Origin of the sequence: Mycolicibacillus trivialis (assembly GCF_002102395.1) — a bacterium.
GTDB lineage: Bacteria > Actinomycetota > Actinomycetes > Mycobacteriales > Mycobacteriaceae > Mycobacterium > Mycobacterium triviale.
Map to the genome: position 1 here is coordinate 54,944 of NZ_LQPZ01000029.1, position 56,561 is coordinate 111,504.

The 56,561-nt window shown below is 71.1% G+C and carries 56 protein-coding genes (2 of these 56 running past the window's edge); 33 read left to right on the plus strand and 23 right to left on the minus strand.

Going from position 1 to position 56,561, the window contains the following annotated elements; all coding sequences use genetic code 11:
- Both AWC30_RS11420 and AWC30_RS11425 read right to left on the minus strand, forming a co-directional pair.
- On the minus strand, positions 1-225 hold the beginning of the coding sequence (locus AWC30_RS11420) for a cytochrome P450 (protein WP_085110351.1). Its footprint begins 1,017 nt before the window's first position; the window shows 225 of its 1,242 coding nt (coding positions 1-225); the start codon lies at positions 223-225; its stop codon lies off the left edge, out of view.
- Positions 226-354: 129 nt separating this feature from the next.
- Positions 355-915, minus strand: a complete 561-nt coding sequence (locus tag AWC30_RS11425) for a hypothetical protein (protein ID WP_234808050.1) — start codon at positions 913-915, stop codon at positions 355-357.
- 218 nt (positions 916-1,133) lie between these two features.
- Here AWC30_RS11425 and purD point away from each other — a divergent pair, with 218 nt between their 5' ends.
- Complete coding sequence (gene purD / locus AWC30_RS11430) at positions 1,134-2,402, plus strand: phosphoribosylamine--glycine ligase (protein WP_085110352.1); 1,269 nt, start codon at positions 1,134-1,136, stop codon at positions 2,400-2,402.
- Here the strand turns inward: purD and AWC30_RS11435 are convergent.
- Complete coding sequence (locus AWC30_RS11435; protein WP_085110353.1) at positions 2,399-3,982, minus strand: gamma-glutamyltransferase family protein; 1,584 nt, start codon at positions 3,980-3,982, stop codon at positions 2,399-2,401. The two genes, purD and AWC30_RS11435, sit on opposite strands and share 4 nt — an antisense overlap.
- 32 nt (positions 3,983-4,014) lie before the next feature.
- Complete coding sequence (locus tag AWC30_RS11440; RefSeq protein ID WP_085110354.1) at positions 4,015-4,842, minus strand: alpha/beta hydrolase; 828 nt, start codon at positions 4,840-4,842, stop codon at positions 4,015-4,017.
- 78 nt (positions 4,843-4,920) lie between these two features.
- Between AWC30_RS11440 and AWC30_RS11445 the strand changes: the two genes are divergently transcribed.
- From AWC30_RS11445 to AWC30_RS11490, 10 genes are all read left to right on the plus strand, one after another.
- Positions 4,921-5,541, plus strand: coding sequence for a TetR/AcrR family transcriptional regulator (locus tag AWC30_RS11445; protein ID WP_085110355.1), 621 nt, complete (start codon positions 4,921-4,923; stop codon positions 5,539-5,541).
- A 47-nt stretch (positions 5,542-5,588) separates the two neighbouring features.
- On the plus strand, positions 5,589-7,007 hold the full coding sequence (gene purB, locus AWC30_RS11450) for an adenylosuccinate lyase (protein ID WP_085110356.1): 1,419 nt from the start codon (positions 5,589-5,591) through the stop codon (positions 7,005-7,007).
- Positions 7,008-7,012: 5 nt separating this feature from the next.
- Positions 7,013-8,260, plus strand: coding sequence for a cytochrome P450 (locus AWC30_RS11455; protein WP_085110357.1), 1,248 nt, complete (start codon positions 7,013-7,015; stop codon positions 8,258-8,260).
- On the plus strand, positions 8,257-9,285 hold the full coding sequence (locus tag AWC30_RS11460) for a tellurite resistance/C4-dicarboxylate transporter family protein (protein WP_234808051.1): 1,029 nt from the start codon (positions 8,257-8,259) through the stop codon (positions 9,283-9,285). The genes AWC30_RS11455 and AWC30_RS11460 overlap by 4 nt, the downstream gene beginning before the upstream one ends.
- Before the next feature lie 9 nt (positions 9,286-9,294).
- Entirely contained in the window at positions 9,295-10,188 is an 894-nt protein-coding gene (locus tag AWC30_RS11465; RefSeq protein WP_085110358.1) for a phosphoribosylaminoimidazolesuccinocarboxamide synthase, read from the plus strand.
- Complete coding sequence (locus AWC30_RS11470; protein ID WP_085110359.1) at positions 10,185-12,281, plus strand: S9 family peptidase; 2,097 nt, start codon at positions 10,185-10,187, stop codon at positions 12,279-12,281. The genes AWC30_RS11465 and AWC30_RS11470 overlap by 4 nt, the downstream gene beginning before the upstream one ends.
- 178 nt (positions 12,282-12,459) lie before the next feature.
- Positions 12,460-12,951, plus strand: a complete 492-nt coding sequence (locus AWC30_RS11475) for a glutathione peroxidase (protein WP_085110360.1) — start codon at positions 12,460-12,462, stop codon at positions 12,949-12,951.
- The gene (locus tag AWC30_RS11480; RefSeq protein WP_085110361.1) at positions 12,951-14,306 is read left to right on the plus strand and encodes a DUF2254 domain-containing protein; all 1,356 of its coding nucleotides are present in this window, start codon (positions 12,951-12,953) and stop codon (positions 14,304-14,306) included. The genes AWC30_RS11475 and AWC30_RS11480 overlap by 1 nt, the downstream gene beginning before the upstream one ends.
- 59 nt (positions 14,307-14,365) lie before the next feature.
- Complete coding sequence (locus AWC30_RS11485) at positions 14,366-15,070, plus strand: DUF2334 domain-containing protein (protein ID WP_085110362.1); 705 nt, start codon at positions 14,366-14,368, stop codon at positions 15,068-15,070.
- 288 nt (positions 15,071-15,358) lie between these two features.
- Positions 15,359-17,002 carry an FAD-binding dehydrogenase gene (locus AWC30_RS11490; protein ID WP_085110363.1) on the plus strand — a complete coding sequence of 548 codons (1,644 nt, stop codon included), beginning with the start codon at positions 15,359-15,361 and terminating at the stop codon, positions 17,000-17,002.
- Positions 17,003-17,258: 256 nt separating this feature from the next.
- Here the strand turns inward: AWC30_RS11490 and AWC30_RS11495 are convergent, their stop codons facing one another.
- Complete coding sequence (locus AWC30_RS11495) at positions 17,259-17,897, minus strand: MBL fold metallo-hydrolase (protein WP_085110364.1); 639 nt, start codon at positions 17,895-17,897, stop codon at positions 17,259-17,261.
- Between the two features lie 44 nt (positions 17,898-17,941).
- On the opposite strand from AWC30_RS11495, the gene AWC30_RS11500 reads away from it, so the two are divergent.
- Genes AWC30_RS11500 through purQ form a run of 3 tightly spaced genes read left to right on the plus strand, consistent with a single transcriptional unit; the run spans position 17,942 to position 19,543 of the window.
- Complete coding sequence (locus AWC30_RS11500) at positions 17,942-18,592, plus strand: ATPase (protein WP_234808052.1); 651 nt, start codon at positions 17,942-17,944, stop codon at positions 18,590-18,592.
- A gap of 40 nt (positions 18,593-18,632) precedes the next feature.
- On the plus strand, positions 18,633-18,872 hold the full coding sequence (gene purS, locus AWC30_RS11505) for a phosphoribosylformylglycinamidine synthase subunit PurS (RefSeq protein ID WP_085110365.1): 240 nt from the start codon (positions 18,633-18,635) through the stop codon (positions 18,870-18,872).
- Entirely contained in the window at positions 18,869-19,543 is a 675-nt protein-coding gene (purQ, locus tag AWC30_RS11510; protein WP_085110366.1) for a phosphoribosylformylglycinamidine synthase subunit PurQ, read from the plus strand. The genes purS and purQ overlap by 4 nt, the downstream gene beginning before the upstream one ends.
- A gap of 7 nt (positions 19,544-19,550) precedes the next feature.
- Here the strand turns inward: purQ and AWC30_RS11515 are convergent, their stop codons facing one another.
- On the minus strand, positions 19,551-20,354 hold the full coding sequence (locus AWC30_RS11515; RefSeq protein WP_085110367.1) for a family 1 encapsulin nanocompartment shell protein: 804 nt from the start codon (positions 20,352-20,354) through the stop codon (positions 19,551-19,553).
- Positions 20,351-21,370: a Dyp-type peroxidase gene (locus tag AWC30_RS11520; protein WP_085110368.1), complete on the minus strand. Its 1,020-nt coding sequence runs from the start codon at positions 21,368-21,370 to the stop codon at positions 20,351-20,353. The genes AWC30_RS11515 and AWC30_RS11520 overlap by 4 nt, the downstream gene beginning before the upstream one ends.
- 50 nt (positions 21,371-21,420) lie before the next feature.
- On the opposite strand from AWC30_RS11520, the gene AWC30_RS11525 reads away from it, so the two are divergent.
- The 7 genes from AWC30_RS11525 to purM are packed head-to-tail and all read left to right on the plus strand — an operon-like array spanning position 21,421 to position 30,506.
- Positions 21,421-22,710: a M18 family aminopeptidase gene (locus AWC30_RS11525; protein WP_085110369.1), complete on the plus strand. Its 1,290-nt coding sequence runs from the start codon at positions 21,421-21,423 to the stop codon at positions 22,708-22,710.
- Between the two features lie 40 nt (positions 22,711-22,750).
- Positions 22,751-25,036, plus strand: coding sequence for a phosphoribosylformylglycinamidine synthase subunit PurL (purL, locus tag AWC30_RS11530; RefSeq protein ID WP_207568432.1), 2,286 nt, complete (start codon positions 22,751-22,753; stop codon positions 25,034-25,036).
- Positions 25,037-25,045: 9 nt separating this feature from the next.
- Positions 25,046-26,776: an alpha/beta hydrolase gene (locus AWC30_RS11535; protein ID WP_085110370.1), complete on the plus strand. Its 1,731-nt coding sequence runs from the start codon at positions 25,046-25,048 to the stop codon at positions 26,774-26,776.
- Positions 26,773-27,390, plus strand: a complete 618-nt coding sequence (locus tag AWC30_RS11540) for an Rv0804 family intramembrane glutamic endopeptidase (RefSeq protein WP_085110371.1) — start codon at positions 26,773-26,775, stop codon at positions 27,388-27,390. Before AWC30_RS11535 ends, AWC30_RS11540 begins: the two co-directional genes overlap by 4 nt.
- 1 nt (position 27,391) lies before the next feature.
- Entirely contained in the window at positions 27,392-27,793 is a 402-nt protein-coding gene (locus AWC30_RS11545; protein WP_085110372.1) for a sterol carrier family protein, read from the plus strand.
- A 52-nt stretch (positions 27,794-27,845) separates the two neighbouring features.
- Positions 27,846-29,381: an amidophosphoribosyltransferase gene (gene purF, locus AWC30_RS11550; protein WP_085110373.1), complete on the plus strand. Its 1,536-nt coding sequence runs from the start codon at positions 27,846-27,848 to the stop codon at positions 29,379-29,381.
- 48 nt (positions 29,382-29,429) lie between these two features.
- Entirely contained in the window at positions 29,430-30,506 is a 1,077-nt protein-coding gene (gene purM / locus AWC30_RS11555) for a phosphoribosylformylglycinamidine cyclo-ligase (RefSeq protein WP_085110374.1), read from the plus strand.
- Positions 30,507-30,517: 11 nt separating this feature from the next.
- Here the strand turns inward: purM and AWC30_RS11560 are convergent, their stop codons facing one another.
- Together AWC30_RS11560 and ygfZ are read right to left on the minus strand one after the other, a co-directional pair.
- Entirely contained in the window at positions 30,518-30,682 is a 165-nt protein-coding gene (locus AWC30_RS11560) for a DUF3073 domain-containing protein (protein ID WP_085110375.1), read from the minus strand.
- Positions 30,683-30,799: 117 nt separating this feature from the next.
- Positions 30,800-31,882, minus strand: a complete 1,083-nt coding sequence (gene ygfZ / locus AWC30_RS11565) for a CAF17-like 4Fe-4S cluster assembly/insertion protein YgfZ (protein WP_085110376.1) — start codon at positions 31,880-31,882, stop codon at positions 30,800-30,802.
- A gap of 66 nt (positions 31,883-31,948) precedes the next feature.
- On the opposite strand from ygfZ, the gene AWC30_RS11570 reads away from it, so the two are divergent.
- Positions 31,949-32,782 (plus strand): aminodeoxychorismate lyase, encoded by an 834-nt coding sequence (locus AWC30_RS11570; RefSeq protein ID WP_207568433.1) that lies wholly within the window; start codon positions 31,949-31,951, stop codon positions 32,780-32,782.
- Between the two features lie 11 nt (positions 32,783-32,793).
- On the opposite strand, the gene AWC30_RS11575 is transcribed toward AWC30_RS11570, so the two are convergent.
- The 7 genes from AWC30_RS11575 to lmeA form a co-directional block, all read right to left on the minus strand.
- Positions 32,794-33,441, minus strand: a complete 648-nt coding sequence (locus tag AWC30_RS11575; RefSeq protein WP_085110378.1) for a heme-binding beta-barrel domain-containing protein — start codon at positions 33,439-33,441, stop codon at positions 32,794-32,796.
- A gap of 267 nt (positions 33,442-33,708) precedes the next feature.
- Positions 33,709-34,011 carry a DUF1416 domain-containing protein gene (locus AWC30_RS11580; protein ID WP_066854652.1) on the minus strand — a complete coding sequence of 101 codons (303 nt, stop codon included), beginning with the start codon at positions 34,009-34,011 and terminating at the stop codon, positions 33,709-33,711.
- A 2-nt stretch (positions 34,012-34,013) separates the two neighbouring features.
- Positions 34,014-34,847: a sulfurtransferase gene (locus AWC30_RS11585; protein WP_085110379.1), complete on the minus strand. Its 834-nt coding sequence runs from the start codon at positions 34,845-34,847 to the stop codon at positions 34,014-34,016.
- A gap of 17 nt (positions 34,848-34,864) precedes the next feature.
- The gene (locus AWC30_RS11590; RefSeq protein WP_085110380.1) at positions 34,865-35,320 is read right to left on the minus strand and encodes a DUF4395 domain-containing protein; all 456 of its coding nucleotides are present in this window, start codon (positions 35,318-35,320) and stop codon (positions 34,865-34,867) included.
- A 96-nt stretch (positions 35,321-35,416) separates the two neighbouring features.
- On the minus strand, positions 35,417-35,506 hold the full coding sequence (locus AWC30_RS18310) for an Ms5788A family Cys-rich leader peptide (protein ID WP_353612566.1): 90 nt from the start codon (positions 35,504-35,506) through the stop codon (positions 35,417-35,419).
- A 29-nt stretch (positions 35,507-35,535) separates the two neighbouring features.
- On the minus strand, positions 35,536-35,937 hold the full coding sequence (locus AWC30_RS11595; RefSeq protein WP_085110381.1) for a thioredoxin family protein: 402 nt from the start codon (positions 35,935-35,937) through the stop codon (positions 35,536-35,538).
- Positions 35,934-36,731 carry a mannan chain length control protein LmeA gene (gene lmeA, locus AWC30_RS11600; RefSeq protein ID WP_085110382.1) on the minus strand — a complete coding sequence of 266 codons (798 nt, stop codon included), beginning with the start codon at positions 36,729-36,731 and terminating at the stop codon, positions 35,934-35,936. Before lmeA ends, AWC30_RS11595 begins: the two co-directional genes overlap by 4 nt.
- Positions 36,732-36,899: 168 nt before the next feature.
- Here lmeA and AWC30_RS11605 point away from each other — a divergent pair, with 168 nt between their 5' ends.
- The 8 genes from AWC30_RS11605 to pstA (AWC30_RS11640) all read left to right on the plus strand — a co-directional run bounded on the left by AWC30_RS11605 (position 36,900) and on the right by pstA (AWC30_RS11640) (position 44,900).
- The gene (locus tag AWC30_RS11605) at positions 36,900-37,688 is read left to right on the plus strand and encodes a winged helix-turn-helix domain-containing protein (protein WP_085110383.1); all 789 of its coding nucleotides are present in this window, start codon (positions 36,900-36,902) and stop codon (positions 37,686-37,688) included.
- Positions 37,685-38,599 (plus strand): mycothiol synthase, encoded by a 915-nt coding sequence (gene mshD / locus AWC30_RS11610; RefSeq protein WP_085110384.1) that lies wholly within the window; start codon positions 37,685-37,687, stop codon positions 38,597-38,599. The genes AWC30_RS11605 and mshD overlap by 4 nt, the downstream gene beginning before the upstream one ends.
- A gap of 136 nt (positions 38,600-38,735) precedes the next feature.
- On the plus strand, positions 38,736-39,794 hold the full coding sequence (gene pstS / locus AWC30_RS11615) for a phosphate ABC transporter substrate-binding protein PstS (RefSeq protein WP_234808053.1): 1,059 nt from the start codon (positions 38,736-38,738) through the stop codon (positions 39,792-39,794).
- 34 nt (positions 39,795-39,828) lie between these two features.
- Positions 39,829-40,857, plus strand: coding sequence for a phosphate ABC transporter permease subunit PstC (gene pstC / locus AWC30_RS11620; protein ID WP_085110386.1), 1,029 nt, complete (start codon positions 39,829-39,831; stop codon positions 40,855-40,857).
- Complete coding sequence (gene pstA, locus AWC30_RS11625; RefSeq protein WP_085110387.1) at positions 40,854-41,768, plus strand: phosphate ABC transporter permease PstA; 915 nt, start codon at positions 40,854-40,856, stop codon at positions 41,766-41,768. Before pstC (AWC30_RS11620) ends, pstA (AWC30_RS11625) begins: the two co-directional genes overlap by 4 nt.
- Positions 41,769-41,943: 175 nt before the next feature.
- On the plus strand, positions 41,944-43,068 hold the full coding sequence (gene pstS, locus AWC30_RS11630; RefSeq protein WP_085110388.1) for a phosphate ABC transporter substrate-binding protein PstS: 1,125 nt from the start codon (positions 41,944-41,946) through the stop codon (positions 43,066-43,068).
- Between the two features lie 3 nt (positions 43,069-43,071).
- A complete protein-coding gene (gene pstC, locus AWC30_RS11635) occupies positions 43,072-44,013 on the plus strand; it encodes a phosphate ABC transporter permease subunit PstC (RefSeq protein ID WP_085110389.1) in 942 nt (313 codons plus the stop codon).
- The gene (gene pstA, locus AWC30_RS11640) at positions 44,010-44,900 is read left to right on the plus strand and encodes a phosphate ABC transporter permease PstA (protein WP_085110390.1); all 891 of its coding nucleotides are present in this window, start codon (positions 44,010-44,012) and stop codon (positions 44,898-44,900) included. The genes pstC (AWC30_RS11635) and pstA (AWC30_RS11640) overlap by 4 nt, the downstream gene beginning before the upstream one ends.
- 10 nt (positions 44,901-44,910) lie before the next feature.
- Here the strand turns inward: pstA (AWC30_RS11640) and AWC30_RS11645 are convergent, their stop codons facing one another.
- The gene (locus AWC30_RS11645) at positions 44,911-46,833 is read right to left on the minus strand and encodes a serine/threonine-protein kinase PknD (RefSeq protein WP_085110391.1); all 1,923 of its coding nucleotides are present in this window, start codon (positions 46,831-46,833) and stop codon (positions 44,911-44,913) included.
- 68 nt (positions 46,834-46,901) lie between these two features.
- Positions 46,902-47,993 carry a phosphate ABC transporter substrate-binding protein PstS gene (gene pstS, locus AWC30_RS11650; protein WP_085110392.1) on the minus strand — a complete coding sequence of 364 codons (1,092 nt, stop codon included), beginning with the start codon at positions 47,991-47,993 and terminating at the stop codon, positions 46,902-46,904.
- A gap of 193 nt (positions 47,994-48,186) precedes the next feature.
- Between pstS (AWC30_RS11650) and pstB the strand changes: the two genes are divergently transcribed.
- A complete protein-coding gene (gene pstB / locus AWC30_RS11655; protein ID WP_085110393.1) occupies positions 48,187-48,963 on the plus strand; it encodes a phosphate ABC transporter ATP-binding protein PstB in 777 nt (258 codons plus the stop codon).
- Between the two features lie 10 nt (positions 48,964-48,973).
- Here the strand turns inward: pstB and phoU are convergent, their stop codons facing one another.
- The 5 genes from phoU to AWC30_RS11680 all read right to left on the minus strand — a co-directional run bounded on the left by phoU (position 48,974) and on the right by AWC30_RS11680 (position 54,765).
- Complete coding sequence (gene phoU, locus AWC30_RS11660; RefSeq protein WP_085110394.1) at positions 48,974-49,639, minus strand: phosphate signaling complex protein PhoU; 666 nt, start codon at positions 49,637-49,639, stop codon at positions 48,974-48,976.
- Between the two features lie 26 nt (positions 49,640-49,665).
- Complete coding sequence (locus tag AWC30_RS11665) at positions 49,666-51,741, minus strand: LCP family protein (RefSeq protein WP_165756478.1); 2,076 nt, start codon at positions 51,739-51,741, stop codon at positions 49,666-49,668.
- A 165-nt stretch (positions 51,742-51,906) separates the two neighbouring features.
- On the minus strand, positions 51,907-53,040 hold the full coding sequence (gene dusB, locus AWC30_RS11670; protein ID WP_085110395.1) for a tRNA dihydrouridine synthase DusB: 1,134 nt from the start codon (positions 53,038-53,040) through the stop codon (positions 51,907-51,909).
- Between the two features lie 5 nt (positions 53,041-53,045).
- A complete protein-coding gene (locus tag AWC30_RS11675) occupies positions 53,046-54,062 on the minus strand; it encodes an acyl-ACP desaturase (protein ID WP_085110396.1) in 1,017 nt (338 codons plus the stop codon).
- 79 nt (positions 54,063-54,141) lie between these two features.
- Complete coding sequence (locus tag AWC30_RS11680) at positions 54,142-54,765, minus strand: TetR/AcrR family transcriptional regulator (RefSeq protein ID WP_085110397.1); 624 nt, start codon at positions 54,763-54,765, stop codon at positions 54,142-54,144.
- Between the two features lie 70 nt (positions 54,766-54,835).
- Here AWC30_RS11680 and AWC30_RS11685 point away from each other — a divergent pair, with 70 nt between their 5' ends.
- Positions 54,836-55,846 carry an oxygenase MpaB family protein gene (locus tag AWC30_RS11685; RefSeq protein WP_085110398.1) on the plus strand — a complete coding sequence of 337 codons (1,011 nt, stop codon included), beginning with the start codon at positions 54,836-54,838 and terminating at the stop codon, positions 55,844-55,846.
- Positions 55,847-55,896: 50 nt separating this feature from the next.
- Positions 55,897-56,561: the 5' portion of a class I SAM-dependent methyltransferase gene (locus AWC30_RS11690; RefSeq protein WP_085110399.1), read on the plus strand. It continues 244 nt past the right edge of the window; the window shows 665 of its 909 coding nt (coding positions 1-665); its start codon is at positions 55,897-55,899; its stop codon lies beyond the right edge, outside the window.

Genomic DNA, 56,561 nt, shown 5'->3' on the forward strand with positions numbered 1-56,561 from the left:
CAGGTCGGAGTCGCGCGAGATGGCCTTGATGTCGGCGTGCTTGCTGACCACCCAGTACCCGCCGTCGTCGAAGATGCTGGCGCCGGGCGCCTGCTCGTTCCACCACACCGGGGCGGTCTTGCGCAGCTGGGCGAATTCGTCGACCGGCAGCCCGCGTTCCAGCACGTCGGGATCGGTGAAGTCGAAGCCTGGCCCGAACGGACAGGACCCCAGAGTCGTGGTCACGGTGTCTCCTTTCGCGGGATTCCTTGGACCATACAGTGTGATGTGGACTGTATGGCCGAGATGGCGGGGTGATGTGCCGATCGGCTGCGGTGGTGACCCGTGCGACCGGGCGGGAGCGCGGAATCGGGGTCAGAACGCGGTGCTGCCTGCGGGCCGCAGCACGAAGCCGTGCTCCCCGGAACTGGTGTCCAGACAGGCGAGCAACCGGTCGGCACCGACCCCGCACGTCACGTTCCGATAGCTGATCTTCTGTCCGGAAGCCAGCAGGGTTCCGGAGGAGAACTGCGCGTTGCAGCGATACGGGGTGGTGCCCAACCCGTAATCCGGACCCCAACCGCCCGACGCCGGGCCGACGGTCGCCACCAGGCATTCCCCCGCGGGTCCGGCGCCGTCGACCGGCTTGTCGGTCCCGGGCAGATCTCCCATGCAGTGCAGGTCCTGACCGTTCCAGGCCGGGATCGGCTCGGCCCCGGCTTCGAAGAAGCATTGCACGTTGTAGGGGGTCGAGAAGTGGATGGTGCGGGGGCCCTTTTCGGGGACGACGAAGTAGTTCTCGGCCGCGACCGCGGTGAAGCCGTCGAAGCTGGGAAAGCCGGGCGGCAGCGCGGCCGCCGGAACGCCCGAGGTCATGGCGGCGGCGATGCCCAGCACCCCGAGGACCGACAGCAGTGGGCGAAGCACAGGACGCATCGAACCCTCCGAGCTCACCGGCCGGCGCCGATGATGGCTGTAGCGACATAGGAATGGTATGCGCCGAGCCGGACATACTCACCCGTGTTTCGCGCATTTATCCGGGTCGATGTGCTCGCCGCCATCCAACGTTCACTCCCGGTGCTGCTGGACCTGGCCGCATGGTGCCAAGGCCCGCCGCCCCGCCGGTGACACCGGCCCCAAGTAGGCTGAGCGCCGTGCACGTCCTCGTCATCGGATCCGGCGCCCGCGAACATGCACTGCTGTTGGCCCTGCAGCGCGACCCGCAGGTCGACGCGCTGTCCATCGCGCCGGGCAACGCCGGCACCGCCGCCCTGGCCACCACCTACGACGTCGACATCACCTCCGGGGAGGCGGTGGCGCAGCTGGCCACCGAGATCGGCGCCGACCTGGTGGTGATCGGCCCGGAGGTCCCACTGGTGCTCGGGGTGTCCGACGCGGTGCGCGCCGCCGGCGTCGCCTGCTTCGGGCCCACCGGCGCGGCCGCCCGCATCGAGGGCTCCAAGGCCTTCGCCAAGGACGTGATGACCGCCGCCGGGGTACGCACCGCGCTCAGCGAGGTCGTCGACAACCCCGCTCACCTCGACGCCGCGCTGGACCGGTTCGGCCCACCCGCGGGCAACCGGGCCTGGGTGGTCAAGGACGACGGTCTGGCCGCAGGCAAGGGCGTGGTGGTCACCGACGACCGCACCCTGGCCCGCGCCCACGCCGCCGGCCTGCTCGACGACGGCCACCCGGTGCTGCTGGAGTCCTTCCTCGACGGCCCCGAGGTGTCACTGTTCTGCGTCGTCGACGGCGATTCGGTGGTGCCGCTGCTGCCCGCGCAGGACTTCAAACGCGTCGGTGACGGCGACACCGGCCCGAACACCGGCGGGATGGGCGCCTATGCGCCGTTGCCGTGGTTGCCTGCCGAGATCACCGCCGCGATCGTCGAGGATATCGTCAAACCCGTTGCCGCCGAGCTGGTCCGGCGCGATTGCGCGTTCTCCGGTCTGCTCTACGCCGGGCTGGCCATCACCCCCGACGGCCCGTCGGTGGTCGAATTCAACTGCCGGTTCGGCGATCCGGAGACCCAGGCGGTGCTCGCGCTGCTGGAATCCCCGCTGGGCCAGCTGCTGCACGCCGCCGCCACCGGCCGGCTCGCCGAGTTCCCCGAACTGCGCTGGCGCGACGGCGCGGCGGTCACCGTGGTCGTCGCCGCCGAGAACTACCCGGCCCGGCCGCGGATCGGCGACGTCATCGTCGGCGCCGAAGGTGAGAAGGTGCTACACGCGGGCACCCGGCGCAACGAGGACGGCACCATCGTCTCCTGCGGCGGCCGGGTGCTCTCGGTGGTCGGCGTCGGCGACGACCTCACCGCCGCCTGCGCGGACTGCTACACCACCGTCGAACAGATCCGCTTGCCGGGCAGTCACTTCCGCCGCGACATCGGCCAGGCCGCGGCGCAGGGACGCATCCGGCTCTAGAAGCCGACGGCTTGGCCGTCGCGGCGCGGATCGCTGACCGCCAGGTAGCCGTCGGCCAGCCGCCAGATCGCCTGGGCACTGCCGAACCGGAAATAGTCCGCGACCCTGGTCAACCGGTGCCCGCGTCGGGTGAGCTCCTCGACCGTCGCGTCCGGCAGCCCGCCTTCCAGCCCGATCTCGTTGCCCTCGATCCACCGGAACCGCGGCGCGTCGCAGGCGGCCTGCGGGTTCTGACTGTGGTCGACGATGCGCACCACCAGCTGCACGTGGCCCTGCGGCTGCATCGCGGCGCCCATCAACCCGAAGCTCATCACCGGCTGCCCGTCTTTGCTGAGAAAGCCGGGGATGATGGTGTGGTACGGGCGTTTCCGCGGCCCGACGGCGTTGGGGTGCCCCGGTGTGGTGACGAACCCGGCGCCCCGGTTGTGCAGCGCGATCCCGGTGCCCGGCACCACCACCCCGGAGCCGAACCCGGCGTAGTTCGACTGCAGCATCGAGACCATGGTCCCGGCGGCATCGGCCGCGGTGAGCAGCACCGTGCCGCCGTCGGGCACCCCGGCCTGAGCGGGGTGGGCGTGGCGCACATCGATTCCCGCGGCGCGGCGCGCCAGGTATCCGGGGTCCAGCAGCCGCTCGGCGCGAACCGACATGTGGCCGGTGTCGGCGAGGTGGGCGTAGGCGTCGGCGAACGCGAGCTTGACCGCCTCGATCTGCAGATGCAGCGAATCGGCCGAGTCCGCCGGCAGCGCCGCCAGGTCGAAGTGGGACAGGATCCCCAGCGCGATCAACGCCACCAAACCCTGCCCGTTGGGCGGGATCTCGTGCAGGGTGTAGCCGCGGTAGTCGACACCGATCGGCTCCACCCAGTCCGGGCGGTGTTCGGCGAGGTCGCCGGCGGTGAGCACCGCGCCGTGCACAGCGGCGTCGGCGGCGATCGTCTCGGCCAGCGCGCCGCGGTAGAGCGCCTCGCCGCGGGTGGCGGCGATCTGCTCCAGGGTGGCGGCGTGGTCGGGCAACCGCACCCACTGGCCCGGCTCGGGTGCGCGCCCGCCGGGCAGGAAGGTGTCGGCGAAACCCGGTTGGCCGTCGTAGATCTCGGTCTGCCTGGCCCACTGCGCGGCCACCACCGGTGAGACCGGGTAGCCGCCGGCGGCATACCCGATCGCCGGAGCCAGGAGCCGCTCGAACGGCAGGGTGCCGAACCGGTTATGCAGCGCGGCCCACGCCGACACCGCCCCCGGCACGGTCACCGAGTTCCAGCCCACCCGGGGAACCCCACCCGCGCCGAAGAACTCCGGGCGCCACCCGGCGGGCGAGCGGCCGGAGGCGTTCAGCGCGTGCAGCCGGGCGCCGTCCCAGACCAGCGCGAACGCATCGGAGCCGATGCCGTTGGAGACCGGTTCCACCACCGCGAGCGCCGCGGCGGTGGCGATCGCCGCGTCCACCGCGTTGCCGCCCTCGGCGAGCATCCGCAGTCCGGCCTGTGCGGCCAGCGGCTGGGAGGTGCAGACCGCGTTGGCCGCGAGCAGCGGGGTGCGCGGCCAGCGATACGGCAGGTCCCAGGAGAACGGCGCGGACATCGCACCCCCGGGTTCTAGGCGGTGAGCAGGTTCTAGGCGGTGAGCAGTGGCGCGATCCAGGTTAGTTCGGCCGGCAGCTGCGAACTCCAGAACGACGCGTTGTGCCCGCCCGGGGAGAACCCGCCCGCGGGCGGGGTGGGGAGCGACGCGATGAACTCCGCGGTGGCGTCGGCGAACGGGTCGGCGTCGCCGCAGTCCACCCGCAGCGGGATCTCGCCCAGCGCGGGCATGCCGAACACCGAGTTGTCGGCGAAGTCCTGTGCCCCGTCGAAGGCGCCCGGCGCGGTCGCGCCCGGGGAGAGCCACAGCGCCGGGCTCACCGCGCAGATCGCGGCGGTGCGGGCCGGGCCGAGCCGCCCGCCGAGCAGTAGCGCGCCGTAGCCACCCATCGACCAGCCCAGGAAACCGACCCGGGAGGTGTCCAGGCCCTGCTCGGCGAGCAGCGGCAGGAACTCGTCGAGCACCATCGCCCCGGAGTCCTCCCCGGAGGCCCGGGCGTGCCAGTAGCCGCCACCGCCGTCGACGGCGGCGACCGCGAACGGCGGCAACCCGGCGTCGACGGCCTGAGCCAGGCCCTGCTCGACGCCGCCGGCCATCACCGTCGCCGCGTCGCTGCCCTTGCCGTGCAGCGCGATGACCGGCCGCAGCGGCTCGGTCTGGCCCGGCGGGCGGGCGATCGCCCAGTGCGTGTCGACCCCGCCGCGCGCGGCCGAGGTGAACGATCCGGTGGTCATCGTCGGCGCCGCGCGGGTCGGCTCGGCGCGGGCGGTGACCGGCGGGCGCAGAGCGGCGAAACCCAGCGCACCGGCGCCGACGCCCACCCCCATACGCAGCAGGGAGCGGCGGCTCATCGCGGGCATGGAGACATCCTGCCAGGCGGCAGGGCGTTTACTCGAAAGCACAATGCGGTGCCGGGCGAACTGGCAGCATGAGCGACTGTGACCGCCGCCGTCACTCCCAAAGGAGAACGCCGCCGCTACGCGCTGGTCCGCGCAGCGGCCGAGTTGCTGTGCGAGGGCGGTTTCGGTGCGGTGCGCCACCGGGCGGTGGCCCAGCGGGCCGGGCTGCCGCTGGCGTCGACCACCTACTACTTCTCCTCGCTCGACGAGCTCATCGTCAGCGCGGTCAACGAAGCCGGGATGCTCGAGATCGCTCAGCTGCGCTCGCGGGTCAACGCGCTGCCCCGCCGCCGCCGCGGCAGCCAGGCCATCGCCGACGTGCTGGTGGACCTGCTGGTCGGCGAACGCGACGGCGGCCGGCTCAGCGACGGGCTGATCTCCCGCTACGAGCGCTACATCGCCGGCGCCCGCCAGCCTGCGCTGCGCGACATCCAGCTGCGGCTGCTGCGGCAGCGCACCGAGGCGGTGGTCGAGGCCCTCGACCGCTCCGGGCGCAGCGTGCGGGTCGAGCAGTTGGCCGCCATGGTCTGCGCGGTCGACGGTGCGGTGATCGCCGCCCTGGTCGACGAGCGTCAGGACCCGCGCCAGACCGCCCGCAGCGCGGTGCTCAGCGTCATCGACGCGGTCGCCCCGTATCCGCAGCACGCCGCCGGGTTCTGAGAAACCGCCGCCCCGCCGGCCGTCGGCCGGGCCGTAAGCTGACCGGCGTGACCGTTCCCAACGTGTTGGCCACCCGCTACGCCAGCGCCGCGATGACCGCGATCTGGTCGCCGACGGCCAAGATCGTCGCCGAGCGGCGGCTGTGGCTGGCGGTGCTTTCCGCCCAGACCGAGCTCGGCGTCGACGTGCCCGACGGCGCGGTCGCCGACTACGAGCGGGTGCTCGATCAGGTGGACCTGGACTCGATCGCGGCGCGCGAGCGCATCACCCGCCACGACGTGAAGGCCCGCATCGAGGAGTTCAACGCGCTGGCCGGCCACCAGCAGATCCACAAGGGCATGACCAGCCGCGACCTCACCGAGAACGTCGAGCAACTGCAGGTGCGCCAGTCCCTCGAGCTGGTCTTCGACCACGCGGTGGCGGTCGTGGCGCGGCTGGCCGAACACGCGCTGGCCCAGCGCGACCAGGTGATGGCCGGTCGTAGCCACAACGTCGCCGCGCAGGCCACCACGCTGGGCAAGCGGTTCGCCTCCGCCGCCCAGGAGACGCTGCTGGCGCTGACCCGGGTGCGCGAGCTGATCGACCGGTACCCGCTGCGCGGCATCAAGGGCCCGATGGGCACCGGCCAGGACATGCTCGACCTGTTCGGCGGCGACACCGCCAAGGTGGCCGAACTGGAGCGGCGCGTCGCCGAGCACCTCGGGTTCGCCACCGTGCTGACCAGCGTCGGGCAGGTCTACCCGCGCTCGCTGGACCACGACGTGCTCTCCGCGCTGGTGCAGGTCGGCGCCGGGCCGTCGTCGCTGGCCCACACCATCCGGCTGATGGCCGGCCACGAGCTGGTCACCGAGGGCTTCGCGGAGGGACAGGTGGGCTCCTCGGCGATGCCGCACAAGATGAACACCCGCAGCTGCGAGCGGGTCAACGGCCTGCAGGTGGTGCTGCGCGGCTACGCCTCGATGGCCGCCGAACTGGCCGGTGCGCAGTGGAACGAGGGCGACGTGTTCTGTTCGGTGGTGCGCCGGGTCGCGCTGCCGGATGCGTTCTTCGCCCTCGACGGGCAGATCGAGACCTTTTTGACCGTGCTCGACGAGTTCGGCGCCTACCCGGCGGTGATCGGCCGCGAACTGGACCGGTACCTGCCGTTCTTGGCCACCACCAAGATGCTGATCGCCGCGGTGCGCGCCGGCGCGGGCCGCGAGGAGGCCCACGAGGTCATCAAGGAGCACGCGGTGGCGGTCGCGCTGGCGATGCGCGAACGCGGCGCCGAGCCGGACCTGCTGGACCGGCTGGCGGCCGACCCGCGGTTGCCGCTGGATGCCGCCGCGCTGGACGCGGCGCTGGCCGACCGGGCCGCGTTCACCGGGGTGGCCGCCGACCAGGTCGACGCGATCGCCGCCGAGGTCGACGCGCTGGTCGCCCGGCACCCCGAGGCCGCTCGCTACCGACCGGGCGCGATCCTGTAGCCGCCATGGGGATTCCGGCCGCGATGACGGGGATCGACTTCACCGACCTGGACAACTTCGCCGGTGGATTCCCGCACCCGCTGTTCGCGATCCACCGCCGCGAGGCCCCGGTCTACTTCCACGAGCCGACCGAGCACACCCCCGACGGGGAGGGCTTCTGGTCGGTGGCCACCTACCGCGAGACGTTCGCGGTGCTGCGCGACGCGGAGACCTACTCCTCGGTGACCGGTGGCGAACGCCCCTACGGCGGCACCATCCTGCAGGACCTGCCGGTGGCCGGGCAGGTGCTCAACATGATGGACGACCCGCGCCACGCCGCGATCCGCAAACTGGTCAGCAGGGGGTTGACGCCGCGGATGATCCGGCGGGTCGAGGAGGACCTGCGCCACCGCGCCCGACTGCTGCTCGACGACATCGAACCCGGTGTGCCGCTGGACTTCCTGGTCGACGTCGCCGTCGAACTGCCGATGCAGATGATCTGCATCCTGCTCGGCGTCCCGGAAGCCGACCGGCACTGGCTGTTCGAGGCGATCGAACCCAACTTCGACTTCCGCGGTTCGCGGGAGGCCGTCGTCTCCCGGCTCTCGGTGCAGGAGGCCGGCTCCCGGATCTACGCCTACGGCCAGGAACTGATCGCCGCCAAACGCGCCCACCCGACCGACGACATGCTCTCGGTGGTCGCCAACGCCACCATCGACGACCCCGACGGCGACGAGCTCAGCGACCTCGAGCTGTACCTGTTCTTCAACCTGCTGTTCAGCGCGGGTGCGGAGACCACCCGCAACGCCATCGCCGGTGGCCTGCTGGCGCTGGCCGAGCACCCCGAGCAACTGCGCCGGCTGCGCGCCGACCCGCAGCTGCTGCCGAGCGCGGTCGAGGAGATCATCCGCTGGACGTCGCCGTCGCCGTCGAAGCGGCGCACCGCAACCCGCGAGGTCAGCCTGGCCGGCCGGCGCATCCGGCCCGGCGAGAAGGTGCTGGTGTGGGAGGGCTCGGCCAACCGGGATCCGGCCGCCTTCGCCGACCCCGACACCTTCGACGTGGGCCGCAAACCCAACCCGCATCTGGGTTTCGGACAGGGCGTGCACTTCTGCCTCGGGGTCAACCTGGCCCGCCTGGAGTTGCGGGTGCTCTACGAGGAACTGCTGGCCCGGTTCGCCGGGGTGTCGGTGGTGGCGCCGGTCGAGTGGGCGCGCAGCAACCGGCACACCGGAATCCGGCACCTGGTGGTGGAATTCGCCTCGGGGACATGACCGCCGCGCTGCGCACGATGGCCGCCGGGCTGCGCACGGCGACCCCGTCGCCGGACGTGTTCGCGGCGGTGATGGCCACCGGGGTGCTGTCGATCGGGGCACGCCAACACGGCTACCGGCTGCTCAGCGAGGCGCTCGGTGTGCTGGCCTCGGTCGGGCTGGCGGTGCTGGTGCTGGCGGTGGCGGCCGCGATGCTGCGGCAGCGTCGGGCCGGACTCTGGGACCTGTCCGACCCCGACGTCGCGCTCGGGCTGTTCACGTTCGTCGCGGCCTGCGCGGTGCTGGACAGCCGGCTGGAGCACCACCGGATCTGGGTACAGGTGCTCGGTCTGGTGGCGCTGGTGGCCTGGGCGACGCTGGCCGTGCTGACCGTGCGCGACATGGCGGCCCATCGCTGGGCGCAGCTGCGCGACCGCGCCCACGGCGCCTGGCTGCTGGCCAGCGTCGGCACTTCCGGGCTGGCGATCGTCATCGCCCAGATGGTCCGGTTCACCGGCCAGCACCGGTGGCTGGTGGTGGCGGTGCCGGTCTGGCTGATCGCGCTGGCGGTGTATCTGCTGATGGTGTGGCTGATCCTGTGGCGCGCCGCCCATGAACGGCCGATCCGGGACGGCTTCGAGCCCGACACCTGGATCCTGATGGGCGGGCTGGCGATCGCCACCCTGGCCGGCGATCACCTCGGCGCGCTGGTCCCTGCGGCGCTGACCGGGACCGTGCAGGGCATCACGCTGGCCACCTGGGTGGGCGCCACCCTGTGGATCCCGCCGCTGATCTATTTCATGCTGCACCGCATCCACCAGCGGCCGGCCATGCTGCAGTTCCACGGGGTGTGGTGGGCGCTGGTGTTCCCGCTGGGCATGTACGCCGTGGCCAGTTTCGCCACCGCCGAACACCTGGGCCGCCCGGCGCTGCAGACGGTGTCGCTGGTGTTCTTCTGGGACGCCCTGGCGGCCTGGGCGATCGTGGTGGTGGCCGGGCTGCGGCGGGCCTTCACCCGCGGCGGGCGGCCGGCGCGGGCGGGTTAGGCTGGCCCGATGCCCCGTCCCGCACTGTCTGACTACCAGCACCTGGGCAGCGGCAAGGTCCGTGAGCTCTACCGTATCGACGACGAGCACCTGCTGTTCGTGGCCACCGACCGCATCTCCGCCTACGACCACGTGCTGGACACCGAGATCCCCGACAAGGGCCGGATCCTGACCGCGATGAGCGTGTTCTTCTTCGACCTCGTCGACGCCCCCAACCACCTCGCCGGCCCGCCGGACGACGAACGCATCCCCGAAGAGGTGCTCGGCCGCGCCCTGGTGGTGCAGCGGCTGGAGATGCTGCCGGTGGAGTGCGTGGCCCGCGGCTACCTGACCGGCTCGGGGCTGGTCGACTACCAGCGCAGCGGCAGTGTGTGCGGCATCGGCCTGCCTGCCGGTCTGCAGGAGGCCAGCCGGTTCTCCACCCCGCTGTTCACCCCGGCCACCAAGGCCGACATCGGCGAGCACGACGAGAACATCCCGTTTGCGACCATGATCGAGATGATCGGCGGGGTGCGCGCCAACCAGCTGCGCGACCGCACCATGCAGACCTATGTCCAGGGAGCCGACCACGCGCTGACGAAGGGAATCATCATCGCGGACACCAAGTTCGAATTCGGTGTCAACTCCGGCGGCCACGTCGTGCTCGCCGACGAAATCTTCACCCCGGACTCCTCGCGGTACTGGCCCGCCGACGAGTACGAGGTCGGCAAGACCCAGGACAGCTTCGACAAGCAGTTCGTCCGCAACTGGCTGACCGGCGCGGAGTCCGGCTGGGACCGCGACGGCTCCGACCCGCCGCCACCGCTGCCCGACGACGTCGTCGACGCCACCCGCAGCCGCTACATCGAAGCCTACGAACGGATTTCCGGGCTCTCCTTCGACGATTGGATCGGTACCCGATGAGCGCCGTGCCGCCGGTCGCCAAACGGGTGGAGACCACCCGCAGTCACCACGGCGACGTGTTCGTCGACCACTACGAGTGGCTGCGCGACAAGTCCGACCCCGAGGTCATCGCCCACCTCGAAGCCGAGAACGCCTACACCGACGCGCTCACCGCGGATCAGGAGCCGTTGCGCCGCCGCATCTTCGACGAGATCAAGGCGCGCACCAAGGAGACCGACCTGTCGGTGCCCACCCGCCGCGGCGACTGGTGGTACTACGCGCGCAGCTTCGAAGGCCGCCAGTACACCGTGCACTGCCGCTGCCCGGTCACCGAACCGTCGGACTGGAACCCGCCGGAACTCGACGAGCACACCGACATCCCCGGCGAGCAGGTGCTGCTCGACGAGAACGTCGAAGCCGAGGGCCACGAGTTCTTCTCCCTCGGTGCGGCGTCGGTCAGCCCCGACGGCACCGTGCTCGCCTACTCGGTGGACGTCGTCGGCGACGAGCGATACACCTTGCGGTTCAAGGACTTGACCACCGGGCGGCACTACCCCGACGAGATCACCGGCATCGCCGCGGGCGCCACTTGGGCCACCGACAACCGCACCGTCTACTACCTGACCGTCGACGCCGCCTGGCGCCCCGACACGGTTTGGCGGCACCGGCTCGGCGCCGGGCTGCCCGCCGAGCGGGTGCACCACGAGCCCGACGAACGGTTCTGGCTCGGGGTGGGCCGCACCCGCAGCGACGCCTACCTGATCATCGCCGCCGGCTCGGCGATCACCACCGAGATGCGTTACGCCGATGCGGGCGACCCGCACGCCGAGTTCACCGTGGTGCTGCCGCGCCGCGAGGGCGTCGAATACGGGGTGGAGCACGTCGTGGTCGGCGGGCAGGACCGGTTCCTGATCCTGCACAACGACGGCGCGGTCAACTTCACGCTGGTCGAGGCGCCGGTCTCGGACCCGAGCGCGCAGACCACGCTGATCGCGCCCCGCGACGACGTCCGCCTCGACGGGGTGGACGCTTTCGCCTCCCACCTGGTGGTCAGCTACCGCGCCGAAGCGCTCCCGCGCATGCAGCTGTGGCCGATCGAGGCCGACGGCTACGGCGCACCCAGCGACATCACCTTCGACTCCGAACTGATGTCGTCGGGGCTGGGCGCCAACCCGAACTGGGATACGCCGCGACTGCGGATCGGCGCGACGTCGTTCCTCACCCCGATGCGGGTCTACGACCTCGACCTGGCCACCGGGGAGCGCATCCTGCTCAAGGAGCAGCCGGTGCTCGGCGACTACCGTCGCGAGGAGTACGTCGAGCACCGCGACTGGGCCACCGCCGACGACGGCACCCGTGTCCCGCTGTCGGTCATCCACCGTCGTGGCATCGAATTCCCCGCTCCGGCAGTGCTCTACGGCTACGGAGCCTACGAGTCGTGTCAGGACCCGCAGTTCTCGATCGCGCGACTGTCGCTGCTGGACCGCGGCGTGGTGTTCGTGATCGCCCACATCCGGGGCGGCGGCGAGATGGGCCGGCTGTGGTACGAGAACGGCAAACTGCTGGACAAGAAGAACACCTTCACCGACTTCGTCGCCGCCGCACGTCATCTCGTCGACACCGGGGTCAGCACCCCGGAGCGGCTCGCCGCCTACGGCGGCAGCGCGGGCGGGCTGCTGATGGGCGCGGTGGCCAACCTGGCGCCGGAGCTGTTCGCCGGGATCCTCGCGGTGGTGCCGTTCGTGGACGCGCTGACCACGATCCTGGACCCGTCGTTGCCGTTGACGGTCACCGAGTGGGACGAGTGGGGCAACCCGTTGGAGGACCCCGAGGTCTACGCCTACATGAAGTCCTATTCGCCGTATGAGAACGTCACCGCCCAGCCGTATCCGGCGATCCTGGCGATGACCTCGCTGCACGACACCCGGGTCTACTACGTCGAGCCGGCGAAATGGGTGGCCGCGCTGCGCGAGGCCAACGCCGATGGGCGCCCGGTGCTGCTCAAGACGCAGATGAGCGCCGGGCACGGCGGGGTGTCCGGCCGCTACGAACGCTGGAACGAAACGGCGTTCCAGTTCGCCTGGCTGCTCGACATCGTCGGCGCGGGCTCCTAGCCCGCCCCCCGCGCCGCTGCGGCCCCCGCCTGAGCTCCACCCACCCCGAGCGCGCAATCCTCGCCCGAGCGCGCAATCCTCGCCCGAGCGCGCAATCCTCGCCGAGTGAAGCTGTAGGGTGGAAAAACACGCCCGCGGCCGCCATGAGGCTTCACTCGCGCACGGTAACGTCAGCGCTATGACGTCGCTCACCGAGATTCCGCTGACCACCCTCGACGGCCGACCCACCTCGCTGGCCGACTACCAGGACCGGGCGGTGCTGGTGGTCAACGTCGCCTCCAAGTGTGGGCTGACCCCGCAGTACACCGCGCTGCAGAAGCTCGCCGAGGACTACGCGGACCGCGGGCTCACCGTGATCGGTGTGCCGTGCAACCAGTTCATGGGCCAGGAGCCGGGCAGCCCGAAGGAGATCGCCGAGTTCTGCTCCACCAACTACGGGGTGACCTTCCCGCTGCTGGCCAAGACCGCGGTCAACGGCGACGACCGCCACCCGCTGTACGCCCGGCTCACCGAGGCCGCCGACGCCGACGGGCAGGCCGGCGACGTGCAGTGGAACTTCGAGAAATTCCTGCTCGCCCCGGGCGGGAAGGTCGTCAACCGGTTCCGGCCGACCACCGCGCCTGATGCCGCCGAGGTGATCGAGGCCATCGAGGCAGTCCTCCCCGGCTGATGAGGCTGCTCGGGCTGTCGAGGTCGCGGCTGACCAACGTGCACGCCGCGTCGGTCGGCTACCGCTTCCGGGAGAGCCTGTTTCTGCTGCCGGTGCTGGTGGTCGTCGCCGGGATGGCCCTGGCGGTGATCACCCACGCCGTCGACAAGGCGCTGGCACACCACGACACCGTGCCGTTCACGCTGCCGATGGACAGCAATGTCGCCACCACGCTGCTGGCCACCATCGCGGGCGCGACGATCACCACCGCCGGGGTCATCTTCTCGCTGACCATCGTGAGCCTGCAGCTGGCCAGCTCGCAGCTCTCGCCGCGGGTGATGCGCTGGTTCATCCGCGACCGGCTCAGCCAGATGGTGATCGGCCTGCTGGTGGCCACCTTCGTCTACTGCGTGCTGACGCTGCCGACGTTGACCGGCGAGACCTCGGTGCCCGCCCCGCCGATCTCGGTCACGGTGGCCGTCGTGCTCACCATCGTCACGATCATCGTCATCATCGCCCACCTCGATCACCTCGCGCATCGGCTCGAGGTCGGGCAGGTGGTGCGCGAGATCGCCGCCGAGGGCTCCGCGGTGATCGACGCCGTCGCCGCGGCCACCGCGCGGGAGAAACCCGCACCGGAGTGCAATATGCGCGCACCCGAGGACGCGCTGCGCCTCACCTCCCCGATCAACGGCTGGGTCAGCCGGGTCGATGTGGACCGCCTACTCGCGGTGCTGCCGGCCGGGGCGACGATCCGGCTGGAGACCCGGGTGGGCGCCTACATCCACCGCGGCCAGCCGGTGGCCACCGTCTGGCCGCCGCCGCAGCGGGCCAAACGTCTGGAGCGGCAGGTCGCCCGCGCGGTCGCGGTCAGCGGAAGCCGAACCATGCAGGAGGACATCGACTTCGCGTTCCGTCAGCTCGTCGACATCGGATTGCGCGCACTGAGTTCGGCGATCAACGACCCCACCACCGCGGTCGAGGCCACCCTGCGGGTCGGCAGCCTGTTGCGCCGGCTGCTGCTGGTCCCCGCCCCGGCGCGCGCGGTCGCAGGCGCCGACGGCCGGATCCTGTTGCGGCCGTGGAACCTCGACGCCGGTGAGTACATCGCCCACGGCTTCGACCAGCTGCGTCAGGTCGCGCCTCGCCAGCCCCTGGTGGCCGCCACCCTGCTTCGGGTGCTGCGGATGCTGATCTTCCACGTCGAACAACACGACCGCCCCGAACACGTTCCCGCGCTGCGTGAGCAGATCGACCTGCTGCTCGAGGCGCTCGACAAGGCCGATCTGAGCCCCCACGACCTCAAACGCCTACGCGCGGTGTCGATGAACGTCACCGACCCGGCCGACCACAGTTACCGCGGCCTGACACCCTGAGCACCGCCAGGTCGCCTGCGCTTCACCGTCCGGACACTTGGGTCGGGCAGGCTGGGGCCGTGACTGGAGAACTGATCGTTTCGGTGTCGCGGATCGGCGCGCACACCCGCGACGACGTCGCACGCTTCTGCGCCGAACTGGACGCCCGCAACATCCCGACCTCGCTGCTGGTGGCGCCGCGCCTGAAGCACGGCTACCGACTGGAGAACGACCCGAGGACCGTGGCCTGGCTCACCGAGCGCCGCGCCGGCGGCGATGCCGTCGTGCTGCACGGCTACGACGAGGCCGCCACCCGCGGCAGGCGCGCCGAGTTCGCCCTGCTGCCCGCCCACGAGGCGAACCTGCGACTGCTCGGCGCCGACCGTGTCCTCGAACACGTCGGACTGCGCACCCGGCTGTTCGCCGCGCCCGGCTGGGTGGTCTCGCCGGGCGCATTGCAGGCGTTGCCGCGCAACGGGTTCCGCCTGGTGGCCGGGCTGCATGGCGTCACCGACCTGGTGACCGGCGTCACCGCACCGGCACGGGTCCTCGGTATCGGGGAAGGTTTCCTCACCGAGCCGTGGTGGTGCCGGATGCTGGTGCGCGCCGCCGACCGCACCGCGAGCCGCGGCGGCACCGTGCGCTTGACCATCGCCGCCACGCAGTTGGACAAGCCCGCGCCGTTCCAGGCGATGCTCGACGCCGTCGACGCCGCGCTGTCCCACGGAGCGGTCCCGGCCGCCTACCGTTGGCAGCGCGCCGACGCGGTCGCCGAGGTCGCCTGACCCCCGCCCGCCTGTCCTCGCGCCGCCAACCCCCGCGTCACCCATCCCCGCGTCGCCTACGCCCGCGTCGCCCATCCCCGCGCCGCCCATCCGCGTCGCCCATCCCCGCGAGTGAAGTTCCTGGGCGGAAAAACCGCCCAAATTCCGCCATAGAGCTTCACTCGCGGGCGAGTCCGCGGGTGGTCCGCGGGCGAGTCCGCAGACGAAACCGCGCGCGGAGCCGTCGACTGGAACTGTCGTCTTGAGATCGAGCCGCAACCCGGCCGGCAGCGACTAGGCTCGGACGCCATGGATGCTGACGCCATCATCGTCGGAGCCGGCCTGGCCGGGCTGGTCGCGGCCTGCGAACTGGTCGACCGCGGTCGCCGGGTGCTCATCGTCGACCAGGAGAACGCCGCCAACCTCGGCGGGCAGGCCTACTGGTCGTTCGGCGGGCTGTTCTTCGTCGACAGCCCCGAACAGCGTCGCCTCGGCGTGCGGGACAGCCATGAGTTGGCGTTGCAGGACTGGCTGGGTACGGCCGGCTTCGACCGCGCGGAAGACCACTGGCCGCGGCAGTGGGCGCACGCCTACGTCGACTTCGCCGCCGGAGAGAAGCGCAGTTGGCTGCGACAGCGTGGGCTGAAGATCTTCCCGCTGGTGGGGTGGGCCGAACGCGGCGGCTACGATGCCCTCGGCCACGGCAACTCGGTACCGCGCTTCCACATCACCTGGGGCACCGGGCCCGGACTGGTAGAGATCTTCGCCAACCGGCTGTTGGACCATCCGCGGGTGCGGTTCGCCTACCGGCACCGGGTCGACGAACTGATCGTCGAGCAGGGTGCGGTGACCGGGGTGCGCGGGGCAGTGCTGGAACCTTCGTCGCTGCCGCGCGGGGTCGCGTCGTCGCGGACCACGGTGGGCGACTTCGAACTTCGCGCACCCGCCGTGCTGGTGACCAGCGGCGGGATCGGCGCGAACCTGGACCTGGTGCGCAAGAACTGGCCGTCGCGGATGGGGCGGGTGCCCGAGCAGTTGCTGGCCGGGGTGCCGGCGCACGTCGACGGCCGCATGATCGGCATCACCGAGGACGCGGGCGGACGGGTGATCAACCGAGACCGCATGTGGCACTACACCGAAGGCATCACCAACTACGACCCGGTCTGGCCCGACCACGGCATCCGCATCATCCCCGGGCCGTCGTCGCTGTGGCTGGACGCGGCGGGCAAGCGACTGCCCGGGCCGCTGTATCCCGGGTTCGACACGCTCGGCACGCTGGAGTACATCGCCGGCTCGGGCTACGACTACACCTGGTTTGTGCTCAACGCCAAGATCATCGAGAAGGAGTTCGCCCTCTCCGGACAGGAGCAGAATCCCGATCTGACCCACCGCAGCCTGCGTCAATTGCTGTCCTCGCGCGCCAAGTCCGGCCCGCCGCCGCCGGTGCAGGCCTTCGTCGACCGCGGAGTGGACTTCGTGCACGCGAGTTCGCTGCGCGAGCTGGTGGCGGCGATGAACGATCTGCCCGACGTGCTGCCGCTGGACTACGCCACCGTCGAGGCCGAGGTCACCGCTCGCGACCGCGAGGTGGCCAACAAGTTCAGCAAGGACGGCCAGATCACCGCGATCCACGGCGCACGCGCCTACCTGGGCGACCGGGTGAGCCGGGTGGTGGCGCCGCACCGCATCACCGACCCGAAAGCCGGCCCGCTGATCGCGGTCAAGCTGCACATCCTCACGCGGAAGACGTTGGGCGGGTTGGAAACCGACCTGGACTCCCGGGTGCTCACCGCCGACGGCTCCCCGCTGTCCGGGCTGTATGCCGCCGGGGAGGTCGCCGGGTTCGGCGGTGGCGGGGTGCACGGTTATCGCGCGCTGGAGGGCACGTTCCTGGGCGGCTGCATCTTCTCCGGCCGCGCGGCCGGGCGGGCCGCCGCCCGCGATACCGCGTAGGGGCTCGCCGGGCGCCCGCCCGCGCCCGTGCCGAATGCCCAGCGTGCGCGTATGTTCACGCTCGCGCTCGAACGTGAACCTGTGCGCACGCTCGTCGGAGTAGGGCTGCGAGGCCTGCACCCGCCCACGCCGAACGTGCGCGTATGTTCACGCTCGGCCTCGAACGTGCGCCTGTGCGCACGCTCGGCGTTGGGTGGCGGGCGTTGGGTGGCGGGCGTTGGGGCGGGAGTAGGGCAACAGGCGGTAGACCCACCCCTCAGAACCGCACCGACGACTCCTCGGGCAGCACCTGAAAGTCCGTGTCGCACATCTCGGCGAGCCGCGAGTGGTAGATGCCGCGGGCATCGGGGGCGATGATGCCCTGGTGGATCGGCACGGCCTGCGCGGGCGCCACCGCCCGCAGGTAGTCGACGGCCTCGGCGATCTTCATCCACGGCGCGGCCGCCGGGGTCGCCAGCACCGCCACCGGCTCATCGGGCACGAACAGCGCGTCACCGGGATGCATGAACGCCGCCCGCTCATCGCCGTCGTCCACCAGATACGAAATGTTGTCCACCACCGGGATTTCCGGGTGGATCACCGCATGCTTGCCACCCACCCCGCGAACGGTCAACTCACCGATCGTCAGTCGGTCGCCGACCTGCACCGCCCGCCACGGCTCGCCGAGTTGCGCGGCGGTCTGCGGGTCCGCATACAGTGCCGCACCGGGATTGGCGTCGATGAGCGCCGGCAGCCGCGCGGTGTCGGCGTGGTCGGGATGCTGATGGGTGACCAGGATCGCCGACAGGCCGGTGATGCCCTCGAAGCCGTGGGAGAACGTCCCGGGGTCGAACAGCACGGTGGTGTGGCCGAAGTCGGCGAGCAGGCAGGAATGCCCGAAATGCGTCAGTTCCATACCCCCGATTGTGCGACGATTGCCCGCGGAGGGGGTGAGGTTCGGTGCGACGTGTCCTGGCCGCGGTCCTGCTGGCCGCCGCGTTCCCGATGGCCCCGACCGCCCACGCCGAGCCGGAGACCTGCCCGGCGGTCTGCGACCGCATCCCGAACACCGCCTGGATCGCACCCGGCGCCCTACCGCTCAACACCGTCTACCGCTGGCCGCGACCGGCCGACATCGCCCAGCCAGGCCCGCCGCGATTCCGGTTCGAGGAACTCTGCGCCACCCCCACCGTGCCAGACGATCCCCGCAACTACGCCGTTCGCGGACAGGCCACCGTCGTCAACCCGGACGGGCAGTGGCAACTGGACGCCCAGATCCTGCACTGGCGCGGCGAGACCTGGCGCGGCGGCGAGCTGACCGCCCAGGCCTACCGCGGCGCCGTCGACGCGGTGCTGTCCTGCCAGCGCACCGCTCCCGCCCAGTCGCCGTCGCTGACCGTCGAGGACGGCCGCGGGATGGCCGCGGTGATCTCCGGGCCGCTGGTCGTGCACACCTACCTGGTGTCGCACCCGGCCAGCAGCACGCTGGCCGCGCTGACCCTGTGGTCCGCCTCCCCGCCCGCGGTGGGGTGGCCGATCCTCGACGACACCCGGGTGCTCGATGCGCTGGCGGCACCGCTGTGTGCGGCCTATCTGGGCTCGTGCGGATAGAGTTGGCGCCGAACCAGAAGTCCAACAGCAAGGAGCGGCGGTGGCCCGGGTGGTGGTGCACGTGATGCCCAAAGAGGAGATCCTGGACCCCCAGGGCCAGGCGATCGCCGGCGCGTTGGGCCGGCTCGGGCACACCGGGGTCGCCGCGGTGCGGCAGGGCAAACGCTTCGAACTCGAGGTCGACGACACCGTCGGCGACGACGAACTCGCCGAGATCGCCGAATCCCTGCTGGCCAACACCGTGATCGAGGACTGGTCGATCAGCCGGGAGCCGCAGTGACCGCCCGGGTGGGAGTGATCACCTTCCCCGGCACCCTCGACGACGTCGACGCCGCCCGCGCCATCCGCTACGTCGGCGCCGAGCCGGTGTCGCTGTGGCACGCCGACGCCGACCTCAAGGGCGTCGACGCGGTCGTCGTTCCCGGCGGCTTCTCCTACGGCGACTACCTGCGTGCCGGCGCCATCGCCCGGTTCGCGCCGGTGATGACCGAGGTCGTCGACGCCGCCGGCCGCGGCCTGCCGGTGCTGGGCATCTGCAACGGCTTCCAGGTGCTCTGCGAGGCCGGCCTGCTGCCCGGGGCACTCACCCGCAACGCCGGGCTGCACTTCCTCTGCCGCGACGTGTGGCTGCGGGTCACCTCGACCCGCACCGCCTGGACGACGCGGTTCGAGCCCGACGCCGACCTGCTGGTCCCGCTGAAATCCGGGGAGGGCCGCTACGTCGCCCCCGACGCGGTCCTCGACGAGCTCGAGGGTGAGGGCCGGGTGGTGTTCCGCTACCTGGAGAACCCCAACGGCTCCCAGCGCGACATCGCCGGCATCGCCTCGGCCAACGGCCGGGTGGTCGGGTTGATGCCGCACCCGGAGCACGCCATCGAGGCGCTCACCGGCCCCTCCGACGACGGGTTGGGCCTGTTCTACTCCGCGCTGGACGCCGTTTTGACCGCCTGAGCCGACGTCAGGACGTCTGCAGGCAGACCGACGCCTCGTCGGTGTAGCTGAGGAAGGTCAGCGTCTCCTGCAGGTACAGCTGCACGGTGTCGGCGTCGTGACCCAGGTAGCCGATCGACACGTCGGTGCCCAGCTGCAGGTCGAAGTCGCCGCCGCGGGTGGTCACCACGAACGCCCCGTCGATGGCCGGCGCCCAGATGATGTCGCCCTCGCCGACCAGCCGGCGGATGTGCTCGCGGACCGGGTAGCCGTGCTGGGTGGTCTCGCTGACCTGGGTGTAGGTGTCGGCCGACAGCAGCACTGAGTACGGCCCGTCCACACCGGCCAGCCGCAGCTCGGAGAGCGCCTGGCTGATCACATCGGGGATCTCGCGGGCGTCGGCGGGCAGGGTCAGCGCCGGGTTGGAGCTGGTGGCGCGGATGCCGTCGATCGAGGCGGCCGGGTAGCCCTCGAAGATGGCCCGGTCCTCGGCGAACGCCAGCTTCTTGGCGGCGTCCTTGACCGGGTCGAAGTCGGCGTCATTGGAGCCGCGCTCCACGTCGTCGATCTCGGCGCGGGACAGGGTGAACGGCACCCGCAGCCGCACCAGCGGCTTGCTGTCGCGCAGCTGGGCGATCACTCCGTCGCCGGGGGCGTCGACGGCGGTCAGCCGCCCGGTGCCGATCGCGGCGGCCTCCGGACCGCCGGCGTCGGACACGTCGACCACCCGGCGGCCGGCGATGTGCCGCTTGAACGTGCGGGAGGCCTCCTCCTCGATCTCCGCCCAGGCGGCGTCGGTGACGGGGGCGAGCTCACGGTAGAGGTTGTTCATTGCGGGTGTCCTTTCAGGCTGCCGATGGTCAACGTGCCGGGTGTGCCGGCCGGCGCCGGGTTCGCGGATGCCTCCGGGGTACCCGGCAACGGCGGCGGATCATCCAGGAATTCCAGGGTGGGGGTGAAGAACAGCCCGCCGGTCAGCGCGGTGGAGAAATCCAGGATGCGGTCGGTGTTGCCGGGCGGGTCGCCGAGGAACATGTTGCGCAGCATCTGCTCGGTGATCGCCGGGCTGCGCGAGTAGCCGATGAAGTAGGTGCCGTGCTCGCCGGCGCCGACCTTGCCGAACGGCATGTTGGCGCGCACGATGTCCAGTTCGTTGCCGTCCTCGTCCTCGATCACGTTCAGCGCGACGTGCGAGTCGGCGGGTTTGACGTCGTCTCCGAACTCGATGTCGTCCTGTTTGGTGCGCCCGATCACCCGTTCCTGCTCGGTGGTGGGCAGCGCGTCCCAGGCCGACATGTCGTGGACGTACTTCTGCACGTGGACGTAGCTGGAGCCGGCGAAGTGCGGGTCCTCGTCGCCGACGCTGATCGCGGCCACGCCTTCGTCGCCGACCGGGTTCTCGGTGCCGTCGACGAAGCCGAGCAGGTCGCGGTTGTCGAAGAACCGGAAGCCGTGCACCTCGTCGACGACGGTGACCGCGTCGCCGATCGCGGTGAGGATCCGTTTGGCCAGGTCGTAGCAGACGTCCATGGTCTCGGCGCGGATGTGGAACAGCAGGTCGCCGGGGGTCGACGGGGCGGTGTGCCGTGGGCCCTGCAGCGCCTCGAACGGGTGCAGTTCGGCCGGTCGTGGCCCGCTGAACAGCCGGTCGAACGCCGCCGAGCCGATCGAGGTGACCAGCGACAGCCCCTTGGTGGGGTCGCGGAAGTTGATCGCGGTGGTCAGCCCCGCGAAGCCGGGCAGTTCGGCGTGCACGGTCTGTTCGCCGCCGTCGTCGATGGTGGCGACGAGGAAGAGGGCGGCACAGGTCAGCGGACGTACGACGGGTTGGGAACGCACGGGTGCCACGTCTTCGACCCTAACGCGCCCCGCGGACCCGGATGGGAAAGACTGGAGTCATGACGGCCACAGCTGCGGAGTTATGCCGGTTCATCGACGCCTCACCGTCGCCGTTCCATGTCTGCGCGACGGTCGCCGAGCGGCTGCGCGACGCCGGCTACACCGAGGTGGCCGAGGCGGACCGGTGGCCGGCGAGTGGGCGGCTGTTCACCCGCCGTTCCGGCTCGATCGTGGCCTGGCACGCCGCCGAGCGGCCCGGCCGCGGCTTCCGCATCGTCGGCGCCCACACCGACAGCCCCAACCTGCGGGTCAAGCAGCACCCGGACCGGCAGGTCGCCGGCTGGTCGCTGGTCGCGCTGCAGCCCTACGGCGGGGTGTGGCTGAACTCTTGGCTGGACCGCGACCTGGGGATCAGCGGCCGGCTGTCGGTGCGGTCGGACTCGGCGCTCCGCGACGTCCTGGTCCGGGTCGACGAGCCGATCCTGCGGGTGCCCCAGTTGGCGATCCACCTCGCCGAGGACCGCAAGGCGCTGGCCCTGGACCCGCAGCGGCACCTGAACGCGGTGTGGGCGGCCGGGGAGGGTGCCGGTTTGTACTACCAGACCACCGGTTTCCTGGACTACGTCGCCGAGCGCGCCGGGGTGGCCGTCGACGACGTGCTGGGTTTCGACCTGATGACCCACGACCTGGCGCCGTCGCGGCTCACCGGGGTCGGCGAGGCGTTCGTCAGCGCGCCGCGGCTGGACAACCAGGCCAGCTGCCATGCCGGGCTGACCGCCCTGCTGGCCGCCGAACCCGGCGAGCAGACCCCGGTGCTGGCGCTGTTCGACCACGAGGAGGTCGGCTCCACCTCCGACCACGGCGCCGGCTCCGAGCTGCTGTTGACCGCCCTGGAGCGCATCGTGGCCGCCGCAGGCGGTGACCGGCAGGACTTCCTGGCCGCGCTGCCCGGCTCGCTGCTGGCGTCGGCGGACATGGCGCACGCCACCCACCCCAACTACCCGGAGCGCCACGAGCCGGGGCATCAGATCGCGGTCAACGCCGGCCCGGTGCTCAAGGTGCACCCCAACCTGCGTTACGCCACCGACGGGCGCACCGCCGCGGCGTTCGCGCTGGCCTGCCAGCAGGCCGGGGTGACGTTGCAGCGCTACGAGCACCGCGCCGACCTGCCCTGCGGGTCGACGATCGGGCCGATGACCGCTGCCCGCACCGGCATCCCCACCGTCGACGTCGGCGCACCGCAGCTGGCGATGCACTCGGCGCGGGAGTTCATGGGCGCGGCCGACGTCGGCGCCTACGCCGCCGCGCTGGGCGCGTTCCTGGCCCCGGGGGGAGCGCCGGCGCGGTGATCCGCGGCGACCGGCCCACTAAGCTGTGGTCGTGACGCCCGTGCCCCCCGAACACCTCGACACCGTCGACCACGCCGCCGCCACCCCCGACCAGCCCCAGCCGTTCGCCGAGCTGGGTCTCAAGGACGACGAGTACGCCCGCATCCGCGAGATCCTCGGCCGTCGGCCCACCGACGCCGAGCTGGCCATGTACTCGGTGATGTGGAGCGAGCACTGCTCCTACAAGTCCTCCAAGGTGCACCTGCGCTACTTCGGCGAGACCACCACCGAGCAGATGCGCGAGGCCATGCTCGCCGGCATCGGCGAGAACGCCGGGGTGGTCGACATCGGCGACGGCTGGGCGGTCACCTTCAAGGTCGAATCCCACAACCACCCGTCGTATGTGGAGCCGTACCAGGGCGCGGCCACCGGGGTCGGCGGGATCGTCCGCGACATCATGGCGATGGGCGCGCGCCCGGTCGCGGTGATGGACCAGCTGCGCTTCGGCGCCGCCGACGCCCCCGACACCCGCAGGATGGTCGACGGGGTGGTCCGCGGCATCGGCGGCTACGGCAACTCCCTCGGCCTGCCCAACATCGGCGGCGAGACCGTCTTCGACGCCAGCTACGCGGGCAACCCGCTGGTCAACGCGCTGTGCGTGGGCGTGCTGAAAAAAGAGGACCTGCACCTGGCGTTCGCCTCGGGCACCGGCAACAAGATCATCCTGTTCGGCGCCCGCACCGGCCTCGACGGCATCGGCGGGGTGTCGGTGCTGGCGTCGGACACCTTCGCCGGCGACGAGGCCGGCGCCGGGCGCAAGAAGCTGCCGGCGGTGCAGGTCGGTGACCCGTTCACCGAGAAGGTGCTCATCGAATGCTGCCTGGAGCTCTACGCCGCCGAGCTGGTCGTCGGCATCCAGGACCTCGGCGGGGCCGGATTGTCCTGCGCCACCTCGGAATTGGCGTCCGCCGGCGACGGCGGCATGGCCATCGACCTGGAGAAGGTGCCGCTGCGCGCCGAGGGCATGACCCCCGCCGAGGTGCTCTCCAGCGAATCGCAGGAACGCATGTGCGCGGTGGTCGCCCCGGAGAACGTGGAGAAGTTCCTGGCGGTCTGCGCCAAGTGGGACGTGCTGGCCACCGTCATCGGTGAGGTCACCGACGGCGACCGGCTGGTCATCACCTGGCACGGCGAGACCGTCGTCGACGTCCCGCCGCGCACCGTCGCCCACGAGGGCCCGGTCTACCAGCGGCCGCTGGCCCGCCCGCAAACCCAGGACGCCCTCAACGCCGACACCACCGCCGGGCTGCCCCGCCCGGCCACCGGCACCGACCTGCGCGACACCTTGCTGGCGCTGATCGGCAGCCCGCACCTGTGCAGCCGGGCGTTCATCACCGAGCAGTACGACCGCTACGTGCGCGGCAACACCGTGCTCGCCGAGCACGCCGACGGCGGCATGCTGCGCATCGACGAGACCACCGGGCGTGGCATCGCGATCTCCACCGACGCGTCGGGCCGCTACACCCAGCTCGACCCCTACGCCGGCGCTCAGCTCGCCCTGGCCGAGGCCTACCGCAACGTCGCGGTCACCGGGGCCACCCCGATCGCGGTCACCAACTGCCTCAACTTCGGCTCCCCGGAGGACCCGGGAGTGATGTGGCAGTTCGCCGAGGCGGTCCGCGGACTTGCGGATGGCTGTGCGGCCCTGGGGATTCCGGTCACCGGCGGCAACGTCAGCTTCTACAACCAGACCGGCGCCACCCCGATCCTGCCCACCCCGGTGGTCGGGGTGCTCGGCGTCATCGACGACGTGGACCGGCGCATCCCCACCGCGTTCGGCACCGAACCCGGCGAGACCCTGATGCTGCTGGGGGAGACCCGCGACGAGTTCGACGGCTCCATCTGGGCGCAGGTGGTCGCCGACCACCTCGGCGGGCTGCCGCCGGCGGTGGACCTGCAGCGGGAGAAACTGCTCGCCGACGTGCTGACCGCCGCCTCCCGCGACGGGCTGCTCTCGGCCGCCCACGACCTCTCCGAAGGGGGGCTCGCCCAAGCGGTCGTGGAATCCGCGCTGGCCGGGGAGACCGGCTGCCGGATCGTGTTGCCCGAGGGCGTCGACCCGTTCGTGTACCTGTTCTCCGAATCCGCCGGGCGGGTGCTGGTCGCCGTCCCGCGCACCGAGGAGAGCCGGTTCACCGCCATGTGCGAGGCCCGCGGGCTGCCCGCCACCCGCGTCGGCGTGGTCGACCAGGGCTCCGACAGCGTCGAGGTGCAGGGCCAGTTCACCGTGTCGCTGGCCGAACTGCGCAGCACCTCCGAGAGCGTGCTGCCCGGACTGTTCGGATGACCGTGCCCGATGAGCGCACCGGCTGACCAGCGGCTCACCAGTGCCGCCCGGCCGCTGCTGGCGTGGGCGTGGGGGCTGCTGCGGCTGGATTTCGTCGGCGTGGCGTTCGGGGCGCTGCTGTTCTGCCTGTCGCTGACCCCGTCGCTGCTGCCCCGGGACTGGTTGTTCCAGGGGCTGATCGGCGCCATCAACGCCGTCATCGGCTACGCGCTCGGGGTGGGCATCGGAGCGGTCGTGCACCGACTGGTGCTGCGCAACGCGACCTGGTGGCCGCCCCCGCCGCCGGTGCTGCGGGCACTGAAGGCGACCGTGGTGATCGTCGCACCGATCGCGTGTGTGGGGATGCTGATCCCGGCCGCGTCGTGGCAGCGGCAGGTCTCCGCGCTGATGGAGCTGCCCGGCCCGGGCACCGCGGGCTATCTGCGCACCCTGCTGGTGGCCGCCGGGGCCGCGGCTGCCGCCATCGCGGTCGCGCGCGTACTCATCGACGTCACCAAAGCGTTGTCGCGCATGCTGATCCGGCGGTGGCACCTGCACAGTGAGGTGGCGCTGTTCATCGGGACCGCGATCGTGGTGGTGCTGGGGGTCACGCTGATCAACGGCGTGCTGGTGCGCGGCTTCTTCCTCGGCGCCAACACGGTTTTCGAACCGCGCAACAACGCCACCGATCCCGGGGTGAGCCGGCCGATGGCCCCGCAACGCTCCGGCAGCCCGGAGTCGCTGGTGTCGTGGGACGGACTGGGCCGGCAGGGCCGCAACTTCGTCGCCGGCGGACCGAGCGTCGACGAACTGACCGCACTCACCGGCCGGGAGGCCAAGGAGCCGATCCGGGTCTACGCCGGCCTGCACAGCGCCGATGATGCCGACGAGCGAATGGCGTTGCTGGTCAAGGAACTCGAGCGCACCCGCGCCGCCGAACGCGAGGTGCTGGTGATCGTGCCGACCACCGGCACCGGCTGGATCAACCCGGTCGCCGCGGACTCGCTGGAGATGATGTACGGCGGGGACACCGCGATCGTCGGCGTGCAGTATTCCTATCTACCCAGCTGGATCTCGTTCCTCGGCGACGAGGAGAAGTCGCTGGCCGCCGGGCGCGCGCTCATCGACACCGTGCAGGGTTGGTGGCAGGACCTGCCGGTCGCGCACCGGCCCAAGCTCGCGCTCTACGGCGAAAGCCTCGGCTCACTGGCCGGGCAGGGCGCCTTCGACTGGCTGCCCGACGTCGCCGACCGGGGCTTCGACGCGGTGCTGTGGGTCGGCCCGCCGAATGCCAGCCGGCTGTGGCGGGAACTGGAGGCGCGCCGCGACCCGGGCACCCCGGCGGTGGAGCCGCGCTACGACAACGGCCGCACCGTGCGCTTCTCGCAGGCCACCGACCCGGCCGACATCGCCGAGGTCGCCGCCCCGCCCTGGCCGGGACCGCGCGTGCTCTATTTGCAGCACGCCTCCGACCCGGTGGTGTGGTGGTCACCGGATCTGCTGTTCTCCCAACCGGATTGGCTGACCGAGACGCCCGGACCGGACCGCAGCGCCTCGATGCGCTGGTACCCGATCGTCACGTTCTGGCAGGTCGCCTTCGACATCACCAACGGCGAAGCCGTCCCGGAGCGCCACGGACACAACTACGGCGACACCATCCTCGACGGCTGGGCCGCCGTGCTGCCGCCCGACGGCTGGGACAGCGCCGACACCGAGAGGATCCGCGCCGCCCTGCGCGCCGAACCGGACACGGTGCCATGACCAGGGACCGGATCTCCGCACTGCTGCTCGGAGCGGGGCTGATCGGCTGGAGCTTCGCGGTCGCCGCCATCCCGCTGCGCTGGCGCACCCCGGTGCAGGCGCTGGGAGCCACCGCGCTGGCGGCGGTCTTCGGTGCGCCGCTCGGGCTGCACCGGGTCGGCCTCGGTGCCGGCCTGCGGCTGGGGCTGCCACTGGCCGGCACCGTCGCCGCCGGCACCGCCGCGTCGACCGCCCTGGCGCCGGTGCGCGCCGCGATGGCGCTGCGCGAACTGCCGCCGCCGGCCGGATGGCTGCTGTGGCGCATCCCGCTGGGCACCGTGTGGGCCGAGGAGGCGGCGTTTCGCGGTGCACTGGCCACCGCCGCCGAGAACGGTTTCGGACCCACCGGCGGGCGCCTGCTGCAAAGCGCCGTGTTCGGGCTGTTCCACATCGCCGACGCCCGCGCCGGCGGCACCCCGGTGCTGCCCACCGTCGCCGTCACCGCGGCGGCCGGCTGGCTGTTCGGTGCGCTGGCCCGACGCTCGGGCAGCCTGGCCGCCCCACTGCTGGCCCACCTGGCGATCAACCAGTCCGGCGCCGTGGCCGCCCTCGCCGTCCAGCGGGACCGGCGCTGAGATGGCCGCCCGCCGCCCACCCGACCCGGTGCAGACCCGCGCCGCCGTGCAGGCCCTGGCCGGCTGGCTGCACGCCGACCCCGCCGACGCCGCCGAGGCGCCGGCGCGCGCCGACCTGGCCGCCGCGGTGCGGCTGACCGCCCGCACCCTGGCCGCCGTCGCCCCCGGCGCGTCGGTGGAGGTGCGCATCCCGCCGTTCGTGGCCGTGCAATGCGTCGCCGGGCCGCGGCACACCCGCGGCACCCCACCCAACGTGGTGGAGACCGACCCGCGCACCTGGCTGCTGCTGGCCTGCGGGCTGCTCACCATGCAGCAGGCCGTCGACTCCGGTGTGATGCAGCTCTCCGGCATCCGCGCTGGTGAGATCGGGTCCGCGCTTCCGTTGATGCGGCTGGACGGTTGAGCCGGTTACACTGCGACCGTCACCAACCCCGCGCCAGGGAGCCGCCCCGATTGTGACCACGCAGCAGCCGCTCAATGCCGAGCAGCCGGAGAACCCGCCACGCGAGGAGTGCGGCGTATTCGGGGTCTGGGCACCGGGCGAAGAAGTCGCCAAGCTCACCTACTACGGCCTCTACGCGCTGCAGCACCGCGGCCAGGAGGCCGCCGGCATCGCCGTCGCCGACGGCGCCCAGATGCTGGTGTTCAAGGATCTCGGCCTGGTCAGCCAGGTGTTCGACGAGCAGACCCTGGTCGCGATGCCCGGCCATGTCGCGATCGGGCACTGCCGCTACTCCACCACCGGCTCCACCACCTGGGAGAACGCCCAGCCGGTGTTCCGCAACACCCCGGCGGGCACCGGGGTGGCACTCGGCCACAACGGCAACCTGGTCAACACCACCGAGTTGCTCAGCCGGGCGCGCAAGGCCGGGCTGATCCAGAACCAGGGCCTGGAGGCCGCCACCACCGACTCCGACGTGCTCGGGGCGCTGCTGGCGCACGGCTCGGCCGACACCAGCCTGGAGCAGGCCGCCCTGGACCTGCTGCCCACCGTGCGCGGCGCGTTCTGCCTGACCTTCATGGACGAGGACACCCTCTACGCCGCCCGCGACCCGCACGGCGTGCGGCCGCTGTCGCTGGGCCGGCTGGACCGCGGCTGGGTGGTGGCCTCGGAGACCGCGGCGCTGGACATCGTCGGCGCCTCCTTCGTCCGCGACATCGAACCCGGTGAACTGCTGGCCATCGACGCCGACGGGGTCCGCTCCACCCGCTTCGCCGAGCCCACCCCGAAGGGTTGCGCGTTCGAGTACGTCTACCTGGCCCGGCCGGACTCCACCATCGCCGGCCGCTCGGTGCACGCCACCCGGGTGGAGATCGGCCGCCGGCTGGCCCGCGAGGCCCCAGCCGACGCCGACCTGGTGATCGGGGTGCCCGAATCCGGCACCCCCGCCGCCGTCGGCTACGCCCAGGAGTCCGGCATCCCGTTCGGCCAGGGCCTGATGAAGAACGCCTACGTCGGCCGCACCTTCATCCAACCCTCCCAGACCATCCGCCAACTGGGCATCCGGCTCAAACTCAACCCGCTCAAGCACGTCATCCGGGGCCAGCGGCTCATCGTCGTCGACGACTCCATCGTGCGCGGCAACACCCAACGCGCGCTGGTGCGGATGCTGCGCGAGGCCGGGGCGCTGGAAGTGCACGTGCGCATCGCCGCACCGCCGGTGAAATGGCCGTGCTTCTACGGCATCGACTTCGCCTCCCCGGCCGAACTGATCGCCAACGCCGTCGACGACGAGACCGAGATGGTGGAGGCGGTGCGCCGCACGATCGGCGCCGACAGCCTCGGCTACGTCTCCAAGGAAGGCATGATCGCGGCCATCGAGCAGCCCGCCTCCCGGCTGTGTGCGGCCTGCTTCGACGGCAACTACCCGATCCCGCTGCCCGGCCACACCGCCCTGGGCAAGAACGTCGTCGAACAGATGCTGGCCACCACCGCCCGCGACGCGAGCAGCCCGGCCGCCGAGACCGTCGCCGCGCCGCAGCACCCGTAGGGACCGCAGCCACCCACACCGGGCGGCTGCCCGGTAACCTCTATCACGATGACGAAGCGCTCAGCCGGTGACCAGGGCGTCACCTATGCGGCGGCAGGGGTGGACATCGAGGCCGGGGAACGTGCCGTCGACCTGTTCAAGCCACTGGCCGCCAAGGCCACCCGACCCGAGGTCCGCGGCGGACTCGGCGGCTTCGCCGGCCTGTTCTCCCTGCGCGGCGACTACCGCGAGCCGGTGCTGGCCGCCTCCACCGACGGCGTCGGCACCAAACTGGCGATCGCGCAGGCCATGGACAAGCACGACACCGTCGGGCTGGACCTGGTCGCGATGGTCGTCGACGACCTGGTGGTCTGCGGCGCCGAGCCGCTGTTCCTGCAGGACTACATCGCCGTCGGCCGGGTGGTGCCCGAACGGGTCAGCGCGATCGTCGCCGGCATCGCCGACGGCTGCGTGCAGGCCGGCTGCGCCCTACTGGGCGGGGAGACCGCTGAGCACCCCGGCGTGATGGACCCCGACGCCTACGACATCTCCGCCACCGGGGTCGGGGTGGTGGAGGCCGACGACGTGCTCGGCCCCGACCGGGTCCGCCCCGGCGACGTGCTGATCGCGATGGGCTCCTCGGGGCTGCACTCCAACGGCTACTCGCTGGCCCGCTCGGTGCTGCTGGAGATCGACCGGATGAACCTGGGCGGCCACGTCGAGGAGTTCGGCCGCACCCTGGGCGAGGAGCTGCTCGAGCCGACCCGCATCTACGCCAAGGACTGCCTGGCACTCGCCGCCGAGACCCAGGTGCGCACCTTCTGCCACGTCACCGGCGGCGGACTGGCCGGCAACCTCGACCGGGTCATCCCGCACGGGCTGCAGGCCGAACTGGATCGCAGCACCTGGGCGCCCGCGCCGGTGTTCGCGATGATCGCCCAGCGCGGCCGGATCGCCCGCGCCGAGATGGAGAAGACCTTCAACATGGGCGTCGGGATGGTGGCGGTCGTGGCCCCGGAGGACACCGACCGTGCCCTGGCCGTCCTGACCGCCCGGCACCTGGACAGTTGGGTGCTCGGGACGGTCAAAAAGGGTGGTAAGGACGGACCGCGGGCCACGCTGGTGGGCCAGCACCCGCGGTTCTGACTACCGGGCGCTCAGCGCCGCCAGTCGTCGTCCCCGAATCGGTCGTCGCCGTCGGGGTCGGGGCGACCCCCACCGGACAGCTCCCGCTGGAGTCGTTCGAAGTCGGTCTGCGGAGAGCTGTACTTCAGTTCTCGTGCAACCTTCGTCTGCTTTGCCTTCGCCCGGCCGCGGCCCATCGGGGGACCCCCTCGCGCAATAACGGAGCGGCCCAACGTGCAGGCGGCTCCGATCTGTGTGTCTGTGTATTGTCCTGCCGACAGCTTACCGTGCCCTTCGGCGAGACGTGCCGATGGTCATCGCCCACGCAGTCGCTCCACGGCCAGCCGGCCCGCCCCGGGGGCGTCCGGCGGCGGCAGCGAGTCGGCGTCGATCACCGCCGCGACCTGCTCTTCCGCGCCGGTCACCAGCGCGGTGTCGGCGGGCAGACCCCGTTTGAGCAGCGCCAGCGCGATCGGGCCCAGCTCGGCGTGGTCGACGACCGTGCCCAGCCGGCCCACCGCACGCCCGCCGGCGCGCACCGGGTCGCCGGTCTCGGGGCGGTCGCTGGAGCCGTCCAGGTGCAGCAGCGCCAGCATCCGCGGCGGTTTGCCCAGGTTGTGCACCCGCGCGACGGTCTCCTGCCCGCGGTAGCAGCCCTTGTCCAGGTGCACCGCGGCCACGCCGGGGCCGCCGATCCAGCCGACCTCGTGCGGGATGGTGCGCTCGTCGGTGTCCACGCCCAGCCGCGGGCGCACCGCCGCCACCCGGTTCGCCTCGTAGGTCCACACCCCGGCCGGCCGCAGCCCGGCGCCGGTGAGGCGGGTGCGCAGTTCGCCGGCCTGCGCGGCCGGGACCAGCACGTCCAGTTCGATCGTGGCGGCGCCGGGGGTGCGGCGGACGAACCCGCCGTCGGGCAGCGGCAGCGCGGTCTGCTCGTCGGGCAGTGCGTCGACGCCGAGGGCGGCGGCCACCGCCGGGTCGGTCAGCGCCGGTCCCAGCAGTGACAGCACCGCCAGCTCGGCGGGTTCGACGGCCACGTCGGCCCAGAACACCATCGAACGCAGATACTTCGTCAGCGGTTCGCCGCGCCAGGGCTCGGTGTCGAGGTAGCTGACCCCGCCGAGGTCGGTCTGCAGCCAGTGATCTTGGACACGTCCCTGCCCGTCGAGGCAGAGGTTCTCGGTGCTGGCGCCGTCGGCGAGGTCGGCGACGTGCTGGGTACACAGGGTGTGCAGCCAGCTGAGGCGTTCGGGGCCGGTCAGCGTCACCACGGCACGGTGCGAGCGGTCGATGACCACCGCGGCGGTGGCCGCCGCGTTCTGCTCGCCCAGGGGGTCGCCGTAATGCCAGGTCGCTCCGGTGTCGGGTCCGTTCTCGGGGGCGGGGACGGCGTTCATGCCCTCAACTGTACGAGCGTGCCAGTCCGCTGGATAGGCTGCTGCGCTATGAGCAGCGTTCCCGCGGTGATCGTCACGCTGGACGGCCGCACCCATCCGTTCGACGCGCCGCTGCTGCACGCCGACGACCTGGCCGCGCTGCGCGGCGACGGCGTCTTCGAGACCCTGCTGGTGCGCGGCGGCCGGGCCTGCCTGGTCGATGCGCATGTGCAGCGGCTGTCCCAGTCGGCGGCGATGATGGACCTGCCCGCCCCCGACGAGGGGGCCTGGCGGCAGGCGATCGAGACCGCGGTGGCGCAGTGGCCGGCCGACCGGGAGGGCGCGCTGCGGCTGGTCTACAGCCGCGGCCGGGAGAGCGGCACCACCCCGACGGCCTACGTGATGATCACCGCGGTGGCGTCGCGTATCCAGGCCACCCGGGAGAACGGGGTCGCGGCGATCACGCTGCAGCGCGGGTTGCCCAGCGGCGCGGAGTCGTGGCTGCTGGCCGGGGCGAAGACGCTGTCCTACGGGGTGAACATGGCCGCGCTGCGCCATGCCGCCCGCCAGGGCGCCGACGACGTGATCTTCCTCAGCCCCGACGGCAGCGTGCTGGAGGGCCCGCGTTCGACGGTGGTGATCGCCGGCGTCGACGGCCGCACGCTTGCTACTCCGCCGCATTCGCAGCCGATTCTGGCCGGCACCACCCAGCAGGCGCTGTTCGCGGTGGCCGAGGAGGCCGGCTATCGCTGCGAGTACCGCCAGTTGCGGCTGGCCGATCTGCGTTCGGCGGGCGGGGTGTGGCTGGTCTCGAGCATGACGTTGACCGCGCGGGTGCACACCCTCGACGGCGAGGCGCTGGCGGACCCTGCGCGGGCCGCGGAGTTCGTCGCGCTGGTGGACGCCGCGGTCGCGCGCTGAGGGTGCGCGCGTCAGCCCACGAAACGCGACAGCCGCGCGGACAGATGCGGGACCAGCGTGCCGTCGGCGTCCACCCGCTCCTCGACGTAGGCCAGGTCGCCGTCCTCGACGATGCCGTAGAGCCGTTTGGCGCCGCCGACCAGCACGCCGGACTTGCTGCGGGCCAGCGCGTCGGTGGCCAGCTCCCAGGATGACTGGCTGCGCGGATGGCCGTAGAACAGTTCGATGTAGCCCACCGAATGCGCCAGCAGCAGCTCGATGGCCTGCGTCTCGGCCGGGTCGTCGGGATCCTCGATGAACCGCCAGAACCCGACCTCGCGCAGCGCCTGGCGCTGGTAGGCGCCGTCGTCGTCGAGGCGCCACATGCGCGCCTCCCAGTTCAGGTAGTCCCCGCCGTCGTGGGAGACGACGATCTGCTGACCGAACCGGTAGTCGCCGGCGCTGTCGCGACCGGTGCCCTCCCCGCGCCACACCCCGACCAGCGGCAGCAGCGCCAGCAGGGTGTCCTGCAGGTCGGCGCCGTGCCGCAGGTTGGCGGTGTCGGCGGGTACCGGCAGGTCGTCGAAGGTGGGGATGTTGCGGTCGGCGGTCTTGCGCGCCCGCTCCGCGGCGGCCGACACCGCGCGGTCACCCGAACCGGGGGTCGGCCCTGCGGTCACGACTCGTCGGTGATCTGCCGGTAGAGGACGTAGAGCGCGAACCAGGTGATGGCCGCGGTGGCCGCCACAAGCATGATCTCGAAGAACAACACCACGATGGTCAGTCTAAGGGCAGCCCCGCGTCGCCAGCCGACCGGGAGTCCGGTCGGTTGGGGACGCCCAGCACGCCGTCGCCAGCCGACCGGGAGCCCGGTCGGGACGCACGGCCCGTCGCCCCCGGCCGCCGGGGACTCCGGACGGCCGGGGACGACCCCTCGGGGCCGTGCCTCAGGCGATCTTGACGTCGACTTCGTGGATGCCGGTGCCCGACGGGGTGATCACCGCGTCACCGTTGCCGGCCGGGGAGAGCGCACGCAGCGTCCAGGACCCGGGAGCGGCGAAGAACCGGAAGTCACCGGTGGCCGACGCGACCACCTCGGCGGTGAACTCATCCGAGGCGTCCAGCAGACGCACGAACGCGCCACCGACCGCCTGACCGGAGCCGTCCACCACCCGACCGGTGATGACCGTCTCCTTCTCCGGGTCGACGCCCGCGGGCAGGGTCTGTCCTTGTTTCGGTGCAGAGCACATATTCAGCTTCCCAACTCGATCGGGGCCCCCACCAGGGAGCCGTATTCCACCCAACTGCCGTCATAGTTTTTGACGTTCTGATGTCCCAGCAGTTCCTGCAGCACGAACCAGGTGTGCGAGGAGCGCTCCCCGATCCGACAGTAGGCAATGGTTTCCTTGCTGGTGTCCAGGCCGGCGTCCGCGTAGAGCTTGGTCAGCTCGTCGTTGGACTTGAAGGTGCCGTCCTCGTTGGCCGCCTTGCTCCACGGCACGTTGATGGCGCCGGGGACGTGGCCACGCTGCTGGCTCTGTTCCTGCGGCAGATGCGCAGGCGCAGAGATCTTTCCGGAGAACTCCTCCGGCGAGCGGACGTCGACCAGGTTCTTCTCCCCGATCGCGGCGATCACGTCGTCGCGGAACGCGCGGATGCTGTTGTCCAGCGGCTGCGCGGTGTAGGAGGTCGCCGGCCGGTTGACCGTGTCGGTGGTCAGCGGACGACCGTCCAGCTCCCACTTCTTGCGCCCGCCGTCGAGCAGCTTGACGTTCTGGTGCCCGTAGGACTTGAAGTACCAGTAGGCGTAGGCGGCGAACCAGTTGTTGTTGCCGCCGTAGAGGATCACGGTGTCGTCGTTGGCGATGCCGCGCTCGCTGAGCAGTTTCGAGAACTGCTGGGCGTCAACGAAATCGCGCTTCACCGGGTCCTGCAGGTCCTTGCGCCAGTCCAGCTTCACCGCACCGGGGATGTGCCCGGTGTCGTAAGCGCTGACGTCTTCGTCGACCTCGACGAAGACCGTCTTCTCGGCGTCGAGATTGTTCTGGGCCCACTCGGTGGAGACCAGAACATCGGAACGAGCCATGGTGGAGATCCTTTCGGTTACTTGGTGATAGGGGTCAGACGGGAAAACAGCGGATACAGCTGGCAGCCCAGGCAGATGCCGAAGGCCGCGTTGAGGAACGCCGCCGCCAGCGCGAACGCGGTGGCGACGAATCCGATCAGGGGGACACCCGCGGCGAAGCCGGCCAGGCCCACCACCGCGAACGCCAGGCCGACGAGTTGGGCGAAGCGCAGCGGCGCCACCGGCTCACGCTCACGCACCGGGGTCAGGCGCGGGGCGACGAACCGGGCGAACACCTGCCCGTAGGGGTGCCGACGCGGCCCGCCGAGGGCGCCTGCGGCGAACACCGCGGCCTGCACACCCAGCAGCACCGCCGCCGCGACCGCGCTGACCGGCGCGATCAGCAGCACCGCGGTCAGCACCGCGCTGGTCACCCAGGCGCTGAACCGCGGGCCGCGCACGTCGACGGTGCCGACGGTGGGGGTGGTGGACATCGTGATACTCCTGCTGCTCTGCTGATGGATGGGCCGAGGGGCCGGGGTGGAGTCCAGCCATACCGGCTGCTCCGGGCGCGGAAAGCGACGCGCCGACTAGCGACAGCGACAACAGCAGCAACCCGCAACGCGGCACAGGTCCACTGCGCGGCGCTTGGTGAGCACAAGCTCAAGGCGGGCTAACACGCGGGACAGCTTACCCAATGCCTGCCCTGTCAAGCCAGCAGAGCCCGCAACGCCGAGCGCAGCGCCTCCGCCGTCGGGACCCCCGAGGCCCGGAACCGCTGCCTTCCCTCGGCGTCGAAGATGAACGTCGTCGGCAACGACAGCACCGAAAGTGCCCGGGCGGCAACGGGATCGGCGTCCATGTCGATCTCGTTGTGGGCGACGTCCAGCTCGGTGCAGACCTGCTCGACCACCCGGCGCACCGCCACGCACGGCCCGCACCACGGCGCCGAGACGTGCACCACGGTCGGGCCGCTGCGCGACAGTCCCAGCAGTTCGGGGTCGGCCACCGCCCCGTCGGCTTCGCGCAGCACCCCGCCGCGGCGGGACAGCAGCCAGCCGGCCAGCGCGGCCAGGCCCAGCCCGACCGCCAGCACCAGCAGCGCGGTCACGACGGCCGGAATCCCGCCAGGTCGACGGTGACGTCGTGGACGATGCCCTCGATGATCACGTCGGAGCCGCGCGCACCCCAACTGGTCGGATCCACCCGGTAGGGCAGGGTCTGGTCGGGCAGCCGGGCGGCGAACGCCTCGAGCACCGCCTCGCGCTTGTCGTCGGGGACCTGCTGGTTGGCGGTGTCTGCGCCGGTGAGGATGTCGGTGGGGGTGATCACCAGAATGTTGCGGGCGGGGCCGTCGACGGTCAGGTCCACCGCGACGCTGACCCGCTCATCGAAGCCGGCGGATTCGGGGGTGCCGGTGAACACCAGCCCGCGGCTGCGCGAGATCCCCGATTCGGTGGTGCCGCCGGTGGCGTCGTTGGTGTCGACGCGCGGCGCCTCCACCATCAGGTCGGTGACGCCGATGAATTTGCCCAGGTGCCGCGAGTCGATGATGATGCGGCTCTCCAGCATCCCGACGGTCAGCGTGGCGTCCGGCGCGATCAGCCAGGACCGGTCGACCAGCCCGATGTCGTGCATGGTGGCTTCCAGCGTGGCGGTCTCCACCTGCGGGTGGCGCACCGCGACGGCCTTGATCTCCAGCTCCCGGTAGTGGTCGGCGCGGGCCTGCGGAAGGAACGGGAACGCCAGGATCGCCACATTCGGGTCGTGGTCGAGCCGGGCCGCCTCGCGCACCGACTTCGACAGCCGGTATTCGGCGTAGATGCTCGTCCCGAAGTCGACGCCGAGGGCCACCAGCACCACCGCGAACACCGTCGCCAACCCGCCGACCCAGACCTTGCGCACCCGATCATTGTGAACCAGACCGCGGCGCGGATCGCCCACAGCGCCCCGCGGCGCGGTGAAACAGCAGGTGGCGCGTTATCGTTAGACCACCTGGTGCCCAACGGAGTGTGGCCGGAAGAACGAGGGGCACAAGCCGCGGGCGGTGCTCCCCGACGTTGGAGGGCCCTGTTGGAGCTGCTGTTATTGACCGCCGATCCGCATCCCGACACCGTCCTGCCCGCGCTGTCGCTGCTGAGCCACGCGGTGCACACCGAGCCGCCCGACCCGGCCGCGCTGCTGGCGGTCGAGGACGCCGAGGCGGTCCTCGTCGACGCGCGCAGCGATCTGGTTGCGGTGCGCAAACTGTGCCAGCTGATCAGCTCGACCGACCGCTCGGTGCCGGTGATCGCCGTGGTCACCGAGGGCGGGCTGGTCGCGGTCAACGCCGACTGGGGCCTGGCCGACATCCTGCTTCCCGCGGCCGGGCCCGGCGAGATCGACGCGCGGCTGCGGCTGGCCGTGGGGCGCGGCGAGGAGTCCGACGACGACCACAACCACCAGATAGTGTTGGGCGAACTGGTGATCGACGAGGGCACCTACACCGCGCGGGTGCGCGGCCGGCCGCTGAACCTCACCTACAAGGAGTTCGAACTGCTGAAGTATCTGACCCAGCACGTGGGCCGGGTCTTCACCCGGGTCCAGCTGCTGCAGGAGGTGTGGGGCTATGACTTCTTCGGCGGCACCCGCACCGTCGACGTCCACGTCCGCCGGCTGCGCGCCAAGCTCGGCCCCGAATACGAGTCGGTGATCGGCACCGTGCGCAACGTCGGCTACAAGGCCGTGCTGCCCAGCCGGGCGCGCGGCGCCGCGGGCACCGCGGTCGCCGGCGACGCAGCCGACGAGGCAGCCCCCGACGCAGCCGACGAGGCAGCCCCCGACGCAGCCGACGACGCCCCCGACCCGCAGCACGCGCCGTGACCGCCGACGGCTGGCAGACCCGGCTGAGCGCCCGCGAGCAGCAGTACGTGCGGGCCCTCATCGCCGCGGCCACCGACACCGACCGGGTCGCCCCGGTCGGCGACCAGGTGCTGCGCGCGCTGACCGGCGAGACCACCGAGCACCTGCTGATCCACGTCGACGACACCCTGGCCGGCTACCTCAACCTCGCCCCGGCCCGCGACGACGCCCCACCGATGTCGGAGCTGGTCGTGCACCCCCGCCGGCGACACCGGGGCATCGGCACCACGCTGGTGCGCGCCGCCCTGGCCCGCTCCGGGCAGGCGAGCCGGTTCTGGGCGCACGGCACCCTGGCCCCGGCGCGGGCCACCGCCGAAAAAACCGGCCTGGTCGCGGTGCGCGAACTGGTCCAGATGCGCCGCAGCCTGCACGACGTGCCCGCGCCGCGCCCCGCCGCCGGGGTGACGATCCGCTCCTACGCCGGCGCCGCCGACGACGCCGAGCTGCTGCGGGTCAACAACGCCGCGTTCTCCTGGCACCCGGAGCAGGGTGGCTGGAGCGCCGCCGACCTCACCGACGAGCTCAACCAGCCGTGGGTCGACCCCGCCGGGCTGTTCCTGGCGTTCGACGACACCGACCCGCAGACCCTGCTGGGCTTCCACTGGACCAAGATCCACCCCGATAAACCCGGCCTCGGCGAGGTCTACGTCGTCGGCGTCGACCCCGCCGCCCAGGGCCGCGGGCTGGGCCGGGTGCTCACCGCGGTCGGGGTGGCCTGGCTGGCCGAGCGACTCGCCGACGCGCAGAACCCGACCGTCATGCTCTACGTGGAGGCCGACAACACCGCCGCCGTGCACACCTACCAGCAACTCGGGTTCGACGTGCACAGCGTCGACACCGCCTACCAGCGCAGCGACGCCACGCCCCGGTGACCGGTCGGACTGTTAACCCGGCGTTCACCACCGCCGCCTAGCTTGCCCTGAGCCGCGTCCAGCAACGACCAGGAAACGCAGATTGGCACTCACCGGCCGAACGAAGACCGCCCTGGGGGCGACAGCGGTGGCGACCGTGACGGCGCTCACCGGCTGCGGCAGCGACGACAACCTCGGACCCGGCCCCGACCTGTCCGGGGTGGTCGCCGACTGCACCGGCAAGTCGACGCTGACCGGGGAGGGCTCCACCGCCCAGCAGAACGCGATCGCGCTGTTCGACCAGGTGTGGGCCCGGATCTGCCCCGGTAAGAAGGTCGCCTACAACCCGACCGGCTCCGGTGCGGGCCGCGAGCAGTTCATCGCCGGGCAGGTCGACTTCGCCGGCTCGGATAGCCCGCTGACCGAGCGCCAGCGCGACGCCGCCCGACGCCGCTGCCAGGACCACCCGGCCTGGAACCTGCCGCTGGTGTTCGGGGCGGTCGCGATGGCCTACAACCTCGACGACAGCATCGATCAGACGCTGACCGTCACCCCCGACCTGCTCGCCGACATCTTCGCCGGTCGGCTGACCCGCTGGTCGGACCCGGCACTGGCCGCGGTCAACCCCGGCGTGGCGCTGCCGGATCTGGAGATCACCCCGATCTACCGCTCGGACTCCTCGGGCACCACCGACAACGTCCAGAAGTACCTGTCGATCGCCGCGCCGAACGCCTGGACCGCCGGGGCCGGCACCGAGTTCCAAGGCGGGGTCGGCGAGGGCGCGCAGAAGTCGGCCGGGGTGGTGCAGGCCGTGCAGGCCACCCCGGGCTCGATCGGCTACGTCGAGAAGGGCTTCGCCGACCAGGCCAACCTGACCTACGCCCGGATCGACAGCGGCTCGGGCCCGGTCGCGTTGACCGACGACGCCGCCGGCCGCGCGGTCGACGCCGCCGCGTTCGCCGGCGACGGCCACGACCTGGTCCTCGACCTGGACTCGCTGTACGGCGCGACCCTGCCCGGCGCCTACCCGCTGGTGCTGACCACCTACGAGATCGTCTGCTCCGGCGGCTACGCCCCGGGCGCGGCCACCGCGGTCAAATCCTTCCTGCTCGCCGCCGCCGAGCACGGGCAGGACACCCTGCCTCCGGCCGGCTACGTGCCCCTGCCCGCCCGGTTCACCGAGCGACTTGTAGCGTCGATCGAAGCGATCCAGTGACCGGCCGGAGCCCCGCGACAGGGATGGGACAGCGATGACCACACCGAATCCGGCCGACGCCGGTTCGGGGGAGATCGCCGGCCACCCGCACCCGGCCGTCGCGCCCGCAGCCGTCCCCCCGGAGGCGGGCCGGGTCAAAACCCACCTGGGCGACCGGATCTTCCGCACCCTAGCGGTGGGCTCGGGCGGCTTCATCGTCGCGCTGATCGGCGCGATCGGGCTGTTTCTGCTGTGGCGGGCCATCCCGGCGCTGGCCCGCAACAAGGAGAACTTCTTCACCTACGGCGGCAACTGGATCACCACCGACACCTCCGCGATGCACTTCGGGGTGCTGGAGCTGGTGCAGGTCACCGTGTTCGTGTCGGTGTTCGCGCTGCTGCTGGCCATGCCGGTCGCGCTCGGGGTGGCGATCTATCTCACCGCCTACGCACCGCGGCGGCTGGTGGCCCCGCTGAGCTACCTGGTGGACCTGCTGGCCGCGGTGCCGTCGATCATCTACGGCGTCTGGGGCCTGTACGTGCTGGCGCCGTGGCTGCGCCCGATCGCGTTGTGGCTCAACGAACATCTGGGCTGGCTGTTCCTGTTTTCCACCGGCAACGCCTCGGTGGGCGGCGGCGGCACGGTGTTCACCGGCGGCATCGTGCTGGCGGTGATGATCCTGCCGATCATCGCCGCGGTGGCCCGGGAGGTGTTCGTTCAGACCCCGCAGGGCCAGATCGAGGCCGCCCTGGCGCTCGGCGCCACCCGCTGGGAGGTCATCAAGACCACCGTGCTGCCGTTCGGCCGGTCCGGGTTCGTCAGCGGCGCGATGCTCGGGCTGGGCCGCGCGTTGGGTGAGACCATCGCGCTGCTGATCATCCTGCGCGGCACCCAGAAGGCGTTCGGTTGGTCGCTGTTCGACGGCGGGTTCACCTTCGCCTCCAAGATCGCCGCCACCGCCTCGGAGTTCAACGACCAGTACAAGGCGGGCGCCTACATCGCCGCGGGCCTGGTGCTGTTCGTGCTGACCTTCGTGGTCAACGCCGCCGCCCGCGCCGCGGTCACGATGGGGAGCAGCCGATGACCACCCTGTTGGACCGCCCGGTCAAGGAACGCACCTTCGCCGGCCTGGGCTGGCGGCGCCGGCTGGCCGACCGCGCCGCGACGGTGCTGGTCACCGCCGCCATGCTGGCCGCTCTGGCGCCGCTGGTCTGGGTGCTCTACGCGGTGGTCACCAAGGGCTTCCACGCCATCACCAACACCACCTGGTGGTGGCACTCGCAGGCCGGCATGACCGCCTTCTCCGCAGGCGGCGGGGCGTATCACGCCATCGTCGGCACCGTCCTGCAGGGACTGGTGTGCGCGGCGATCTCCATCCCGATCGGGGTTTTCGTCGCGATCTATCTGGTGGAGTACGGCGCGGGCACCCGGCTGGGCAAGCTGACGACATTCATGGTCGACATCCTCACCGGGGTGCCCTCGATCGTGGCCGCACTGTTCATCTACGCACTGTGGGTGGCCACGCTGGGCGCCGAACGCTCCGGGCTGGCGGTCTCGCTGTCGCTGGTGCTGTTGATGATCCCGGTGATCGTGCGCTCTGCCGAGGAGATGCTCACCGTGGTCCCGATGGACCTGCGGGAGGCCAGTTACGCACTCGGCGTGCCGAAGTGGAAGACGATCGTGCGCATCGTGATCCCGACGTCGCTGTCGGGCATCGTCACCGGGATCATGCTGGCGCTGGCGCGGGTGATGGGGGAGACCGCCCCGCTGCTGGTGCTGGTCGGCTACGCCAAGGCGATGAACTTTGACATGCTGTCGGGGTTCATGGGGTCGCTGCCCGGGATGATGTACGACGAGACCTCCGCGGGCGCGGGCACCAACGTCATCCCCACCGACCGGATGTGGGGTGCCGGGCTGACGCTGATCCTGCTGATCGGGGTGCTCAACGTCGGGGCCCGGCTGGCCGCGCGGCTCTTCGCGCCGAAGAAGGTCTGAGCCGCCAAGACCGGCCCGGCTGGGGCTTGGCTGTCAACTCGCTGGGTATGCACGTCGCGACCATTCCCATTGCGGCACCGCGCTGTTAGCGTCGAATCCAGCGCGGATCCGCACGACGAGACGACCCCGGGGGCAGTGTCCCCGAGGCGTTCCCTACCGTTCGAAGGAACCCAACATGAACCTCCAGCGATTCGGCGCGGCATTCTCCGTTCTGGCCACCAGTGCACTGCTGGTGTCGGCCTGCGGCAGCGAGGACAACACCACCAACGAGGGCGCGGAGAGCCCGGGGGAGACCTCGCATGCCTCGTCGGCCGGGGTGGACTGCGGCGGCCAGAAGACCTTGAAGGCCAGCGGATCCACCGCCCAGGAGAACGCGATGGCCCGTTTCGTCATCGCCTTCCAGGATGCCTGCGACCAGACGGTCAACTACACCGCCAACGGATCCGGCGCCGGCATCAACGAATTCCTGGGCAATGAAACCGATTTCGGCGGCTCCGACGTACCGCTCAGCCCGGACGAGGCGACCCGCGCCCAGCAGCGCTGCACCTCACCGGCCTGGAACCTGCCGGTGGTGTTCGGCCCGATCGCGGTCACCTACCACCTCGGTGACGTGAACTCGCTGATCCTCGACGGCCCCACCCTGGCGAAGATCTTCAACGGCACCATCACCGACTGGGGCGACCCGGCGATCGCCGCGCTCAACCCCGACACCACGCTGCCCGCCGAACCGATCCACGTGATCTTCCGCAGCGACGAGTCCGGCACCACCGACAACTTCCAGCAGTACCTCGACGCCGCCTCCGACGGCGCCTGGGGCAAGGGCGCGGGCAAGACGTTCAACGGCGGGGTCGGTGAGGGCGCCAAGGGCAACGACGGCACCTCGGCGGCGATCAAGTCCACCGAGGGCTCCATCACCTACAACGAGTGGTCGTTCGCCCAGGCCGAGAAGCTGAACATGGCCCGCATCGTCACCTCCGCGGGTCCGGACCCGGTGGCCATCAGCGCCGACTCGGTCGGCAAGACCATCGGCGGGGCCACCATCAAGGGCCAGGGCAACGACCTGGTGCTCGACACGGTGTCGTTCTACAAGCCCACCGAGGCCGGCGCCTACCCGATCGTGCTGGCCACCTACGAGATCGTCTGCTCGAAGTACCCCGACGCGCAGACCGGCACCGCGGTCAAGGCATTCCTGCAGGCCACCATCGGCGCGGGACAGGACGGGCTCGCCGAGCACGGCTACATCCCAATCCCGGACACCTTCAAGTCTCGGCTGTCCACCGCGGTCGACGCCATCTCCTAGACCGTGCGCGTGAGCGCGCCGCAGGGCCGGCGCGGTGACCGGGTGTTCGCCGGCGCGGCGGCCGCCGCCGGGCTGACGATCGTGGTGGCCATCGCGCTGATCGCCGTCTTCCTGCTGGTGCACGCGCTGCCCGCGCTGCGCGCCAACCACGCGAACTTCCTGACCAGCGCGCAGTTCGACACCACCGACGCCGACCGACTGGCGTTCGGGGTGCGCGACCTGTTCATGGTCACCGTGCTCAGCTCGCTGTGGGCGCTGGTCCTGGCGGTGCCGATCGCGATCGGGATCGCGGTGTTCCTCACCCAGTACGCACCGGCGCGGCTGGCCCGGCCGTTCGGCGCCCTGGTCGACCTTCTCGCCGCGGTGCCCTCGATCGTGTTCGGGCTGTGGGGCATCTTCGTGCTGGCCCCGCGGCTGGAGCCGGTGGCGGGCGTACTCAACCGGCACCTGGGCGGGTTCTTCCTGTTCGCCTCCGGTGACGTCTCGCTGGCCGGCGGCGGCAACATCTTCACCGCCGGGGTGGTGCTGGCGGTGATGGTGCTGCCGATCGTCACCTCGGTGTCCCGGGAGGTGTTCCGCCAGACCCCGGCCTCCCACCAGGAGGCCGCCCAGGCCCTCGGCGCCACCCGATGGGAGGTGGTGCGCATGACCGTGCTGCCCTACGGCCGCAGCGGGGTGATCGCCGCGGCCATGCTGGGTTTGGGCCGCGCGCTGGGCGAGACGGTGGCGGTGCTGATCATCCTGCGGGCCGCCGCCGAACCGGGACGCTGGTCGCTGTTCGACGGCGGCTACACGTTCGCCTCCAAGATCGCCTCGGCCGCTTCGGAATTCAGTGAGCCGCTGCCGACCGGGGCCTACATCTCCGCCGGCTTCGTGCTGTTCGTGCTGACCTTCATCGTCAACGCCGCCGCCCGCGCGGTCGCCGGGCAGAAGGTCAACGGATGAGCACCCCGGTCAAAGACCCCCGGCATCCGATCGCGCTGCGCCGCCGGGTCGTCAACCGGTTGGCGACGCTGTTCTTCTTCGGCTCGTTTGCGGTGGCACTGGTTCCGCTGTTCTGGCTGCTGTGGGTCGTCGTCGCCCGCGGCTGGTACGCGGTCACCCGCGCGCACTGGTGGACCCACTCGCTGCGCGGCGTGTTGCCCGAACAGTTCGCCGGCGGGGTCTACCACGCGCTCTACGGAACCCTGGTGCAGGCGGCCACCGCCGCCGCGCTGGCGGTCCCGCTGGGACTGATGGTCGCGGTGTACCTGGCCGAATACGGCCGGAGCAGGGTGGCGCGGCTCACCACGTTCATGGTCGACGTGCTGGCCGGAGTGCCCTCGATCGTGGCGTCACTGTTCATCTTCAGCCTGTGGATCGCCACCCTCGGGCTGGAGCAGAGCGCATTCGCGGTGTCGCTGGCGCTGGTGCTGCTGATGTTGCCGGTGGTGGTGCGCTCGGCCGAGGAGATGCTGAAGCTGGTCCCCGACGAACTGCGGGAAGCCGCCTACGCCTTGGGGATCCCGAAATGGCGCACGATCGTTCGGGTGGTGACCCCGGTGGCGCTGCCCGGCATCGTCTCCGGGGTGCTGCTGGCGCTGGCCCGCATCATCGGCGAGACCGCGCCGGTGCTGGTGCTGGTCGGCTACAGCCGCTCGATCAACTACAACGTCTTCGAGGGCAACATGACCTCGCTGCCGCTGCTGATCTACACCGAATTGAGCAACCCCGAGCACGCCGGGTTCCTGCGGGTGTGGGGTGCGGCGCTGACCCTGATCATCGTGGTGGCGGTGATCTACCTGGGGGCGGGCGTCATCACCCGGCTGCTGGCGTGGCGGCGCGGCTGGTGAGACCGCCGGCTCAGTGCGCGGCGAGCCGCACCACCCGGTCGTTGCCGCGGTCGGCGACGAAGACGTTGCCGGAGTGGTCCACCGCCACGTCCAGCGGGGTGTTGAGCCCGGTGATCGGCAGCTCGGTGGGGGCGTTGGAGCCGGCGGGCAGCTTCACCACCTTGTGGGCGTCGTGTTCGGTGACGTACACCGCACCGGTGTCGTCGACCGCGATGCCCCACGGCACCGCCAGCCCGGTGAACGGCAGCACCGCCTGGGTGTCGGAGCCCGCGGGCAGCTTGAGCACCCGGTCGTTGTCGGAGTCGGTGACGTAGGCCGCGCCGGACTTGTCCACCGCGACCCCGTCGGGGTTCTGTAATCCGTTGAACGGCAGAACCGTTTGGGCAGTGGCGCCGGCGGCCAGTTCGACCACCCGGTCGTTGCCGCGGTCGGCGACGAAGACGTCACCGGCGTCGTCGACCGCCAACCCCTCGGGGTAGGTCAACCCGGTGAACGGCAACTCCTTCTGGTCGGTGGAGCCGGGGTCGAGCTTGACCACCCGGTTGTTGAAGTCGGTGACGTAGACCGCGCCGGACTTGTCGACCGCCACGCCCTGCGGCTCGTAGAGGCCGGTGAACGGCAGTTCGGTCGGGGAGCTGGAGCCCGGGGCCAGTTTGACCACCCGGCCGTACATCCCCTGGTTGGTGACGTAGACGTTGCCGTCGCCGTCGAGCGCCACCCCGCCGGGGGACAGCCGGAAGCTCAGGCCGTTGAACGGCAGCACCGACTGGCCGGGGGCGGCGGTCCAGTCGCCGGTGGCCGGCGAGGACCCGTCGCGGCTGAGGATGACGCCGAGGATCGCCGCTCCGGCGACGACGATCACCGCGGCGATCGCGGCCAACACCAGCCAGCGGCGGCTGCGGCGGTGTTCGGTGCGGGCGAACTGCGGCGGGACGTCCGGCGGCGGGGTCTGCGGCGGTGTGGCCGGCGGGGCCTCGGTGAACGCCCGGGCCATCGTCGCCGCGCCCGACGCCACCGGGGCGGCCATGGTCGGCGCCGGGCCCGACGGGTCGGCGTCGTGCTCCAGGATCGCGGCGGCCTGATGCTGTTCGGGGGCGGACAGTGCGCCGAGTGCGGCGATCGCCAGGTCCCCGGCGGTGGCGTAGCGGTCCTCGGGGCGTTTGGCCATGCCGCGGGCGATCACGTGGTCCAGTGCGGGCGGGATCGCGCCGGGACGCTGGGTGCTGGGCCGCGGGGCCGGTTCCATCAGGTGCGCGGCGACCAGCCGCTCGATGCTCACCGACGGGTAGGGCGGGGACCCGGTCAGCGCCTCGTCCATCACGCAGGCCAGTGAATAGATGTCCGAGCGGTAGGTGACCTCGTCGTCGGTGAACCGCTCGGGGGCCATGTAGTTGTAGGTGCCCATCGCGGTGCCGGTCTGGGTCAGGGCCGGGTCGGTCGCGGCGCGGGCCAGCCCGAAGTCGACCAGGTAGGCGAAGTCGTCGTCGGTGACCAGGATGTTCTCCGGTTTGACGTCGCGGTGGGTGATGCCCGCGGCGTGCGCGGCGTCGAGCGCGGCGGCGACCTGCCGCACGATCGCCACCGCCCGGGCCGGGCTGAGCGGCCCGAAGCGGCGCAGCCGGGTGCGCAGGTCGATGCCGTTGATCAGCCGCATGTCGACGAAGAACAGCCCGTCGATCTCGCCGTAGTCGTGGATCGGCACCACGTGCGGTTCGGTGAGCCGGCCGGCGGTGTCGGCCTCGCGCTGCAGGCGGGCGCGGAATACCGGGTTGCCGGAGAACTGCTGGGAGATCAGTTTCAGCGCCACCACCCGGCGCTTGCGGGTGTCCTCGGCCTCGTAGACCTCGCCCATGCCGCCGTGGCCCAGCAGCCGCCGTAATTGATAGGGCCCGAACAATGTTCCGGTTCGTGAGCCCGCTGCGGTGTCGTTCACCGTGCCGCTCCCTTCATCCTGTCCGCGCGGGCCGGGACCGATACTGACTTGGGCGGGTCGTCATCGGCTCAGCTGATCGCGTTGACGGCGGTGGCCAGCTTCGACTGGAACGAGCTCGGCAGCGGGATGTAGCCGTACTCGTCGAGGCCGTCCTGGCCGGGCCCGATGGTGGCCTGCATGAACGCCTTGACCGCCGCGCCGGCCGCCTGGTCGGGGTATTTCGAGCAGACGATCTCGTAGGTGGCCAGCACGATCGGGTAGGCGCCGGCCTGGGTGGGTTTGTAGAACGAGGAGGTGTCGAGCACCAGGTCATTGCCCTGGCCGCTGAAGGTGGCGCCGGCGATGGTCTTGCCGACGGTGTCGGGGGAGATCGTGACCGGGTCGGGACCGGCGGAGGTGACGATCTGGGCCATGTTGAGTTGGTGGCCGACGGCGAACGACCACTCGTTGTAGGTGATCGCGCCGTCGGTGGACTTCAGCCGGGCCGACGTGCCGTCGTTGCCTGCCGCGCCGTCGCCGACGCCGCCGTTGAAGGTCTTGCCCGCACCCTTGCCCCAGGCGCCGTCGGAGGCGGCGTCGAGGTATTTCTGGAAGTTGTCGGTGGTGCCGGATTCGTCGCTGCGGAACACCACATGGATGGCAGTGTCCGGCAGGGTGGTGCCCTTGTTCAGCGCGGCGATGGCCGGGTCGTCCCAGCGGGTGATGGCGCCGTTGAAGATCTTGGCGGCGGTGGGCCCGTCGAGGTTCAGTTCGTTGACCCCGCCGATGTTGTAGGTGACCGCGATGGGGCCGAACACCACCGGCAGGTGCCAGGCCGGGGACCCGCAGCGCTGCGCGGCGCGTTCGACTTCGCCGGTGGAGGAATCCAGCGGGGAGTCCGAGCCGGCGAGGTCGGTGATGTTGTTGACGAACTGCTGGACTCCGGCGCCGGAGCCGATCGCCTTGTAGTCCAGGGTGTGGCCGGGGCAGGCGGCGATGTAGGCGTAGACGAACTGTTCGACGGCGTTCTTCTGGGCGGTGGAGCCGCTGGCCTCGAGTTTCTCCTTGCCGCCGCAGTCGACGTGGGCGGCGGTGTCCGTGCTGCCCGAGCAGCCGGCGAGGGCCAGGGTGGCCGCCGCCAGCGCGCAGAACACCGTCGCGCCGACCCCGTTGCTGCTCATCACGTCCCCTCGACGAGTCCCTTGGCCCAGCACACTGCGCCAAGCTGTAGAGCCACCCCGATGAACGCTGTGGAAATGCTGCGAAAACGCCGGGTAACGGGCGTCGGCGGGGTCGCGGTCGACTCGGCGTCGAGGGCCCGCGGCAGGTAGATTTGGGCGTTGACGCGCAACGGTCGCACAAGGAGCGTTCTCGGTGGCCAAACGGCTGGACCTCAAAGAGGTCAACATCTTCTACGGCGCATTCCACGCCGTGGCCGACGTGTCGCTCTCGGTGCCGCCGCGCAGCGTGACCGCCTTCATCGGGCCGTCGGGCTGCGGCAAGTCCACCGTGCTGCGCACCCTCAACCGGATGCACGAGGTGGTGCCCGGTGCCCGGGTGGCCGGTTCGGTGCTGCTCGACGGTGAGGACATCTACGACCAGAACATCGACCCGGTCGGGGTGCGCAAGGCCATCGGTATGGTCTTCCAGCGCCCGAACCCGTTCCCCACCATGTCGATTCGCGACAATGTGGTGGCCGGCCTCAAGTTGCAGGGGGTGCGCAACCGCAAGGTGCTCGACGAGACCGCCGAGCACTCGCTGCGCGGGGCGAACCTGTGGAACGAGGTCAAGGACCGCCTCGACAAGCCCGGCGGCGGGCTGTCCGGCGGGCAGCAGCAGCGGCTGTGTATCGCCCGCGCGATCGCGGTGCAGCCCGACGTGCTGTTGATGGACGAGCCGTGTTCGGCGCTGGACCCGATCTCCACGATGGCGATCGAGGAGCTGATGGCCAGCCTCAAGCAGGACTACACGATCGTCATCGTCACCCACAACATGCAGCAGGCCGCCCGGGTGAGTGATCAGACCGCGTTCTTCAACCTGGAGGCGGTGGGCCGGCCGGGCCGGCTCGTGGAGATCGACGACACCGAGCGGATCTTCTCCAACCCGTCGCAGAAGGCCACCGAGGACTACATCTCCGGGCGCTTCGGCTGACCGGAGCGCCCTACGGGGAGGGCAGGTTGTCGTCGTCGGGGAAGCGCCCGGTGGCCTGGAAGATGACCCGCCGCGCCACCTCGACGGTGTGGTCGGCGAAGCGTTCGTAGAATCGGCCCAGCAGGGTGACGTCGACCGCAGCGGCCACCCCGTGCTTCCACTCCCGGTCCATCAGCACGTTGAACAGGTGCCGGTGCAGGTCGTCCATCGCGTCGTCTTCTTCGCCGATGCGGGCGGCCTTCTCCGGGTCGCGGGACAGCACCACCTCCTGGGCACTACTGCCCAGTTCGACTGCGACGCGGCCCATTTCGGCGAAGTAGCCGTTGACCTCCTCGGGCAGGGCGTGCTGGGGGTGGCGGCGGCGGGCGATCTTGGCGACGTGCAGCGCCAGCGCTCCCATCCGGTCGATGTCGGCGACCATCTGGATGGCCGAGACGATCGAACGCAGGTCCCCGGCCACCGGGGCCTGCAGCGCCAGCAGCACGAACGCGCTCTCCTCGGCGCGGGTGCTCATCGCCGCGATCTGCTCGTGGTCGGTGATGACCTGTTCGGCGAGCACCAGGTCGGCCTGCAGCAGGGCCTGGGTGGCCCGTTCCATGGCGACACCGGCGAGCCCGCACATGTCGGCGAGCTGCTCGGTGAGCCCGGCGAGTTGTTCGTGGTAAGCGGCGCGCATGGCTTAACCCTACGTTCTCGCCGAACCTATTCGCAGCTGGTGTCGGCGGCGTTGGTCACGGTCAGGTCCTCGGGCAACTCGGTGGGCGGGCTCATGCTCACCGTGCTCAGCGGCACACCGACCGGGGTTCCGCTCGGGGCGGGCGGCACCACCACGTGGTAGTCCGAGCCCAGCACCACCTGCACCACCTTGCCCTTGCCGGTGTCGCGTTTGATCAGCGCGCCGGGGAACGCCGACGCCACCGTGACCGCGGCGTCCTCGTTGCCCGGCGAGAAGAACACCGTGGTGGTGTTCAGCTCGGTGGGGTAGTCGTTGGGGTACAGGGTGCTGAACCCGTAGGGCTCCAGGGCGTCGGTGGCCTCGCCGGCCAGCCCGGAGGAGTCGGTGGAGTTGGAGACCTGCACGGTCACCATGTCCGGGTCGGTGGAGGTGGCCTGCACCTGCGCCGGGGCGGCGGGGGCGGTGCTGCTGGAGGTCGGGGCGGTCGGGTCCTCGCCGGGCAGCGGGTCGTCGTCGATGATCGCGGAGAACAGCGCGTGCATGTCGTCGGTGCGGGGCGGTTCGTCGCCGTTCTCGTCGGTCTCCCCGGTGGGAACGGTGACGAACGTGACGTGCCCGGCCGACACGCCCTGCACGGACTGGCCGAGGTCGACCAGGTCGCGGGTGGTGACGTTGTCGACGTAGCTGTCGGCGATGAACATGTCGACGACGCTGTTGAGCTTCTTGAGGCTGAAGAAGGTGTCGCTGGAGATCAGCGAGCGCAGCAGCGAGGACAGGAACAGCTGCTGGCGTTTGATCCGGCCGTAGTCGCCGTTGATCTCGGTGGTGACCTGCCGGGCGCGCACGTAGTTCAGCGCGGTGCCGCCGTCGATGCGCTGGCGGCCTGCGTGGGCCAGCACGGTGCCCAACTCGTAGTCCTCCAGCGGGCTGGTGGTGCACACCTCGACCCCGCCGAGGGCGTCGACCATCTTGGCGAACCCGGAGAAGTCGATGGCCAAAAACCGGTTGATGTTGAGCCCGGAGAGCTTCTGGATCGCCTTGACCAGGCACTTGGGTCCGCCGAAGGCGAAGGTGGAGTTCAGTTTGGTCTCGGTGTAGATCCAGTCGTCGCTGTAGGTGCCGCTGTCCTCGTCGTACAGCGGGCCGTACTCGGCGGTCTCGGGGTTCCACGCCTCGCAGTACATCGGGGTGATGGCCAGGTCGCGGGGGAAGGACACCGCGACGACGCGCTGCCGGTTGGCCGGGATGTTGACCAGCATGATGCTGTCGGAGCGGGCGCCGCCCGCGTCCTCGGTGTCGCCCGCGCCCATGAAGCTGTTCTCGCCGAGGCGGGTGTCCACGCCGACGATCAGGAAGTTCTCGTCGCCGAACTGGCCGTTGATGTCGACGATGTCGCGCGAGTCGGGGTCCAGGGCGGAGATCTTGGTCAGGCTGTTGTTCTTCGAGGCGCTCCACTGCCAGGCGCCGCCGGTCAGGGCCAGCGACAGGACCGCGATCAGCGCCGCGGCGGTGCGCCCGGCCACCATGACCGAGCGCCGCGAGGTGCGGCGCGGCCGGGTGGGCTGCGGGCGGCGCGGGCCGATGCGCAGCGGGAAGCGGCGGGCCTTGGGCTTCTCGGGTGCGGCCTCGGGGGTGACGAGGCGGTTGAGGTCGGGGACCTCGTCGAGGCCGACGGCCCGGAACACCTCGGTGTGGCTGTCGGCGAGCGGGCTGGCGCCCACCGGGAGCACCTCGGTGGCACTGTCGGGGTCCTCGGCGAACGCGGGCTCGGGCGGGGGTTCGGGGTGCGCTTCGGGCTCGGGCTCGGGCTCGGCGGCGCGACGGCGCCGGCGCGGCGGTGGGGTGTCGCCGAAGCGGGCGAGCAGGTCGGCCACAGAGAGCGCGCCGGAGGCGTGGCTGCCGGTGGGCTCCTCTTCCTCGTAGGGCTCGGCGGGCTCGTCCCGATCGGCCGGCGGCGGGTCGAGGTAGGCGCCGTTGTATTCGAGGTACTCCGGGTAGTCGGCGTAGTCCGCCTGCGGCGGGGTGCGCCAGCGTTCCCAGGGGGCCAGGAAGCCGGGCTGGGGGCGAGGGTCGCCGGCGTGATCGCCGTCAGTCTCGTCCACGCGGCCTCCGAAGTCGCTGCCTGATGTCTCTTACCGATGCACTCGGGTCGCCGCCGGCGCCCGGGACCCCGCGAATCCGCCCGGGCGGCGTGTCGAGGGGTGACGCAACAAAGTCCCTATGATAACGAGCGATCGCCCACGAAGCGATTTCGCGGAGGTCTCGGTTCAGCCACCGGAGTGCATGATCTCCGCGCCGGCGGGCACCGCGTCGTCGTCGGGATCGTCGAGCCAGCCCTCCGGCAGCGTCACCGACGCCGGGGAGCCCTGCCGCCCGCGCGGGCCGGCCGCCGCGGCGGGGAACGGCACGTCGGGGTCGAGCTGATCGAGCAGGGCGTCGAGGTCGGCGAGGGTCTTCACCAGCGCCAGGGTGCGTCGCAGATCCGAGCCGGCCGGGAAGCCGTGCAGGTACCAGGCGATGTGCTTGCGGATGTCGCGCAGGCCCTTGTCCTCCCCGAAGTGATCGGCCAGCAGCGCGGCGTGGCGGCGGATGATGGCGGCCACCTCACCCAGGGTCGGCGGGGTGGGCGAGGGGGCGCCGGTGAACGCCGCGGACAGCTCGGCGAACAGCCACGGCCTGCCCAGGCAGCCGCGCCCGATCACCACCCCGTCGCAGCCGGTGGCGGCCATCATCGCCAGCGCGTCGTTGGGTTCGAAGATGTCGCCGTTGCCCAGCACCGGGATGCTGCGCACCTGGGCCTTGAGCTGGGCGATCTGGTCCCAGTCGGCGGTGCCGGAGTAGCGCTGGGCGGCGGTGCGGGCGTGCAGCGCCACCGCGGCCGCACCCTCGGCTTCGGCGATGCGTCCGGCGTCCAGGTGGGTGTGGTGGGCGTCGTCGATGCCGATGCGGAACTTCACCGTCACCGGCACGTCGGCGTCGGCGGTGGCGCGCACCGCGGCGGCCACGATCTGGCCGAACAGCCGGCGCTTGTAGGGCAGCGCGGACCCGCCGCCGCGGCGGGTGACCTTGGGCACCGGGCAGCCGAAGTTCATGTCGATGTGGTCGGCGAGGTTCTCCCCGACGATCATCCGGGCGGCCTCATAGGTGGTCGCCGGGTCCACCGTGTAGAGCTGCAGCGAGCGCGGCGACTCGTCGGGCCCGAAGGTGGTCATGTGCAGCGTCGCCGGGTGCCGTTCCACCAGGGCGCGGGCGGTCACCATCTCGCAGACGTACAGTCCGCTGACGGTGCCGACCATCGAGCGCTCCAGCTCGCGGCAGAGCGTGCGGAATGCGACGTTGGTCACACCCGCCATCGGGGCCAGCACGACCGGGCTGGCGAGCGTGATCGGCCCGATCCGCACCCGGGTTACCGCCGGGAGAGCGTCAGCGTCCCCGCGGTGGCGAGCACGTCCTCCGCCGAGATCGAGCGGCCGGTCTTGGCCTCGCGCTCCAGGCGGCGGTGCTTGGCCGCCTCGAACTTCTCGCAGGAGTCCTCGAGGTCCTTGATGACCAGGGCCAGCTCGTTGCGCAGCCGGTCGGCTTCGCCGGTGAGGTCGTCGCGCTCGAAGATGCGCCACTTCTTGAGCACCGGCATCACCACGTCCTCGAGGTGGATCCGCGGGTCATAGACCCCGCCGAGCGCGATCACCAGGGCCTTGCGCCGGAAGCCGGGGGTGACGAACCCGGGCATCTTGAAGTCCTTGAGGATCTTGTACAGCGCCTGCATCGCCAGGGTGGGGGAGAGCTCCAGGCCGGCCTCGGAGAGGTCGCGGTAGAAGATCATGTGCAGGTTCTCGTCGTGGGAGACCCGGGCCAGCAGCTTGTCGGCGATCGGGTCGTTGCAGGCCTTGCCGGTGTTGCGGTGCGAGATGCGGGTCGCCAGCTCCTGGAACGTGACGTACATGATCGAGTCGAACAGGTTCTCGGCGCGCTCGTCGCCCTGGCGGTTCTGGCCGGGGGAGAACCCGCGGGTGACCTGCTCGACGCGCAGCAGCTCCAGTTCCACCGGGTCGACGGCGCGGGTGACCACCAGGTAGTCGCGCAGGGCGATGCCGTGGCGGTTCTCCTCGGTGGTCCAGCGGTTGACCCAGTTGCCCCAGGCGCCGTCCATGCCCATGTAGGTGGCGATCTCGCGGTGATACGACGGCAGGTTGTCCTCGGTGACTAGGTTCTGCACCATCGCGACCTTGGCGACGTCGGAGAGCTGCGACTGGCCCGGCTCCCAGTCCTGGCCGCCGAGGGCGTAGTAGTTCTTGCCGTCGGACCAGGGGATGTAGTCGTGCGGGTTCCAGTCCTTGGTCATGGACAGGTGCCGGTTGATGTACTTCTCGGCGACCGGCTCAAGCTCATGCATCAACTGCAGATCGGTTAATTCTGCCGCCATGGCGATGGGTGCCTTTCCGAGAGGTGGAGGTATGTGTGTCGCTAAGTTGCAGTCAATATATCTGTGTACGTCGGTGACATCAAGTTGGGGGTTCGGTGCGTCGCGGGCCGGTCGGAGCGGGTTCCAGCCGGCTGGCCAGCACCAGCATGTCCACGCAGAAGTCGATGAACTGGCCGCGGTCGGCGTCCAGCCGGCCGTTCAGGTAGGCGGAGAACAGGCTGGACAGCCCGCCGATGAGGCTGGTGGCCACCAACTGCTGGCTTACCGGGTCGCCGATGCGGGTCAGTTTGTGCTGCAACAGCCCGATGAAGTTGGGCATCCACTCCGACCCGGAGCGGGCCAGCGCGGGTTCGGTCTCCGGGCCCAGCAGCAGCACCCGGCCCAGGATCGGGTCGTCGACCATGAGGGCGACGAACTGCTCGACGGCCTGGCGGGCGCTGGTGGTCGGGGCGAGGGCGGTCATCGCGCGGGTGCCCACGTCGTCGTAGACGGCGCGGACGAATTGGTCACGGTCGGTGAAGCTTTCGTAGAAGTAGCGTTCGGTGAGGCCGGCCTGTTTGCAGACCGCGCGCACGGTCAGCGGGGCGCCGCTGGGGTCGCCGAGGACCCGCGCACCGGCGTTGATGAGGTGTTCGCGGCGCAGCGCCTGGCGATCGGCCAGGGGCACCCCGGACCAGCGGCCCCGGCGTTGACTCGACGGCACGGCGACTCCTATGCTTCCGAACTGACAACGCCCGTGGTCAAAGTTGACTGACGTGACAGGAACGCTCATTGTGACCCAAGATACGTCCACGATTGCAGCCCCGACCAGCGAAAGCGACCCGAACGTCGCGGTGGCGGCGGGCTGCCCGGCCTCCGGTGGGGGCTACGACGCCGTCCCGCTGGGGCCGGACTCGCTGACCTGGAAATACTTCGGTGACTGGCGCGGGATGCTGCAGGGCCCGTGGGCGGGCTCGATGCAGAACATGCACCCGCAGCTGGGTGCGGCGGTCGAGGAGCACTCCATCTTCTTCCAGGAGCGCTGGCCGCGGCTGATGCGCTCGCTGTACCCGATCGGCGGGGTGGTCTTCGACGGCGACCGGGCCCCGCAGACCGGCGCGGAGGTCCGCGACTACCACATCCCGATCAAGGGGGTGGACGCCAAGGGCCGGCGCTACCACGCGCTGAACCCGGACGTCTTCTACTGGGCGCACGCCACCTTCTTCGTCGGCACCCTCATTGTGGGCGACTGGCTGTGCGGCGGGCTCAGCGAGGCCGAGAAGCGCCAGTTGTTCGACGAGCACATCCAGTGGTACCGAATGTACGGGATGAGCATGCGCCCGGTGCCCAAGACCTGGGAGGACTTCCAGGAGTACTGGGACCACATGGTCCGCGAGGTGCTCGAGGACAACAAGGCCACCCGCGACGTGCTGGACCTGTCCACCCTGGACAAGCCGCCGTTCATGCCGTGGCTGCCCACCTGGCTGTGGAAGCTGCAGCGACGGATGGTCCACCCGCTGTTCATCTGGGTGACCGTCGGGCTCTACGACCAGCCGGTGCGCGACCTGCTCGGCTACTCCTGGTCGGCGCGCGACGCGTGGCTGCACCGCCAGTTCGGCAAGGCGGTCAACGCGGTGTTCAAGCTCGTGCCGCGCCGCTACCGGATGCACCCGCGTGGGCGGGCCGGCTGGGACCGGGCCACCGGACGCATCCCGGCGGATGCGCCGCTGGTGCACACCCCGGCGCGCAACCTGCCGCCGCTGGAGCACCGCGACAACGGGATCCACTACTGCCCCAAGGTCTGACCCAGGGGGCTGTGGTTAGGTGGCTGCGCAGCCGACTACCGGGAGGCGAGATGGCGCGCAGCGACGCCGACAGTTGGGATCTGGCCACCAGCGTGGGGGCGACGGCGACGATGGTCGCCGCCCAGCGCGCTCTGGCCTCCGCGGGGCCCGAGCCGCTGATCGATGACCCGTTCGCCGCGCCGCTGGTGCGGGCGGTGGGCATGGACGCCTACACCCGGCTGGTCGACGGGCAGATCGAGGTGCCCGAGGGTGCCGAGTTCGACCCGCAGCGGATGGCGCGCGGGATGGGGCTGCGCACCCGGTTCTTCGACCGGCACTTTATGGACGCCGCCGACGCCGGTATCCGGCAGGCGGTGATCCTGGCCGCCGGGCTGGACGCGCGGGCCTACCGGCTGGCCTGGCCGGCGGGCACCGTGGTCTACGAGGTGGATATGCCCGCGGTGATCGAGTTCAAGACCACCACGCTGGCCGGCTTGGGGGCCGAGCCGACCGCGGAGCGGCGCACGGTGGCGATCGACCTGCGCGAGGACTGGCCGGCCGCGCTGCGCGCCGCCGGATTCGACCCCGACGCGCCGACGGTGTGGAGTGCGGAGGGATTGCTGGTCTATCTGCCGCCGGCCGCTCAGGACGCGCTGTTCGACAACATCACTGCGCTGTCGGCACCGGGCAGCCGACTGGCATGTGAGTTCATGCCCGACACCACCGTGTTCGCCGG

What these genes read in the sequence shown, in the direction of transcription:
- AWC30_RS11425 (WP_234808050.1), bottom strand. Translation starts at nt 915, where the DNA reads ATGCGTCCTGTGCTTCGCCCACTGCTGTCGGTCCTCGGGGTGCTGGGC.
- AWC30_RS11435 (WP_085110353.1), bottom strand. Translation starts at nt 3,982, where the DNA reads ATGTCCGCGCCGTTCTCCTGGGACCTGCCGTATCGCTGGCCGCGCACC.
- AWC30_RS11440 (WP_085110354.1), bottom strand. Translation starts at nt 4,842, where the DNA reads ATGCCCGCGATGAGCCGCCGCTCCCTGCTGCGTATGGGGGTGGGCGTC.
- AWC30_RS11455 (WP_085110357.1), top strand. Translation starts at nt 7,013, where the DNA reads ATGGGGATTCCGGCCGCGATGACGGGGATCGACTTCACCGACCTGGAC.
- AWC30_RS11460 (WP_234808051.1), top strand. Translation starts at nt 8,257, where the DNA reads ATGACCGCCGCGCTGCGCACGATGGCCGCCGGGCTGCGCACGGCGACC.
- AWC30_RS11465 (WP_085110358.1), top strand. Translation starts at nt 9,295, where the DNA reads ATGCCCCGTCCCGCACTGTCTGACTACCAGCACCTGGGCAGCGGCAAG.
- AWC30_RS11470 (WP_085110359.1), top strand. Translation starts at nt 10,185, where the DNA reads ATGAGCGCCGTGCCGCCGGTCGCCAAACGGGTGGAGACCACCCGCAGT.
- AWC30_RS11475 (WP_085110360.1), top strand. Translation starts at nt 12,460, where the DNA reads ATGACGTCGCTCACCGAGATTCCGCTGACCACCCTCGACGGCCGACCC.
- AWC30_RS11480 (WP_085110361.1), top strand. Translation starts at nt 12,951, where the DNA reads ATGAGGCTGCTCGGGCTGTCGAGGTCGCGGCTGACCAACGTGCACGCC.
- AWC30_RS11490 (WP_085110363.1), top strand. Translation starts at nt 15,359, where the DNA reads ATGGATGCTGACGCCATCATCGTCGGAGCCGGCCTGGCCGGGCTGGTC.
- AWC30_RS11495 (WP_085110364.1), bottom strand. Translation starts at nt 17,897, where the DNA reads ATGGAACTGACGCATTTCGGGCATTCCTGCCTGCTCGCCGACTTCGGC.
- AWC30_RS11515 (WP_085110367.1), bottom strand. Translation starts at nt 20,354, where the DNA reads ATGAACAACCTCTACCGTGAGCTCGCCCCCGTCACCGACGCCGCCTGG.
- AWC30_RS11525 (WP_085110369.1), top strand. Translation starts at nt 21,421, where the DNA reads ATGACGGCCACAGCTGCGGAGTTATGCCGGTTCATCGACGCCTCACCG.
- AWC30_RS11535 (WP_085110370.1), top strand. Translation starts at nt 25,046, where the DNA reads ATGAGCGCACCGGCTGACCAGCGGCTCACCAGTGCCGCCCGGCCGCTG.
- AWC30_RS11540 (WP_085110371.1), top strand. Translation starts at nt 26,773, where the DNA reads ATGACCAGGGACCGGATCTCCGCACTGCTGCTCGGAGCGGGGCTGATC.
- AWC30_RS11545 (WP_085110372.1), top strand. Translation starts at nt 27,392, where the DNA reads ATGGCCGCCCGCCGCCCACCCGACCCGGTGCAGACCCGCGCCGCCGTG.
- purM (WP_085110374.1), top strand. Translation starts at nt 29,430, where the DNA reads ATGACGAAGCGCTCAGCCGGTGACCAGGGCGTCACCTATGCGGCGGCA.
- AWC30_RS11560 (WP_085110375.1), bottom strand. Translation starts at nt 30,682, where the DNA reads ATGGGCCGCGGCCGGGCGAAGGCAAAGCAGACGAAGGTTGCACGAGAA.
- ygfZ (WP_085110376.1), bottom strand. Translation starts at nt 31,882, where the DNA reads ATGAACGCCGTCCCCGCCCCCGAGAACGGACCCGACACCGGAGCGACC.
- AWC30_RS11580 (WP_066854652.1), bottom strand. Translation starts at nt 34,011, where the DNA reads ATGTGCTCTGCACCGAAACAAGGACAGACCCTGCCCGCGGGCGTCGAC.
- AWC30_RS11585 (WP_085110379.1), bottom strand. Translation starts at nt 34,847, where the DNA reads ATGGCTCGTTCCGATGTTCTGGTCTCCACCGAGTGGGCCCAGAACAAT.
- AWC30_RS11590 (WP_085110380.1), bottom strand. Translation starts at nt 35,320, where the DNA reads ATGTCCACCACCCCCACCGTCGGCACCGTCGACGTGCGCGGCCCGCGG.
- pstC (WP_085110386.1), top strand. Translation starts at nt 39,829, where the DNA reads ATGACCACACCGAATCCGGCCGACGCCGGTTCGGGGGAGATCGCCGGC.
- pstA (WP_085110387.1), top strand. Translation starts at nt 40,854, where the DNA reads ATGACCACCCTGTTGGACCGCCCGGTCAAGGAACGCACCTTCGCCGGC.
- pstS (WP_085110388.1), top strand. Translation starts at nt 41,944, where the DNA reads ATGAACCTCCAGCGATTCGGCGCGGCATTCTCCGTTCTGGCCACCAGT.
- pstA (WP_085110390.1), top strand. Translation starts at nt 44,010, where the DNA reads ATGAGCACCCCGGTCAAAGACCCCCGGCATCCGATCGCGCTGCGCCGC.
- pstS (WP_085110392.1), bottom strand. Translation starts at nt 47,993, where the DNA reads ATGAGCAGCAACGGGGTCGGCGCGACGGTGTTCTGCGCGCTGGCGGCG.
- phoU (WP_085110394.1), bottom strand. Translation starts at nt 49,639, where the DNA reads ATGCGCGCCGCTTACCACGAACAACTCGCCGGGCTCACCGAGCAGCTC.
- AWC30_RS11675 (WP_085110396.1), bottom strand. Translation starts at nt 54,062, where the DNA reads ATGGCGGCAGAATTAACCGATCTGCAGTTGATGCATGAGCTTGAGCCG.